Annotated in this window: 56 protein-coding genes, 1 other RNA gene, 1 pseudogene and 3 other annotated features (2 of these 61 only partly in view); of the genes and pseudogenes, 54 read left to right on the forward strand and 4 right to left on the reverse strand. The window is 49.0% G+C overall.

Annotated elements, in window-relative coordinates; translation table 11 throughout:
- The 16 genes from ITJ88_RS03345 to ITJ88_RS03420 form a co-directional block, all read left to right on the forward strand.
- Nucleotides 1–238, forward strand: the 3' portion of a protein-coding gene (locus tag ITJ88_RS03345; protein WP_195864662.1) for a type IV pilus biogenesis protein PilM. It extends 1,499 nt beyond the left edge of the window; only the last 238 of its 1,737 coding nucleotides appear in the window; the start codon falls outside the window, past its left edge; the stop codon is at nt 236–238.
- On the forward strand, nt 235–957 hold the full coding sequence (locus ITJ88_RS03350; protein WP_195864663.1) for a hypothetical protein: 723 nt from the start codon (nt 235–237) through the stop codon (nt 955–957). Before ITJ88_RS03345 ends, ITJ88_RS03350 begins: the two co-directional genes overlap by 4 nt.
- 107 nt (nt 958–1,064) lie before the next feature.
- Nucleotides 1,065–1,640 carry a Maf family protein gene (locus ITJ88_RS03355; protein ID WP_195864664.1) on the forward strand — a complete coding sequence of 192 codons (576 nt, stop codon included), beginning with the start codon at nt 1,065–1,067 and terminating at the stop codon, nt 1,638–1,640.
- Nucleotides 1,641–1,686: 46 nt separating this feature from the next.
- A complete protein-coding gene (gene radC / locus ITJ88_RS03360; RefSeq protein ID WP_050677672.1) occupies nt 1,687–2,319 on the forward strand; it encodes a RadC family protein in 633 nt (210 codons plus the stop codon).
- Between the two features lie 162 nt (nt 2,320–2,481).
- Nucleotides 2,482–3,516: a rod shape-determining protein gene (locus ITJ88_RS03365; protein WP_029342258.1), complete on the forward strand. Its 1,035-nt coding sequence runs from the start codon at nt 2,482–2,484 to the stop codon at nt 3,514–3,516.
- Between the two features lie 14 nt (nt 3,517–3,530).
- A complete protein-coding gene (gene mreC / locus ITJ88_RS03370; RefSeq protein WP_195864665.1) occupies nt 3,531–4,415 on the forward strand; it encodes a rod shape-determining protein MreC in 885 nt (294 codons plus the stop codon).
- A complete protein-coding gene (mreD, locus tag ITJ88_RS03375) occupies nt 4,408–4,911 on the forward strand; it encodes a rod shape-determining protein MreD (protein WP_023468949.1) in 504 nt (167 codons plus the stop codon). The genes mreC and mreD overlap by 8 nt, the downstream gene beginning before the upstream one ends.
- Nucleotides 4,912–4,914: 3 nt before the next feature.
- Entirely contained in the window at nt 4,915–5,589 is a 675-nt protein-coding gene (locus ITJ88_RS03380) for a septum site-determining protein MinC (RefSeq protein ID WP_035406484.1), read from the forward strand.
- A gap of 50 nt (nt 5,590–5,639) precedes the next feature.
- On the forward strand, nt 5,640–6,443 hold the full coding sequence (gene minD / locus ITJ88_RS03385; RefSeq protein ID WP_029342255.1) for a septum site-determining protein MinD: 804 nt from the start codon (nt 5,640–5,642) through the stop codon (nt 6,441–6,443).
- Between the two features lie 63 nt (nt 6,444–6,506).
- Entirely contained in the window at nt 6,507–7,847 is a 1,341-nt protein-coding gene (locus ITJ88_RS03390) for a ribonuclease E/G (protein WP_195864666.1), read from the forward strand.
- Nucleotides 7,848–7,921: 74 nt separating this feature from the next.
- Nucleotides 7,922–7,991 (forward strand) — a sequence feature (ribosomal protein L21 leader region).
- A gap of 15 nt (nt 7,992–8,006) precedes the next feature.
- Entirely contained in the window at nt 8,007–8,315 is a 309-nt protein-coding gene (rplU, locus tag ITJ88_RS03395; RefSeq protein WP_012370978.1) for a 50S ribosomal protein L21, read from the forward strand.
- 3 nt (nt 8,316–8,318) lie between these two features.
- On the forward strand, nt 8,319–8,657 hold the full coding sequence (locus ITJ88_RS03400) for a ribosomal-processing cysteine protease Prp (protein ID WP_023468945.1): 339 nt from the start codon (nt 8,319–8,321) through the stop codon (nt 8,655–8,657).
- A 14-nt stretch (nt 8,658–8,671) separates the two neighbouring features.
- The gene (gene rpmA / locus ITJ88_RS03405; protein ID WP_012370976.1) at nt 8,672–8,950 is read left to right on the forward strand and encodes a 50S ribosomal protein L27; all 279 of its coding nucleotides are present in this window, start codon (nt 8,672–8,674) and stop codon (nt 8,948–8,950) included.
- Between the two features lie 68 nt (nt 8,951–9,018).
- Entirely contained in the window at nt 9,019–9,501 is a 483-nt protein-coding gene (locus ITJ88_RS03410; protein WP_069940869.1) for a Spo0B domain-containing protein, read from the forward strand.
- A gap of 15 nt (nt 9,502–9,516) precedes the next feature.
- Nucleotides 9,517–10,812 carry a GTPase ObgE gene (gene obgE, locus ITJ88_RS03415; protein ID WP_195864667.1) on the forward strand — a complete coding sequence of 432 codons (1,296 nt, stop codon included), beginning with the start codon at nt 9,517–9,519 and terminating at the stop codon, nt 10,810–10,812.
- A 53-nt stretch (nt 10,813–10,865) separates the two neighbouring features.
- Nucleotides 10,866–12,140: a hemolysin family protein gene (locus ITJ88_RS03420; RefSeq protein ID WP_230088514.1), complete on the forward strand. Its 1,275-nt coding sequence runs from the start codon at nt 10,866–10,868 to the stop codon at nt 12,138–12,140.
- Nucleotides 12,141–12,181: 41 nt separating this feature from the next.
- On the opposite strand, the gene ITJ88_RS03425 is transcribed toward ITJ88_RS03420, so the two are convergent.
- Together ITJ88_RS03425 and ITJ88_RS03430 are read right to left on the reverse strand one after the other, a co-directional pair.
- The gene (locus ITJ88_RS03425) at nt 12,182–12,724 is read right to left on the reverse strand and encodes a transcription repressor NadR (protein ID WP_058703836.1); all 543 of its coding nucleotides are present in this window, start codon (nt 12,722–12,724) and stop codon (nt 12,182–12,184) included.
- Between the two features lie 24 nt (nt 12,725–12,748).
- Nucleotides 12,749–13,831, reverse strand: a complete 1,083-nt coding sequence (locus ITJ88_RS03430) for a cysteine desulfurase family protein (protein ID WP_195864669.1) — start codon at nt 13,829–13,831, stop codon at nt 12,749–12,751.
- A 97-nt stretch (nt 13,832–13,928) separates the two neighbouring features.
- Between ITJ88_RS03430 and ITJ88_RS03435 the strand changes: the two genes are divergently transcribed.
- The 19 genes and pseudogenes from ITJ88_RS03435 to ITJ88_RS03530 all read left to right on the forward strand — a co-directional run bounded on the left by ITJ88_RS03435 (nt 13,929) and on the right by ITJ88_RS03530 (nt 36,206).
- Entirely contained in the window at nt 13,929–15,398 is a 1,470-nt protein-coding gene (locus tag ITJ88_RS03435) for an L-aspartate oxidase (RefSeq protein WP_195864670.1), read from the forward strand.
- Nucleotides 15,313–16,164, forward strand: a complete 852-nt coding sequence (gene nadC, locus ITJ88_RS03440; RefSeq protein ID WP_370567754.1) for a carboxylating nicotinate-nucleotide diphosphorylase — start codon at nt 15,313–15,315, stop codon at nt 16,162–16,164. The genes ITJ88_RS03435 and nadC overlap by 86 nt, the downstream gene beginning before the upstream one ends.
- Nucleotides 16,154–17,251, forward strand: a complete 1,098-nt coding sequence (gene nadA, locus ITJ88_RS03445; RefSeq protein WP_195864671.1) for a quinolinate synthase NadA — start codon at nt 16,154–16,156, stop codon at nt 17,249–17,251. Before nadC ends, nadA begins: the two co-directional genes overlap by 11 nt.
- 163 nt (nt 17,252–17,414) lie before the next feature.
- Nucleotides 17,415–18,008 (forward strand): Holliday junction branch migration protein RuvA, encoded by a 594-nt coding sequence (ruvA, locus tag ITJ88_RS03450; RefSeq protein WP_023468936.1) that lies wholly within the window; start codon nt 17,415–17,417, stop codon nt 18,006–18,008.
- A gap of 4 nt (nt 18,009–18,012) precedes the next feature.
- Nucleotides 18,013–19,008, forward strand: coding sequence for a Holliday junction branch migration DNA helicase RuvB (gene ruvB / locus ITJ88_RS03455; RefSeq protein WP_195864672.1), 996 nt, complete (start codon nt 18,013–18,015; stop codon nt 19,006–19,008).
- A 4-nt stretch (nt 19,009–19,012) separates the two neighbouring features.
- Nucleotides 19,013–20,053, forward strand: coding sequence for a tRNA preQ1(34) S-adenosylmethionine ribosyltransferase-isomerase QueA (queA, locus tag ITJ88_RS03460; RefSeq protein WP_023468934.1), 1,041 nt, complete (start codon nt 19,013–19,015; stop codon nt 20,051–20,053).
- The gene (gene tgt, locus ITJ88_RS03465; protein WP_029342245.1) at nt 20,053–21,198 is read left to right on the forward strand and encodes a tRNA guanosine(34) transglycosylase Tgt; all 1,146 of its coding nucleotides are present in this window, start codon (nt 20,053–20,055) and stop codon (nt 21,196–21,198) included. Before queA ends, tgt begins: the two co-directional genes overlap by 1 nt.
- A 71-nt stretch (nt 21,199–21,269) precedes the next feature.
- Complete coding sequence (yajC, locus tag ITJ88_RS03470) at nt 21,270–21,560, forward strand: preprotein translocase subunit YajC (protein ID WP_029342244.1); 291 nt, start codon at nt 21,270–21,272, stop codon at nt 21,558–21,560.
- Between the two features lie 153 nt (nt 21,561–21,713).
- Nucleotides 21,714–23,925 (forward strand): annotated as a pseudogene (gene secD / locus ITJ88_RS16240) (protein translocase subunit SecD).
- Nucleotides 23,926–23,997: 72 nt separating this feature from the next.
- On the forward strand, nt 23,998–26,307 hold the full coding sequence (gene recJ / locus ITJ88_RS03485; RefSeq protein ID WP_195864675.1) for a single-stranded-DNA-specific exonuclease RecJ: 2,310 nt from the start codon (nt 23,998–24,000) through the stop codon (nt 26,305–26,307).
- Nucleotides 26,286–26,804, forward strand: coding sequence for an adenine phosphoribosyltransferase (locus tag ITJ88_RS03490; protein WP_023468928.1), 519 nt, complete (start codon nt 26,286–26,288; stop codon nt 26,802–26,804). Before recJ ends, ITJ88_RS03490 begins: the two co-directional genes overlap by 22 nt.
- Nucleotides 26,805–26,945: 141 nt before the next feature.
- Nucleotides 26,946–29,144, forward strand: coding sequence for a RelA/SpoT family protein (locus tag ITJ88_RS03495; protein WP_195864676.1), 2,199 nt, complete (start codon nt 26,946–26,948; stop codon nt 29,142–29,144).
- 14 nt (nt 29,145–29,158) lie between these two features.
- Nucleotides 29,159–29,608: a D-aminoacyl-tRNA deacylase gene (gene dtd, locus ITJ88_RS03500; protein WP_195864677.1), complete on the forward strand. Its 450-nt coding sequence runs from the start codon at nt 29,159–29,161 to the stop codon at nt 29,606–29,608.
- A 45-nt stretch (nt 29,609–29,653) separates the two neighbouring features.
- Nucleotides 29,654–29,875: a binding site (T-box leader), on the forward strand.
- 42 nt (nt 29,876–29,917) lie between these two features.
- Entirely contained in the window at nt 29,918–31,198 is a 1,281-nt protein-coding gene (gene hisS / locus ITJ88_RS03505; protein WP_064299563.1) for a histidine--tRNA ligase, read from the forward strand.
- Entirely contained in the window at nt 31,195–32,961 is a 1,767-nt protein-coding gene (aspS, locus tag ITJ88_RS03510; RefSeq protein ID WP_195864678.1) for an aspartate--tRNA ligase, read from the forward strand. Before hisS ends, aspS begins: the two co-directional genes overlap by 4 nt.
- 62 nt (nt 32,962–33,023) lie before the next feature.
- Entirely contained in the window at nt 33,024–33,608 is a 585-nt protein-coding gene (locus ITJ88_RS03515; protein ID WP_195864679.1) for a DNA-3-methyladenine glycosylase, read from the forward strand.
- A gap of 290 nt (nt 33,609–33,898) precedes the next feature.
- On the forward strand, nt 33,899–35,083 hold the full coding sequence (locus ITJ88_RS03520; RefSeq protein WP_195864680.1) for a DASH family cryptochrome: 1,185 nt from the start codon (nt 33,899–33,901) through the stop codon (nt 35,081–35,083).
- A 75-nt stretch (nt 35,084–35,158) separates the two neighbouring features.
- Nucleotides 35,159–35,348, forward strand: a non-coding RNA gene (gene ssrS, locus ITJ88_RS03525) — 6S RNA.
- A 93-nt stretch (nt 35,349–35,441) separates the two neighbouring features.
- On the forward strand, nt 35,442–36,206 hold the full coding sequence (locus ITJ88_RS03530) for a tRNA threonylcarbamoyladenosine dehydratase (protein ID WP_023468920.1): 765 nt from the start codon (nt 35,442–35,444) through the stop codon (nt 36,204–36,206).
- Nucleotides 36,207–36,218: 12 nt separating this feature from the next.
- Here the strand turns inward: ITJ88_RS03530 and ITJ88_RS03535 are convergent, their stop codons facing one another.
- On the reverse strand, nt 36,219–37,556 hold the full coding sequence (locus ITJ88_RS03535) for a replication-associated recombination protein A (protein WP_195864681.1): 1,338 nt from the start codon (nt 37,554–37,556) through the stop codon (nt 36,219–36,221).
- 60 nt (nt 37,557–37,616) lie between these two features.
- Between ITJ88_RS03535 and cymR the strand changes: the two genes are divergently transcribed.
- Genes cymR through ITJ88_RS03555 form a run of 4 tightly spaced genes read left to right on the forward strand, consistent with a single transcriptional unit; the run spans nt 37,617 to nt 40,982 of the window.
- Nucleotides 37,617–38,024 (forward strand): cysteine metabolism transcriptional regulator CymR, encoded by a 408-nt coding sequence (gene cymR, locus ITJ88_RS03540; protein ID WP_029342236.1) that lies wholly within the window; start codon nt 37,617–37,619, stop codon nt 38,022–38,024.
- A 13-nt stretch (nt 38,025–38,037) separates the two neighbouring features.
- On the forward strand, nt 38,038–39,165 hold the full coding sequence (locus ITJ88_RS03545) for a cysteine desulfurase family protein (RefSeq protein WP_195864682.1): 1,128 nt from the start codon (nt 38,038–38,040) through the stop codon (nt 39,163–39,165).
- 16 nt (nt 39,166–39,181) lie between these two features.
- Nucleotides 39,182–40,303 carry a tRNA 2-thiouridine(34) synthase MnmA gene (gene mnmA / locus ITJ88_RS03550; RefSeq protein ID WP_064299568.1) on the forward strand — a complete coding sequence of 374 codons (1,122 nt, stop codon included), beginning with the start codon at nt 39,182–39,184 and terminating at the stop codon, nt 40,301–40,303.
- 13 nt (nt 40,304–40,316) lie between these two features.
- On the forward strand, nt 40,317–40,982 hold the full coding sequence (locus ITJ88_RS03555; RefSeq protein ID WP_058703823.1) for a tetratricopeptide repeat protein: 666 nt from the start codon (nt 40,317–40,319) through the stop codon (nt 40,980–40,982).
- Nucleotides 40,983–41,026: 44 nt separating this feature from the next.
- On the opposite strand, the gene ITJ88_RS03560 is transcribed toward ITJ88_RS03555, so the two are convergent.
- Entirely contained in the window at nt 41,027–41,575 is a 549-nt protein-coding gene (locus tag ITJ88_RS03560) for a VOC family protein (RefSeq protein WP_195864683.1), read from the reverse strand.
- 116 nt (nt 41,576–41,691) lie between these two features.
- Here ITJ88_RS03560 and recD2 point away from each other — a divergent pair, with 116 nt between their 5' ends.
- The 15 genes from recD2 to ITJ88_RS03635 all read left to right on the forward strand — a co-directional run.
- The gene (gene recD2, locus ITJ88_RS03565) at nt 41,692–43,917 is read left to right on the forward strand and encodes an SF1B family DNA helicase RecD2 (protein ID WP_023468913.1); all 2,226 of its coding nucleotides are present in this window, start codon (nt 41,692–41,694) and stop codon (nt 43,915–43,917) included.
- A gap of 42 nt (nt 43,918–43,959) precedes the next feature.
- Nucleotides 43,960–44,170: a binding site (T-box leader), on the forward strand.
- A gap of 57 nt (nt 44,171–44,227) precedes the next feature.
- Nucleotides 44,228–46,870 carry an alanine--tRNA ligase gene (gene alaS, locus ITJ88_RS03570; protein WP_064299570.1) on the forward strand — a complete coding sequence of 881 codons (2,643 nt, stop codon included), beginning with the start codon at nt 44,228–44,230 and terminating at the stop codon, nt 46,868–46,870.
- Between the two features lie 34 nt (nt 46,871–46,904).
- Nucleotides 46,905–47,174, forward strand: coding sequence for an IreB family regulatory phosphoprotein (locus tag ITJ88_RS03575; protein ID WP_029342229.1), 270 nt, complete (start codon nt 46,905–46,907; stop codon nt 47,172–47,174).
- Entirely contained in the window at nt 47,171–47,593 is a 423-nt protein-coding gene (ruvX, locus tag ITJ88_RS03580) for a Holliday junction resolvase RuvX (RefSeq protein WP_023468910.1), read from the forward strand. The genes ITJ88_RS03575 and ruvX overlap by 4 nt, the downstream gene beginning before the upstream one ends.
- A gap of 14 nt (nt 47,594–47,607) precedes the next feature.
- Nucleotides 47,608–47,895, forward strand: a complete 288-nt coding sequence (locus ITJ88_RS03585) for a DUF1292 domain-containing protein (RefSeq protein WP_023468909.1) — start codon at nt 47,608–47,610, stop codon at nt 47,893–47,895.
- Nucleotides 47,882–48,175, forward strand: a complete 294-nt coding sequence (locus ITJ88_RS03590) for a DUF1292 domain-containing protein (protein WP_023468908.1) — start codon at nt 47,882–47,884, stop codon at nt 48,173–48,175. The genes ITJ88_RS03585 and ITJ88_RS03590 overlap by 14 nt, the downstream gene beginning before the upstream one ends.
- Before the next feature lie 78 nt (nt 48,176–48,253).
- Nucleotides 48,254–49,402 carry an endolytic transglycosylase MltG gene (mltG, locus tag ITJ88_RS03595; protein WP_195864684.1) on the forward strand — a complete coding sequence of 383 codons (1,149 nt, stop codon included), beginning with the start codon at nt 48,254–48,256 and terminating at the stop codon, nt 49,400–49,402.
- Nucleotides 49,403–49,473: 71 nt separating this feature from the next.
- Nucleotides 49,474–50,112: an O-methyltransferase gene (locus ITJ88_RS03600; protein WP_023468906.1), complete on the forward strand. Its 639-nt coding sequence runs from the start codon at nt 49,474–49,476 to the stop codon at nt 50,110–50,112.
- Between the two features lie 16 nt (nt 50,113–50,128).
- Entirely contained in the window at nt 50,129–50,776 is a 648-nt protein-coding gene (gene udk / locus ITJ88_RS03605; protein WP_023468905.1) for a uridine kinase, read from the forward strand.
- A 56-nt stretch (nt 50,777–50,832) separates the two neighbouring features.
- A complete protein-coding gene (gene greA / locus ITJ88_RS03610) occupies nt 50,833–51,306 on the forward strand; it encodes a transcription elongation factor GreA (RefSeq protein WP_029342224.1) in 474 nt (157 codons plus the stop codon).
- 52 nt (nt 51,307–51,358) lie between these two features.
- Nucleotides 51,359–52,057 (forward strand): 5'-methylthioadenosine/S-adenosylhomocysteine nucleosidase, encoded by a 699-nt coding sequence (mtnN, locus tag ITJ88_RS03615; RefSeq protein WP_023468903.1) that lies wholly within the window; start codon nt 51,359–51,361, stop codon nt 52,055–52,057.
- Between the two features lie 107 nt (nt 52,058–52,164).
- Complete coding sequence (locus tag ITJ88_RS03620; protein ID WP_195864685.1) at nt 52,165–53,109, forward strand: beta-ketoacyl-ACP synthase III; 945 nt, start codon at nt 52,165–52,167, stop codon at nt 53,107–53,109.
- A 1-nt stretch (nt 53,110) separates the two neighbouring features.
- Nucleotides 53,111–54,349, forward strand: coding sequence for a beta-ketoacyl-ACP synthase II (fabF, locus tag ITJ88_RS03625; protein WP_195864686.1), 1,239 nt, complete (start codon nt 53,111–53,113; stop codon nt 54,347–54,349).
- 97 nt (nt 54,350–54,446) lie between these two features.
- A complete protein-coding gene (locus ITJ88_RS03630) occupies nt 54,447–56,003 on the forward strand; it encodes a peptide ABC transporter substrate-binding protein (protein WP_195864687.1) in 1,557 nt (518 codons plus the stop codon).
- A 203-nt stretch (nt 56,004–56,206) separates the two neighbouring features.
- On the forward strand, nt 56,207–57,671 hold the 5' portion of the coding sequence (locus ITJ88_RS03635) for a peptide ABC transporter substrate-binding protein (protein ID WP_195864688.1). The gene runs 179 nt beyond the window's last position; the window shows 1,465 of its 1,644 coding nt (coding positions 1–1,465); it begins with the start codon at nt 56,207–56,209; its stop codon lies beyond the right edge, outside the window.

Raw genomic sequence — 57,671 nt, forward strand, 5'->3', positions numbered from 1 at the left:
ACCGTCTGACGATGCCAAATCAGAAGAACCCCGTTATATCGGACAATTCTCGTTAAACGTCAACCCGACAGAAGTCGTCAAAGGTGAGACGAACGAGGCTGATCCGGAAGTACCAAAAGAAGATCAGCCGTCTGAATCGGAAACGGATGGCTCGACGGAAGCGACTCCTGAGACCGATACGACGGAGACGACTGATCCAAATGTAACGACTGAAATCGAGGAGGTGCCGGACAATTGAAACGTTATAGTAGCTTCATCCTCCTCGGTCTAACGATCTTGATCGTCCTCGGTGCGGTCGGTTACTTCGGTTATACGACCTATACGACGCATCAAACGCTTCAAGAAAAAGAAGCGACGTTGAAGCGAGAACAGATGGTACTCGAGCAAGCGAAAGCGAACGAACAGAAAGTCGACGTCGCTGAATCAAGCTTCTTGCAGCAAAAAGTTCCAGTGACGGCGTCAAACGATGACGTCATCGATGCGATTAATGCGTCGAGTCAGATTGCCGGTGTCAAAGTCCAGTCGATCACGTTTGGTCAGGCGACAGAGACAGCACCGCAGTCACCGGTGACATCAACGCCTGCAGTTGACGGAGCGATGGCGACGGAATCAGATCAGGCTGAACCAACTGCCGCAGCACCGGTCACTGCGAATGCAACACCGCTTCCGGCATCACTAACAGTCGAAGCCCCGTCGTATGTTGAATTAATGGCATTCCTGAAGCAAATCGAACGGACGGATCGGATCACGGTCTTACGCCAAATCCAGTTGTCAGGACCGGAAGAACCGGGTCCAGGCAGTGGAACGGTCTTACTTGAGGATGAGATGCTCTCGTTCACCGTCGAGATCGAATCGTATTATCGTCCGGATTTGACGAAGTTGACGCCGGATAAACAAACACCACTCGAGGAGAAGACACCGAAGTCGGATCCGTTTGTCGATGTGACAGGAAATTAAGATAAAACAAGTGGTTCCTAGACTGTTAGGGACCGCTTGTTTTTTGTTAGACTAAACGATGACTCGAATTATCCGATTCGAAATTAACGGGAAAGAACGTGATACTGATGATAACGCAACCACACTTGATTCTCGCGTCGGCTTCACCGCGCCGGACGGAACTCCTACAACAAATCGGGATTCCTCATGAAGTCGTACCGGCGAACGTCGTCGAAGAAGCGCCGTACCCGATGTCACCGCATGAATACGTTCGTCATCTGTCGCAAAAGAAAGCGCGAGCGATTACAGCAGATGGTGTCATTCTGGCTGCCGATACGGTCGTCGCGATCGATGACATGATTCTTGAGAAGCCGGCGGATATTTCTGAAGCGCGGGCGATGCTCGCTCGTCTGTCAGGACGTGATCATGAAGTCGTGACAGGTGTGACGATTCGCTTTGGGGAGAAGGAAGAGACATTCGACGTGACGACGTACGTCCGTTTTGGTGCATTGCCAGACGAGTGGATGGAAGGCTATATCGCGACGAACGAGCCCTATGATAAAGCGGGTGGCTATGGCATCCAAGCGATGGGTGGTCTGTTCGTCGAGGCGATCGAGGGCGATTACTATAATGTCGTCGGACTGCCGATCCACGAGATCACAAAACGTCTCGCATCCTTTGAAATCAAGCCGATGTTTGCGTAATCCTGAAACAGAGAGGTCGGATGCTGTGATTGAATGGCCGAAGGATATGGTTCAGTTAAAAGGCTTGGCACAAGCGACGACAGTCGAGTTACTGGCATGTCTCGTCCGAAGTGGCACGCGCGACCGGACACCGCTTGAAATCGCGGAAGAATTACTGCACATCTATCCTTCGTTGATCGAACTCGAGGCGGCGGGAGTCGGTGGACTCGAAAAAGCACCTGGGGTCGGGAAGGCGAAGGCACTACAAATCATGGCTGGACTAGAACTCGGTCGGCGTCTCGTCACGGAACCGAAATGGGTGCGGCCGACGATCCGTTCACCGGAAGACGCAGCGGAACTGTTGTTAGAAGAGATGCGTCTCTATCAGCAGGAACACTTCATCTGTCTGTATTTGAATACGAAAAATGAGGTCGTCTCGAAAAAGACGTTATTCATCGGAGGATTGAACACGTCGATCGTCCACCCGCGAGACGTCTTCCGGGAAGCGATTCGCTGCTCGGCTGCGAACTTCATCGCCGTCCACAATCATCCGTCCGGTGACCCGACGCCAAGTCGGGAAGATATCGAGGTATCAGAGCGACTCGTTGAGGCGGGACGACTCATTGGAATCAGTTGTCTTGACCACATCATCATCGGGCATGGACAATTTATTAGTATGAAACAGCGCGGATTTATGTAAGAATAACGTCTGAAGGGAAAGCTTCGATTCTTTCCGTCAGACGTTTTTTTGTGTGTTTTCTAAGGCGAACTGTAAACAAGCTGTAACGTTTTAACGCTTTCCAATGAAGGCTTTTCCGTTATAATTAGTGAAGTGTATTCTCAGAGAGGGGTTTTTTGAATAATGTTTGGATCATTCAGCCGTGAAATCGGCATTGACTTAGGTACGGCTAACACGCTTGTGTATGTAAAGGGGCAAGGAATCGTCGTCCGCGAACCGTCCGTCGTCGCCTTCCGTACGGATACAGGGAAAATTGAAGCTGTCGGTAACGCGGCAAAAAACATGATCGGTCGTACGCCGGGTAACGTGACTGCACGACGCCCGATGAAAGACGGGGTTATCGCGGATTATGAAACAACCGCTACGATGATCAAATATTTCATGGATCAAGCTTCGAAGAAAAAAGGCTTGTTCTCTTCTAAGACGAACGTCATGATCTGTGTACCAAGTGGTATCACATCGGTCGAAAAACGTGCGGTCGAAGATGCAGCGAAACTTGCAGGTGCGCGTGAAGCGTACACGATCGAAGAACCATTCGCAGCAGCAATCGGTGCTGGTCTTCCGGTTTCAGAACCAACAGGCTCGATGGTCGTTGATATTGGTGGTGGTACGACAGAAGTTGCTGTCATCTCACTCGGTGGTATCGTCACGAGCCAATCGATCCGTGTCGGTGGTGATGAGATGGATGAGTCGATCATTCGTTACATCAAATCGAAATACAACTTGATGATCGGGGAGCGGACAGCTGAGACGTTGAAAATGACGATCGGTTACGCTCGCATCGATGAAGAGTCAGAGAACGAAACGATGGAAATCCGTGGACGTGACCTTGTCACAGGTCTTCCGAAACAGATCGAAGTCACAAGTGCGGAAATTTGTGATGCACTCTCGGATACGGTCGAAGCGATTCTTGCAGGTGTCAAACACACGCTTGAGCAGACGCCTCCTGAATTATCAGCAGACGTCATGGACCGCGGAATCGTCTTGACAGGTGGTGGGGCACTCTTGAAGAACCTCGACGCTGTCATCGAAGACGAAACACGTATTTTGACACTCGTTGCAGAAAATGCACTCGATTGTGTCGCAATCGGTACAGGAAAATCACTCGAGATGATGAATGTTCTTCGTTCGAAATCAGGCATCTCGCAAAAAAGATAAGGACGGGATGAGCGATGAAGCGATTTTTAAATAATCGAAAACTGCTCATCACACTCCTTAGTTTTCTCCTTTTGGTGATCTTGATCGGGATTTCGCTACAAGGGCGTAACCAATCCCACTGGTATCAAAGCTTTGTGCGTGATACCGTGGGCGTCGGTCAACGCCTTTTCGCGACACCGATTGGCTGGATTGATGATACGGTCACTTCGATTAAAGAAGTGCGTGACGTGTACAAAGAGAACGAACACTTGAAATCGCGTTTAAGTGACTATGCCGGCAATGCCGTCAAAGTCCGTGATCTTGAACGTGAGAATAAAGAATTGAAAGATATGCTCGACCTGAACGGATCGATTCGCGACTACAAATTGTTACCGGCAGAGATGATCGGTCGGACATCGTCCGAATGGCAACGATTTGTTACGATTAACATCGGCGAACAAAAAGGAGTCAAACCGAACATGGCCGTCGTAACAGCAGATGGACTGATCGGTCGCGTCATCCAGGCGAGTGCTTATACATCCCTCGTGCAGTTGATGTCAGATACAAGTCGGACGAATAACGTCTCGGCAACGGCAGATGACACGAAAGGAAAAGGAGTCTTCGGTACGATCGAAGGCTTTGATGAAGAGACGAAATTACTCAAGTTCACGAAAATTCCGAATGATGCGAAGCTGAAAAAAGGGCAGACCGTCACGACGTCCGGTCTCGGTGGAAAGTATCCGAGCGGAATCGTCATCGGAAAAATCGAGGAAGTGAAAGCCGATCAGTATGGGGCTTCGAAAATCGCATACGTCAAACCGGCAGCAGACTTCGAACAGTTCGGTCATGTCTTCGTGATTGAGCGCGAAGCGAAGGAACCTTTCGCTGAGACCGATAAGGGAGGGGACACTCGTGAATAACGTTAAGTTGTTTTTCGCCGTGTTCCTTCTTTTTATCTTAGAAGGAACGTTGTTCGCAGGACCACTCGGAGACGGTTCACCGTACGTCATCCATGCGACATTGATCGGCTTGATGTTCCTCGGTCGGTACGGGAAACTTGAACAGGCACTCGGGTTCGGACTTGTTTTCGGATTGCTGTATGATTTCGTGTACTCCGATATCATCGGCATTTACTTATTTGCGTTATCCGCCATTCCGCTTTTTAGTAGCTTCGTGCTAAAATATGTAAAGGAGAACGTATTGACGATTCTTGTCACGTTCACGTTCAGTGCCATTTTGTATGAGCTCGATATATATTTCTTCACGGCTTCGGTCGTAGGTGTCGGAGTCTCCTTCCAGGAACTCGCGACACAGATCATTCCAAGGAGTCTGGTTGCGCAGCTGATCGGTATCATCATCCTGTATTATCCGATGACCCGACTCGTGCAGTCGACCCTTGACGAGAAAAGAGGATGAGTCATGATTGAGCGTAAACGTTATGTAACGATGAAAGGTCATCGTGGTGGCCTCGCCGTCTATGTGAATGAAAGGTGCAGTGTGGATGAATTTCTTGACGATTTAGAGTTGACGCTTGCGGACAAATCCGTCGAGAACGGACGCGCCGTACCAATCACCTTCTTCTTCGGTCGACGTTATGTCGATGAAGGGGTGTTGACGGCCGTCGAATCTATCGTCGCGCGACATGATTCCTTCTCTTTCAAAGGCTATGATAGTGAGTGCATCACGAAGGACGAGGCAAAAGCCTTGTACGGAGAGCGAACGTTTCATTACTTCGGTGGAACGGCACGCAGTGGGCACGTATTAGACGTCGAAGGCTCGATCGTCATCATCGGAGATATCAATCCGGGGGCGGTCGTCCATGCGACAGGAAGTATCTATTGTCTCGGTGCTTTACGTGGTACCGTTCATGCAGGTAAAGGTGGCAATACGGAAGCCGTCATCGCTGCGAGTGTATTGCAACCGAAATGGGTCGCAGTCGCTGGCACCGTCCACGAAGAACCGGACGACGCACCGATTCCTGCTCTCGATATGGGTTGTGCATTTTTAGGCGAAGACGGGGTGGAATTCTCCCGCCTTCAAACCGTTCCGCTCGCGCGGATGGATCAGTTTGCGATTGATAGTGAAAGAGGGTGACGGATATGGAACAAGTGAAAGAACAGGTACATATGGAGGCGAAGACGAACATGGGACGCGCCATCGTCGTCACATCCGGTAAAGGTGGCGTCGGAAAGACAACGACGACTGCAAACATCGGAACAGCACTTGCATTGATGGGACATTCCGTTTGCCTCGTTGATACGGATATCGGGTTACGTAATCTGGATATCGTGCTAGGTCTTGATAACCGGAGTATCTATAACATCGTTGACGTCGTGACAGGGCAATGTAAGTTGCACCAAGCGCTCGTCCGCGATAAACGTTTTGAAGAGATGTATCTGTTGCCTGCTGCTCAATCAAAGGATAAGTCCTCCGTCACACCCGAACAGGTGAAGGCAATCATCGATACACTGAAACTCGAATACGACTTCGTCTTGATCGATTGCCCTGCAGGAATCGAACAAGGCTTCATGAATGCGATCGCCGGTGCCGATGAAGCCGTCGTCGTGACGACACCGGAAAAAGCAGCCGTTCAAGATGCGGACCGGATCATCGGGATGCTCGAGCGCTCAGAACGAAACATCGTTCCGAAACTCGTCATCAACCGGGTGCGTTCACACATGATGGCATCTGGCGATATGCTCGACATCGATGAGATCATGCGTATTCTTTCGATCGATCTGCTTGGTCTGATCATCGATGATGAAGAAGTCATCGCCGCTTCCCACCGTGGTGTGCCTGTGACGATGAATCCGGATAACCGGGCTGGACTCGGCTACCGTAACATCGCTCGCCGAATTCTCGGCGAATCTGTACCACTGCTTGATTTAAATGAACAACCGCAAAAAGGGTTCTTCGTCAAATTGAAGAAGATGCTTGGGATGAAATAAGAATGGGAAATTAGACTAGGACGACATCGTCGCGCCTAGTCTAATTTTTTTGGAGGGATCAGTATGCGATGGATTAGTGAACAGACCGCTTCGCTTGAACGATTGGCATTGGTCGAGGGTGGTCGATTAATTGAATATCATGAGCGGATGCGCGACGAGATTCGGGTTGGCACTTTTGTCTATGCCAAGGTCGACCGGTTGCATCCGACGCTCGGAGCAGCCTTTTTGATTGCGACTGACGGCACACCACTTTACTTACCGCTAAATGAGACGGTGGAAGCACTTCGTCGCTATCCGGACGTACCGACGATCGGACAAGCCGTCCAGGTCGGACAGACGTTACTCGTCCAGGTCGTCAAAGAGGGCGTTGCACCGAAACAACACAAAGTGACGCAGAACATCACCTATGGTGGACGTTATCTCGTCTATTTCCCGTACGGCCGACGCATCCGTTTCAGTCGAAAGCTGGATCTCGTCGTCCAGCGTCAACTGGCGGAGCAACTGACGACGACGGACGAAGAGGGGATTCTCTACCGGACGGAGGCAGCAAAAGCATCAATCGACGAATTGAAGCAAGAATTGCAATCATTACGGACACGACATAAAGAACTCATGCAGGCACCGCGTCTTGAACAAGACGAGGCACTGATCGTCCAGGAAGCGAAACGTCTTCCGCACGTCATGGAAGCACTCGTCATGACGCGTCAGGAAAAGGAACGGCTCGAGCTGCTCGGCCTGTCCGTCGAACGGTCGCTACGAAAAGGACGCTTACCTGAGATGGAAGCAATCGATGGCGCCATCGAGAAAGCGATGCAACGGGTCGTCTGGCTTGACGGGGGTGCGTATCTCTTGATTGAAGAGGTTGAGACGATGACTGTCATTGACGTCAACAGTGGGAAGACGATTTCGGTCAAAGAACAAAAGCGGACGTTTGATCAAATCAATGAAGCGGCTGCTGTCGAAGTCATGCGCCAATTACGGTTGCGCAACATCAGTGGCATGATTGCGATCGATTTCCTCCGTGGCTCTAGTAAAGGGCAGACGCGGGTGACGCAACTCCTCAAAGAACGGGCGGCGCTCGAGACGAAACAAATCGAAGTTTATGGGTTTACGAAGATGGGCTTATGCGAACTGACACGCCAACGTCACGGGAAATCGCTACAGGAGCGCTCGCAGGAATCCGGACAGTGGACGCGATTGAGTGTCTATCGCTTGATTGAACCGAAGTTACTTGAGATCGCGACCTATGCGGAAGCGGTCGTGATTCGCGCACCACGGCATCTGTTGCAGGACGAATTCATCTCTCGTCAACCGCTCGAAGTCCATGTGCTCGAAGGCGATCCAGCGGTCCTGTTCACGGGGGCGTCACAGGACTGTCTCGATTTCATCAAGCGATCGGAATAATCCTTCAGAACAGCATTGACAAGGTAGAAGAACGTTTGGTATTCTGAATAACGTTAGTTCGTTTGGAAGCACCCAAATGACTACAACCGCACAGACCGGGTTTTAAAGCATCCGCTGCCCGTGATGGCGAGTCTGAGTTCCTAAGAGGAGGTGCACGTAATGTACGCAATTATCAAAACTGGTGGTAAACAAGTCAAAGTCGAAGCTGGCCAAGAAATCTACGTTGAGAAATTAAACGCAGACGTCGACAGCACAGTTGAATTTGGTGAAGTATTGATCCTTGGTGGTGACGATGTTAAAGTCGGCGCTCCACTCGTAGAAGGTGCGAAGGTCGTAGCAACGGTCATCAAACACGCTCGCGCGAAAAAGATCACTGTCTTCAAAATGAAAGCGAAAAAGAACTACCGTCGTAAGCAAGGTCACCGTCAACCTTACACGAAGGTCCGCATCGAGAAAATCGAAGCGTAAGCCATGATACGTGTCAAGATTCGACGAGATGAAGCGGAACTCGTCCGCTCCATCGAAGTGACAGGACATGCCGAGTTCGCAGAACCAGGTCTCGACCTTGTCTGTGCCGGCGTCTCGTCGGTGATCTTCGGGGCATACAATGCCATAGAAGCATTACTCGGGCAGGTCCTGCTCCTTGAAATGGCAGAACAACAAGAGGGTGGCTACTTTTATGTAGAACCGTACGCTGACTTAGCACCGGATGTCAGTGAGCGCACCCAATTGTTACTGGAAGCGACTTTGGTCCAACTTGGTACCATCGCTGAAAGTTACGGTGAGTTTATCCAACTTGAACAAGTATAGGAGGTGGATTCCACATGTTGAAACTTAATCTTCAGTTCTTCGCATCGAAAAAAGGGGTAGGTTCGACAAAGAACGGTCGTGACTCGCAATCGAAACGCCTTGGGGCGAAACGTGCAGACGGTCAAACTGTTTCTGCTGGTTCAATCCTCTACCGTCAACGCGGTACGAAGATTCACCCAGGTATGAACGTCGGACGTGGTGGCGATGATACACTTTTCGCAACTGCAACTGGTGTCGTTCGTTTCGAACGTCTCGGACGCGACAAGAAACAAGTCAGCGTTTACCCAGCATAAGGATCGACGAAGCAGACTCTAGCCACTTTCGAGGGTTAGGGTCTGTTTTTTTTAGGAGGGAACGACCGATGGAGGAACAGCAGGTACTTGATCTTTTAAAGACTCTTCGTCACGAGTGGTTGAACCGGATACAACTCGTCCGTTCGTATGGCGCGATCGGAGACGAACAAGCAGTCGAGTCGATCTGTTCGGCATACCGGGATCAAGCATCACGGGAAGGGCGTCTAGCGCGAATCGGATTGCCGAAAACTGCACTGGCGTTACTGCAAGCTGAATGGTCAGGCAAAACTGTGACGTATGATGTCATCGGAGCACCCCACATGGAAGATGAGCGGTTGAAGCAACTCGTCGAAGCAGCCATCGCCATGATTGATGTAGGAGTAGGAGAAGTATCCGTGACCTTCCACGAGGGCGTGACCATCGAGATCTATCGGGATCTACTAGATATGTCGCGCCTTGAGGATCTAGTGACGCCGATGGAAATCGAGTCGCAGACGGAAAATGAGTGTGTGATTGAGATTGAAAGTCTTCCGTTTGAGGAAGAGAAGTAAGAGGAGGGATCCGACATGTTTGTCGATCAGGTAAATATTTATGTAAAAGCAGGTGACGGAGGACGTGGGCAAGTAGCGTTCCGTCGTGAGAAATACGTTCCGGACGGCGGTCCTGCCGGCGGTGACGGTGGTCACGGGGCTCACGTCGTCCTAGAAGTCGACGAAGGGCTTCGGACATTGATGGACTTCCGTTACAAACGTCACTTTAAAGCGGTTCAAGGTGAAAACGGTATGTCAAAAGGGATGCACGGTCGTAAAGCCGAGCACCTAATCGTCAAGGTTCCACCGGGCACGGTCGTCTACGATGACGATACGAATGCAGTCATCGCTGACCTCGTCCATCACGGACAACAAGCAATCGTCGCAAAAGGTGGACGTGGCGGACGTGGGAATACACGTTTTGCGACACCAGCCAACCCAGCACCTGAGCACGCGGAAAACGGTGAGCCAGGAGAAGAGAAGTACTTGAAACTTGAGCTGAAGATGCTAGCAGACGTTGGTCTCGTCGGTTTCCCGAGTGTCGGAAAATCAACGATATTATCCGTCGTTTCAGCAGCACGTCCAAAAATCGGTGCGTATCACTTCACGACGATCACACCGAACATCGGTGTCGTCGAAACGGAAGATAGCCGTAGCTTCGTCATGGCTGACTTGCCAGGATTGATCGAAGGTGCAAGTGAAGGTGTCGGACTCGGTCACCAGTTCCTCCGTCACGTCGAGCGGACGAAAGTCATCGTCCACGTCATCGACATGAGCGGGATGGAAGGTCGCGATCCAATCGAAGACTACAACATCATCAATAAAGAACTCGCGGACTATAACCTGCGTTTGACAGAACGTCCGCAAGTCGTCGTCGCGAACAAGATGGACATGCCGGATGCAGCAGAACATCTTGAAGCCTTTAAGGAAGCTTTCCCAGAGCTTGAAGTATTCGAAATTTCAGCAGCAACACGCCAAGGGTTACGTGATCTGTTATTCCGAATCGCTGACCTCGTCGATGCAACACCAGAATTCGGTCTTGAGGAACTCGAAGAGAAAACAGCGACACCACGTGTCGTCTACGGTTATGAAGCACCAGAAGCCGGCTTTACGATCACGAAAGATGAAGACGATTGCTTCGTCATCAAAGGACCACGCATCGAAAAACTCTTCACGATGACAAACTTCATGCGTGAAGAATCGATTAAACGTTTCGCTCGGACACTGCGTCAAATGGGTGTCGACGAAGAGTTACGTCGTCTTGGTGCAATCGACGGCGATGTCGTTCGTATCCGTGATTTCGAGTTCGAATTCGTCGAGTCATCATTCTAAGCGGTTCATTCCATTAGGAAACGGAGTGTGAAAGCATCGTGGACCCATTGCCCATGATTTCAATCGTTTGGTTAATTCCGATTCTCGTCTTATCCGCGTTCTTTTCCTCAGCCGAGACGGCACTCGCGAGTGTCAACCGGTTGCGGTTGTTGCATCAATCGGAAGCAGGGGACGCGCGTGCGTCCCGTGTGTTCCGCTTACTTCAACGTTACGAAGAGACACTGACGTCGATCTTGATTGGGAATACGATCGTCAACGTCGCCTTTATCTTATTTGGTGGCTGGTGGATCATCCAGTTCGTCGAGACGATCGCAACACAAACCGTTGCCTTTCTTGCGCTGTTTTTCCTGTTGCTGTTGTTCGGAGAATTGATACCGAAGTCGTATGCCCGTGAACATACGGAACGTTACGTGTTATTGATCGGACGTCCACTGCGCTTTTTCTTACTGTGCTTTCGACCACTTGTCTTCCTGTTACTCCGCTTACGCCAGTTGGCGCTACGGTTGATTGGAGCGGATCCGAAAGGGCCGCTCGTGACCGAACAGGAACTCAAGGCACTTGTTGATATCAGTCAGGAAGAGGGGATCATGGGGCTTGCAGAGGCGGAACTTGTTCATCAAGCAGTTGATTTTCAACATGCGACGGTCGAGGATGCACTGACGCCTCGCATGGACATTCAAGCGATCGATATTGATGCGCGGCTTGAAGACATCCTTGCAGAGGTCCAGAAGGGTGGCTATTCTCGTCTACCGGTCTATAAGGATTCGATTGATCACGTCATCGGTGTATTATCGGAACGGGACTTTCTGCGTGCATACGTGAAGAACGGCTCCGTTGATATCCGAGAATGGATTCGACCGGTATCGTTCGTCGTACCACAGACACGATTGATGGATTTATTACCGGAACTCAAAGTCAAACAGTCCCACATGGCAGTCGTTCTGGATGAGTTCGGAGGGACGGCAGGTCTGATCACCCTTGAGGATATTTTAGAAGAAATCGTCGGGGAGATTTGGGATGAACACGATGAATCATTGGAATATACGAAACGGATTGGTCCAGAGCAATACGAATGTCTAGCAGAGTATGACATTGAAGACTTCTGTCAGCAATTTCAATTGACGATGCCGGACACGGACGCTCAGTCACTTGGGGGATGGATCATGGAGGAGAGCGGACAATTACCGGACGTCGGAACGGCGATGCGTTATGAACGTGTCACGTTGACCGTCTTGCATATCGAAAACCGACGTGTCCGCAAAGTCTTAGCAACGTTTGATCCGCCATCTACGATGCCGGAGGCACGACTTGAACCGATTGAACGATAAAAAAACCGCTTATTCCTTTGGAATAGGCGGTTTTTGTATGTTCAGACATCGAGCTCTGAAACGAGAATTCCGAGACGATCGAGTTTCGCAATGGCGGCTTCCAGTGCGTCTTCATGATCCGCCTCAAGCGTGTGGATATGGACTCCGTCCGTCAGGCTCGAGAGCGGAGTGGCTTGCGTCTCCTTTAGTTGCTCGATTAATACGCGGACATCCCGACGGCTTTTTAGCATCAACTCTCCAGTGATGAAGCCGTAGACGGGATGTTCAATGATGACATCGCGGACGACGACCCCTTCATCAACGATAGCGTCACACTCATCCTTTAACTGATCGATGCCGTGACGGCAAACGATCTTGCGACGTAATTTTGAACCGTCGACTTCCGGATCATTGATCAAATAGCCACGAGCTGTCGCGATGACAGGATATCCTTTTGCCTTTAACAATGATAAATCCTGCACGATCACTTGGCGACTGACACCTGCTTGTTTCGCCAGTGCCGTTCCTGTGACAGGTTGCTCACTTTCCTCAATCATACGAAGTAATGATTTCCGGCGTTCTTCTCCGGAGATGCGTTTCCCCATCATGTCTCCTACCTTTCTCCAGTGTCATGAAATTGTGTTCAACACATCGATGCACTGTTCGATTTCTTCGTTCGTCGTGTGTCTTCCGAAACTGAGTCGAATCAACCCATGAGCCGCTGATTCGTCAAAGCCGATGGCACGTAATGTCGCATTCGGACCATTTTCTCCAGCCCGGCAGGCACTACCAGCGGAAACCGCGATTCCAGCACGATTCAAGGCGAGCAACGCGTATTGACCGTCCCGTTGCTTCGTATGGATGGCGCAGATGGAAGCGAGTTGCGTTGGCGACTCAATCATCGTGTAACGAGACGAAGACAATGTTTTTTTTAGCATACCACGAAATCGACGGCTTGAAGCTTGGATTCCTGGATTTTCTAATCGCGACGCCTCACAGGCAGCGATGAACGCGGCAATTCCTGGAACGTCGACTGTGCCTGGGCGGATTCCGAATTCGTGATGACCTTCGTAGTAGGGACTAAAGAGCGGTCGTCGCAAATACAGGGCACCTAATCCTTTTGGTCCATACACTTTATGACTACTCATCGTGTAGGCATCAAAAGCGTCGATGTTGATTGCATCTTTTAAAAATCCTTGGACCCCGTCGCAATGAAACAGAATCCCGCGCGATTGACAGTATGCTGCGATACGTTCGATCGGAAAACGAAAACCCGTATCCGAATTGACATGTTGAATCGAGACAACACCGATTTCATCCGTACAAGCTGCGACGAATTGTTCCCAATCGAACGTTCCGTCCGGTAATAAAGAAAGGTGCCGTGTTTCTTGTGCCCAGCGCGCAAGTGGAAGCAAGACCGAGTCGTGTTCACATCGAAGTGTCAAGACAACTGATTTGTTACTCTGTCGCATCAGATGAGTCAAAGCGATATAGTTTGCTTCTGATCCGCTCCCTGTAAAGATGACAGTTCCTTCTTGTTGAGCCAATTGTTGCATCAGATATTGACGGGCTCGTTCGAGTAAACCTTCAGCGTTGCCACCGATGTCATGAAGAGAAGAACTGTTGCCGTAGAACGACTGAGCGGCTTGTTGATAATGATCGAGTGCTTGTGGATGCAGCGGAGTCGTCGCTGCGTAATCGAGATAGATCATGAAAAATCCTGTCCTTTCGTCTTGTCACTCAGCTAAAAGTATGCCAAACTTATTGTCAAGTCAATAGTAAACATTTAGATATAGAGGTGTAAAACATATGTCTTTACATAAAAGACTTGAGACGGATGTATTGATCATCGGAACAGGACTTGCTGCAATTTCGGTTGCCCTGCATCTTCCGACAGGGATGGACGCATTACTCGTCTCGAAAGGTTCTCGGTTTGAGACGAATTCCGTCCGAGCGCAAGGTGGGATTGCTTCCGCTTATGCAGAAGTCAATCATCGTGGTCATTTTGAAGATACGTGCCAAGCAGCAAAAGGGCGTATCAATCCGTCCGTCGTCGATTACGTCACCCGATCGGGAACGGAGGCGATGGAATTCTTGTTACGACAAGGCGTTCCATTCGATCAATCCGAGGGAGAGTTTTTGCTCGGTCGTGAAGGAGCACATCGTTTGCCGCGGATTTATCACTCTGGCGGGGACGAGACTGGTAAACGGATCATGGAGACGTTGATGCCGCGAGTACCATTTCCGATTCTTGAGCAGACGCGTATCACAGAGTTGATTCAAGTCAACGGGCAAGTAGTAGGTGCAGTTGGATATAGCCATGGGGAGCCGATCGAGATTGTGGCGCGCGCGACGATTCTTGCGACCGGTGGAGTGGGTGGATTATTCGCGGCGTCGACGAATGACCCTTTGATTCAAGGAGACGGGATTGCACTCGCCTTTGAAGCGGGGGCGACGATTCGTGATCTCGGTTATATCCAGCATCATCCGACGGTACTCGTTCATGCAGGTCGTTCGGAAGGTTTGATCACGGAAGCATTACGTGGTGCGGGAGCAACGCTTGTAACGAAAAATGGCGACCGCATCATGGCGGATCATCCGATGCAAGATTTAGCAGCGCGAGATGAAGTCGCAAAACGAATCCACGAGGTGCGAAAGCGTGAACCGGTCTATCTCGATACGTCAAACGTCGTCGACCGGACAAAGCGGTTTCCAACGTTTGTCGAAAAATGTGAAAAACTGAACATAAATCCGGATCTTGTTGAAATTGCACCAGGCATCCATTTCTTAATGGGCGGGATCGAAACGGATCTAACGGGGCAGACGCATGTCGAAGGACTATACGCGGTCGGCGAGACAGCATCGATTGGACTACACGGTCGAAATCGTCTGGCGTCGAACTCGCTCCTTGAATGTGTCGTCATGGGGAAAGCAGTAGCAGAACAGCTCAAGTTGTTACCGGAACTTTCAGTAAAACAAGTGAAACGACGTCCGGGAACACTTCGTTCCGTAACAGACCGTCTATCGCAGGTCATTGGTGTCGAAATGGATGTGAAGCAAATAGAAGATAGTTTAGAAAAGTTAAAACGCTGGACATTAGACGAATCCGGACAGGAAGCAGAAGAAAATCGATTACGGTATGTGACGGCATGTCTGTTGCTTGAAGGGGCGCGAAGTCGGTTGACAGGAGAGGATGAGAACGTTGAACAAGTGGCAGTTACGGCAACAACTGGAGGCCTTTTTAATCGAGGACATCGGACAGTGGGATATCACGAGTGAAGGATGTCTGACGGGACAAGAACGCGGGACTGGTCGTTTTCTAGCTAAGGAAGACGGTGTTTTTTGTGGAGTCGACATCATTCGGGAGATGGCGCATTTGTTACAAGTCGACGTGACAATTCATGTGGCGGAAGGAACGGTCGTCACGCGAGGCACACTCCTTGCCGAGTGGTCTGGTTCGTTACAGGACATCTTAAGTGGTGAACGGGTCGCCTTGAATCTGGTGCAACGCTTATCCGGGATTGCGACGAAGACACGTCAAGCGGTCGAGGTAGCAGCAGGACGAATCCGAATCACGGATACACGAAAGACAACCCCAGGGTTACGAATGCTCGAAAAACACGCCGTGCGCGTCGGCGGTGGCTATAGTCATCGCGGACGACTCGATGACGCCGTCATGATCAAGGACAACCACATCACAGTCGCGGGATCGATTACAGAAGCGGTGACGCGAGCAAAACGTGTCGCGGGTCATACGACACCAATTGAAGTCGAAGTCGAGACGGAAGCGGAAGTGCTCGAGGCAGTGGCTGCCAAAGTCGATATCATCATGCTCGATAACCGGACACCAGCAGAAATCAAGCAGCTTCGGCAATTGATTCCACCGCATATCACGGTCGAGTTATCCGGCGGGATCACGATAGACACGTTATCAGACTTCGCGGAGAGCGGAGCAGATGTCATCTCACTCGGGGCACTCACCCATTCAGCTACAGCGCTTGATATCAGCATGAAAATCGAAGGAGGAAAAAAAGATGTCATTTGATCTATTACGTCACGAAGGGATTCCAGCGTCGTACTTACAGAAATCAGAAGCAGACTTGATCGCGATCATCGAAGGGGTCAAAGAACGGATGGGCAGTCGTTTGTTCTTACCTGCCCACCACTATCAAAAAGACGAAGTCGTCCAGTTCGCGGATGCGACGGGAGATTCGCTCCAGCTCGCGCAAGTCGCGAAGCAGATGACAGAAGCGGAATATACAGTCTTTTGCGGTGTCCACTTCATGGCAGAGACGGCAGACATGTTGACCGATGCGTCACATACGGTCGTTTTGCCTGACATGCGTGCTGGTTGTTCGATGGCGGATATGGCGAACGATACGCAAACTGAGCGTGCTTTTACGATCTTAACGGAACGATTTGGGGAGTCGATCTTACCGTTGACGTATGTCAATTCGACGGCAGCGATCAAAGCGTTCGTTGGTCGTCATGGTGGGGCGACGGTGACGTCATCAAACGCTGTCCAGATGGTCGAGTGGGCGCTGGCTGAACGCGACATCTTATTCTTCCTGCCGGATCAACACCTCGGTCGCAATACGGCGCACGCACTCGGAATTCCGTTAGAACAGATGGCGATTTGGGATCCGATCAAGGACGAACTCGTTTTTAACGGGGAGGACCAGGACGTCCGCGTCATCTTGTGGAAAGGACACTGCTCGGTCCATGAGAAATTCACGGTCGGTCAGATTGATCAGTTCCGCAAGACGGATCCGGAGCGAAAGATTCTCGTCCACCCGGAATGTTCGCATGAAGTCGTGACAGCGTCAGATCTCAACGGATCAACGGCGTACATCATTCAACAAATCGAACAGGCTGCTCCCGGAACGAAGTGGGCGATCGGAACAGAGATGAATCTCGTCAATCGACTTGCGACGACGCATCCAGAACTCGATATCGTGTCGCTCAATCCGTTCATGTGTCCGTGTCTGACGATGAACCGGATCGACTTACCGCACTTGGCGTGGGCGCTCGAACAAGTCGAAGCCGGTGAGCCGGTCAACATCATTAAAGTCGACGAAGAGACGACGCAGCATGCCGTGTTGGCGCTCGAACGGATGCTTGAGCGTTCGTAAAATAGAGGATGGGAGCGTGGTCGTGCGAACGATCACGCTTTTTTGTCTTCTGATTGAGAGAGCGAACGTATGTATTGATTTTTGCTGAAGAACGCTTTGAAGCCAAACGAAGATGTATGCTACAATAACACGAGAGTTTGTTTAAGGATGGGAGCGTTCCACATTGATAGAATTCGTACGCGGCGAAGTCGCTTATGTCTGTGCGGAATTCGTGACGGTAGAAGTTGGCGGGATTGGCTACAAGATCGTAGCACCGAACCCGTTTTTTTATCGGACCGGAGACGAACAGATCATCGTATATACGTATCATTATGTCCGTGAGGACCAAGAAGTCTTATTTGGATTCCGTTCCCGTCGTGAGCGTGCCTTGTTCACGAAGTTGCTCGGTGTCACAGGAATCGGACCGAAAGGAGCGCTTGCAATCGTCGCATCAGGGAATGTCGATGCGCTCGTTGAAGCGATTGAACAAGAGAAAGAAAGTTATCTCGTCAAGTTCCCGGGGGTCGGCAAGAAAACAGCAAAACAAATGACACTGGACCTAAAAGGAAAGTTAGCCGAGCTCGCACCAGATTACGTACCGAGCGAAGGCTTGTTCGCGCAAGGCAATGCTGAACTGAATGAAGCTTGTGAAGCCTTGACGGCGCTTGGTTATAGTGACCGAGAAGTCGAGAAAGTCAAAAAAGCGTTGCAGGCAGAAGTCCTGTCGACGGATCAATATGTCAAACGGGCACTCCAGTTGTTATTGAATGTGAGGTGAGGACATGGAAGAGCGCATTTTGTCAGAATCCGCCCATGCGGAAGATCAAGAAGAGTGGAGTCTGCGTCCTCAGACGCTCGAGCAATACATCGGACAGGAGAAAGCAAAAGGAAACTTAAGTGTCTTCATCAAGGCGGCGAAAATTCGTCAGGAAACACTCGATCACGTGCTTCTCTATGGTCCTCCGGGTCTCGGGAAGACGACGCTTGCGACAATCATCGCGAACGAGATGGGGGTTGGTATCAAGACGACAGCCGGTCCTGCAATCGAACGACCGGGTGATCTGGCGGCAATCCTTTCATCACTGGAACCGGGTGATGTCCTATTCATCGACGAGATTCATCGATTAAGTCGATCAATCGAAGAGATTCTGTATCCGGCGATGGAGGATTATTGTCTCGATATCGTCATCGGTCAAGGGGAACTCGCCCGCAGCGTCCGAATTGATTTACCACCGTTTACGCTCGTTGGTGCAACGACGCGTGCCGGGATGTTATCGGCACCGCTCCGTGATCGTTTTGGCGTGACGCTGAAGCTTGAATATTATACGATGTCAGAGTTGTCTGCCATCGTGACCCGGACGTCGCGATTGTTCGGATTCGAAGCGGATCGTCTCGCTGCAGAAGCGATCGCGCTTCGTTCACGCGGAACACCACGTGTCGCGAATCGGTTGTTACGGCGTGTCCGCGATTTCGCTCAAGTCGCCCATCAAACCGAGATCGATGCTGTGCTCGCGACAAGTGCGCTTGATCGCTTGCATGTCGATGCGCTTGGGCTCGACGATGTCGACCATCGTTTACTACGATCGCTTGCTGAACGATTTGCCGGTGGTCCGGTCGGTCTCGAGACGATCGCTGCAACGATTGGAGAAGATGCGCAGACGATCGAGGATGTGTATGAACCATATCTACTGCAACAAGGATTTTTACAACGTACCCCGCGCGGACGTGTCTTAACACCGTTCGCTCGCCAACATTTAGGACTGAAAGAAGGAAATTGAACCAATGGATGTAAACTTATTTGATTTTCATTTACCAGAAGAACAAATTGCTCAAGTGCCATTGCTCGACCGGACGAGTTCGAAATTGATGGTTCTCGATCGGGAGACAGGTGCGATTCAGCATCAGCACTTCCATGATATCGTCGACCACTTCCGCGAAGGCGATACACTCGTCATCAATGATACGAAAGTCTTACCAGCACGTCTCTTTGGTGTGAAGGAAGAGACGGGTGGGAAAATCGAATTGTTACTCTTGAAGCAGACGAGTGACGATGTCTGGGAAACACTGGCGAAACCGGCAAAACGCGTTAAACCAGGAACGATTTTGTCGTTTGGTGACGGGTTACTCCGTGCTGAGTGCGTCGAAGCACTTGAAGACGGGGGACGAATCCTGAAGTTTTTCTATGACGGCATTTTCTATGAAGTGCTCGACCAACTCGGAACGATGCCACTGCCACCGTATATTCATGAACAACTCGAGGATCAAGATCGTTATCAGACGGTCTACGCTCGAGAACGCGGGAGTGCGGCAGCACCGACGGCTGGTCTTCACTTCACACCGGAATTGCTCGAGGCGCTCAAAGCGAAAGGCGTTCGGATCGCACCGTTGACGCTACACGTAGGACTTGGTACATTCCGTCCTGTCTCGGTCGACGACGTCGATAGTCACAAGATGCACAGTGAGTACTACGAACTGCCGGAAAGTTCAGCTGCTTTGCTACGCGAAACACGGAAACAAGGCGGACGGATCATCGCGGTCGGGACGACATCAACACGGACGCTTGAAACGGTCATCCGTGACCACGGCGACTTCGTCGAAGCAACGGGCTGGACGGACATCTTCATCTTCCCGGGTCAGGAAGTCAAAGGGATTGATGGTCTGATCACGAACTTCCACTTACCGAAATCAACATTGATCATGCTCGTGTCCGCATTATCGACACGGGAACACATTCTGCATGCCTACGAAGAAGCAGTCGCGAACGGCTATCGTTTCTTTAGCTTCGGTGATGCGATGTTCTTAACGAGAGAGGAACGAAACTAATGACAAAACACGCGGTAACATACGAACATATCAAGACATGTAAACAATCCGGAGCGCGGTTGGGAATCGTCCACACGCCGCACGGCAGTTTCGAGACACCGGTCTTCATGCCGGTCGGAACGCAAGCGACGGTCAAGACGATGGCACCGGAACAAATCAAGGACATGAACGCGAACATCATCCTCGCGAACACGTACCACCTCTGGGTGCGTCCAGGACATGATGTCATCAAGGAAGCGGGCGGTCTGCATAAATTCATGAACTGGGATGGCGCGATTCTGACGGACTCAGGTGGTTTCCAAGTCTTCTCACTTGCTGATCTTCGGAACATTTCTGAGGAGGGTGTTCATTTCCGTAACCACTTGAACGGGGACAAATTGTTCTTGTCACCGGAAAAAGCGATGGAAATTCAAAATGCACTCGGTTCAGATATCATGATGGCGTTTGATGAGTGCCCACCGTACCCAGCTTCTCACGAGTACATGAAAGCATCCGTCGAACGGACAAGCCGCTGGGCGGAACGTTGTCTTGCTGCGCATGAACGTCCACACGATCAAGCGCTGTTCGGTATCATCCAAGGTGGAGAATACGAAGACTTACGTCGTCAAAGTGCAAAAGACCTCGTTGCCCTTGATTTCCCGGGTTATGCGGTCGGTGGTCTATCAGTCGGAGAGCCAAAAGACGTCATGTACCGTGCGCTTGAATTCACGACACCACTCATGCCGGAAGACAAACCACGTTATTTGATGGGCGTCGGTTCACCGGACGCATTGATTGAAGGTGCGATCCGCGGAATCGATATGTTCGACTGTGTCTTGCCGACACGGATCGCACGAAACGGCACATTGATGACATCACAAGGACGTCTCGTCGTCCGGAACGCGAAATATGCACGTGATTTCCGTCCGCTCGATGAGAAATGTGATTGCTACGCATGCAAGAACTACTCGCGTTCGTACATCCATCACTTGATCCGTGCGCAAGAAACGTTCGGTCTGCATCTGTGTTCGACACACAATCTTCACTTCCTCGTCAAGTTGATGGAAGGCGTTCGCCAAGCGATTCGTGAGGATCGTCTGCTCGATTTCAAGGAAGAATTTTTCGAAGAATACGGTTACAATTTACCGAACGCAAAGAATTTCTAACAAATCGTCTGACAAATCAATTCTTTCACGGTATAATGAACGTGATTTGAATGATAAAGGAGCTGAATCAGATGGAAGGCTTAATCACATTCCTCCCGATGATCTTGATCTTCGTGGTGTTCTATTTCTTGTTGATCCGTCCACAGAACAAACGCCAGAAGCAAGTGCGTCAGATGCAAAATGAACTCTCACGCGGCGACTCGATCGTTACGATCGGTGGTCTTCACGGGGTTGTCCAAAAAGTTGACGACATGACGGTGACATTGAAGTCAGGTAATGCACAATTGACATTCAACCGAAGTGCTGTCGCAGAAGTGACGAAAAAATCAACGACTGTCATGGACGACGAAACTGTCGAATAAGGCATTGAAAAGGCGCTTTCCGGATTCCGGAGCGTCTTTTCTGTTTATATATGAGAAAAACGTTTGCTAAGATTACCATTTCTTTTGTAAGCTAGGATAGGAGAACAAAGTTGTCTGAAAATATACTGGGAACTAGAGAAAGGACAATGTAGCATGATCAAGAAAGGGAAACTTGCCACATTCTTCATCGTCGTCATCGCGTTGCTCGTACTGATCGGTACGACATCGTCATGGTTGTTGAAGGATACGAAGCTCGGCCTTGACCTTAAGGGTGGCTTCGAAGTCTTGTATGAAGTACAACCGCTGAAAGAAGGAGACGTCATCGATCAAAATGCGATGAGTGCGACGCTGACGGCAATCGAGAACCGTGTCAACGTCCTCGGTGTCTCTGAACCAGACATCCGGATCGAAGGCGATAACCGGATTCGCGTTCAGCTTGCTGGCGTCAAGGATCAGACGGAAGCGCGTCAAATCCTCTCTTCGACAGCACAATTGTCATTCCGTGACATCAACGATAAGTTGTTGCTTGACGGATCAGACTTAAAAGCCAAAGGGGCAAAAGTCGGATATGATCCAAACACGAATGAACCACTCGTCGAGTTGACGATGAAATCAAAAGAGAAATTCTATGAAGTGACACAAAAAGTCTCACAAATGCAACCACCTGCGAATCGTCTCGTCATCTGGCTCGATTACGAGAAAGGTGATTCGTATGAAAAAGAAATTCAAAAAGCAAACTCGAAGATCGTCTCGGATGCATCGGTCACACAACCGATCAATTCGGATAAAGCGATCATTTCTGGTGGCGATATCGATGCCGAGTACGGGAAACAATTATCGTCGATTCTAAACGCCGGCGCACTACCGGTCAAACTCGAGGAAATCTACTCGACGTCGGTCTCTGCTGCTTTTGGACAGGACGCACTTGATCAGACGCTCTTCGCCTCAGCAATCGGTGTAGCTGCGGTCTTCTTGTTCATGCTACTGTTCTACCGGGTCTCTGGATTCGTTTCGATTATTACGTTGCTGTTCTACATCTATCTCGTCATGATCTTCTTTAACGGGATCAATGCTGTCCTCACATTACCGGGGATTGCGGCACTCGTTCTTGGAGTCGGGATGGCGGTCGATGCAAACATCATCACTGCTGAGCGGATCAAGGATGAATTACGAAGTGGTAAATCTGTCTTGTCCGCGTTCAAAGCCGGTAACCGTCGTTCGTTCGGTACGATTCTTGATGCCAACTTGACGACGTTAATCTCTGCTGGCGTGTTGTACTACTTTGGTACAAGTACGGTCAAAGGATTCGCCATCATGTTGATGGTTTCGATCGCCGTCACGTTCGTCACGAACGTCTTTGTCTCACGTTACCTGATGCAACTCCTTGTCAGTAGCCGATGGTTCGATAAGAAGAAATCATGGTTCGGTGTAAAGGAGAGTGAAATCCGTGAGCTTTAATCCTACGAAATTCGATTACGTCAAACATCGTAAAATCTATTTCGCAATCACGATTGCGCTTGTCATCGTGTCGGTCCTTTTGTTGTCGTTCCGTGGTCTGAACCTCGGGATCGACTTCACGCAAGGAACGCGTGTCGAGATTTCTTCTGAGAATCAAATCAAGGAAGCGGACGTCCGCTCTGTCATTGAAGATGCCGGGATTAATGCGGAAGAAATCGATGGTATTCAATTCGCTCAAGGCGGAAAGTTAGCAAACGTCACGTTCGTTGGTGAATTCAGCCAAGAACAAATTTCTGAAATCAAACAATCGGTTGAAGCGGAATACAAGAAAGAACCGAGTATCTCGACAGTTTCGGCACAAGTCGGTCGGGAAATCGCGCGTAACGCGATTTATGCCGTCTTACTTGCGTCACTTGGAATCGTCATCTATGTCTCATTCCGATTCCAACCGCTCTACGGGATTGCGACAGTCCTCGCATTGTTACATGATGCGTTGATGATCATTGCTTTCTTCTCGCTGTTCCAGATCGAAGTCAACCTGTACTTCATCGCAGCCGTCTTGACGATCATTGGGTATTCCGTCAACGATACAATCGTTACCTTCGACAGGGTACGAGAAAATCTCGGACTTGCTGAAAAGGGCGGACGGAAAGTCTCATTCGATGAGTTGAAGCATATCGTCAATGAATCGATCCAACAGACGATCATCCGCTCGATCAATACGGTCGTCACGGTCATCATGACAGCAGCAGCGCTCTACATCTTCGGTAGCGAAGCGATCCGCGGATTCAGTCTTGCCTTGCTCGTCGGGTTGATCATGGGGATGTATTCTTCGATCTTCATCGCCGCGCAACTCTGGCTCGTCATGAAAGGTCGGACACTTGGTCGGACAAAACGCGCTTCTTAAAAGAGTATCCGCATCAGCTATCGCTGGTGCGGATTTTCTATTATAATGGGGAAGTTGATTGGAGGGTTTGAGATGTACCATGCTAAAAAAACATGGCTTGATAAAGTCATCGATTCAGAACAGATCGAACAATTGACGGCGGATGGCACGATCTCACCGCACGTCGCACAACTACTTGTCCAACGGGGATTCACGACACGTGAAGCTGCCCGTGATTTTTTAGAGACCGATCAAATGGCATTTCATGATCCATTTGCTTTTAAAGACATGCCAAAAGTCGTCGAACGGATTCAACGTGCCGTCGACGAGGGCGAGATGATTTTGATTTACGGTGATTATGACGTCGACGGCGTGAGTTCCGCTGCGATTCTCTGGCACGCCTTGATTGAAATCGGGGGGATGGCAGAGTGCTACATCCCGAACCGTTTCACGGAAGGCTATGGACCAAACGAAGCCGCGTTTCGCTGGGCTGCAGAAGAGGGCTTTAGTCTCGTCATCACCGTCGACTGTGGGATTTCCGGCATCCACGAAGCAGATGTCCTGAAGGAACTCGGGGTCGATTTAATCATTACCGATCACCACGAAGCCAAAGAAACGTTACCTGATGCCTTTGCCTTGATTCATCCAGGTGTCGACTCAGATTATCCGTTCTCGAAGCTTGCTGGGGCAGGTGTCGCCTTTAAAGTCGCGCATGCACTGCTTGACCGGGAACCGGTCGAGTTACTCGATCTTGCCGTGCTCGGAACGATCGCCGATCTCGTGCCGCTCGTCGGCGAGAACAGGTTGCTTGCGATTCGCGGCATCGAGGCGCTGAACGCAAGTGAACGTCCAGGTATCCTTGCGTTACGTGACGTTTGTAGTTTGACGGAAGACGAACTGACGGAAGAATCAGTCGGATTTGCATTCGGTCCGCGGATCAATGCGGCAGGTCGTCTTGATTCAGCGATGCCAGCGCTTGAGATGTTACTAGCGGAAAGCAAGGATGAGGCACTTCATCTCGCGAAACAACTCGACCAACAAAATAAACAACGTCAAGATATCGTCAAGCAGATTGCAGAGGAAGCAACGGCGCTTGTCGAAGAACGGTTTAAAGAGGACCGTGTGCTTGTCGTCGATGCGACAGACTGGAATCCAGGTGTCGTTGGGATCGTCGCCTCGCGACTCGTTGAAAAATATCATCGTCCCGTCATCATGCTGTGTCACGATGCTGAAAAAGGAACAGCGAAGGGTTCTGGACGTTCAATCCCAGCCTTTGACTTATTCGCTGAACTGACGAAATGTGAAGATATCTTACCGCATTTCGGAGGACATCCCGCTGCTGCTGGTATGACGCTCTCTTCCGATGACGTCGAGGTGTTACGTCAACGTTTGAATGAACAAGCCAGTACGTTGCCAGACGATGCCTTCATCGCGACAATCGATGTCGATCTACGTCTACAGGTCAGTGATGTCTCGATCCAGTTGATTGAGGATATTCAGCGACTCGCGCCGTTCGGGATGGGAAATCCCGCGCCACGAATCGTCATCGAGCAAGCGAAGATTCGTGACATGAAACGGATCGGTCGTGATTTGACGCATGTCAAAGCACTACTATCAGGCGACGGGAAGGAACTCGATGCAATCGGCTTCGGCTTCGGCGACCTTGTCGATGAAGTCTCGACCTTATCCGAGATTCACTTGATGGGCAGTCTGAACATCAATGAATGGAATGGGTTCCGTAAACCACAATTGATGATTCAAGACGTCGCTGTCGAAGATGTTCAAGTATTCGATTACCGCGGGGGTAAGCGCCCGCTGAGCGAACTATTCGCCTTACCGCATGAGACGACGACATTCGTTGCCTTTACTGATGAGGTGAAGGAGAAGTACGCGGAACGTCCGTTGAACGGACCGATTCGCCAAAACATCGTCTTCCTCGATCTACCGGAAGAAGAAGTTGCGTTTCATCCATACGTCCAACAGGCAGAGCGGATTTATTGTGCCTTTAAGGACGAGGGCTATTATTTTGAGACGATTCCATCGCGCGAGGACTTCAAGCATTACTTCCAGTATTTCGCGAAATGTCCACGTGACGAGCTCCGGATTGGTCTCGTACGTTTGTCGAAATCGCGAAAATGGACGAAACGATCGATTAACTTTATGCATTCGGTATTCTCGGAACTTGATTTTCTTGTTACAATGGAGGACGGGCTGCCGGGTGTGAACCCAAATGCTACAAAACGAGATCTGACGGAAGCTCCGACGTACCAGCGTCATGAAGCGCGTCAAGAGCTCGAGCAACAATACATTTATTCGTCACTCGCTCAGTTGAAAGAGCGTTTTGATACTTTGGTAGAAGCGGCGAAGCAGGAGGAAAAGACATGGAGTTCAAACAGCATATAAAAGAGGTCGAAAACTGGCCGAAAGAAGGAATCAGTTTCAAAGACATCACATCACTCATGCAGAACGGACCAGTGTACAAACAATCGGTTGATGCACTCGTCGAATATGCACGCAGTAAAGGTGCTGATGTCATCGCGGGTCCGGAAGCACGTGGATTCGTCGTTGGTTGCCCAGCCGCTTACGCGATGGAGATCGGATTCGTACCTGTCCGTAAAGAAGGAAAATTACCACGTGAGACAGTCCGTGTCGAGTATGGTCTTGAGTACGGAAAAGACGTCTTGACGATGCATGAAGATGCGATTCAACCAGGACAACGCGTCGTCATCCTTGACGACTTGCTTGCAACAGGTGGTACGATCGAAGCGACGATCCAAATGATTGAAAAATTAGGCGGAACGGTTGCCGGAATCGGATTCTTGATTGAACTCGATGGTCTTGGTGGACGTGAGAAACTCGAAGGATACGACGTTCTCTCATTGATTCGTTACGAAGACTAAAGCATATATACTCTCTTGGTACATGGTGACCAAGGGGGTATTTCTTTTTATTTTGACATCTTCTCAAGATTTCACGATAATAAGAACTATATATTAGGGATTCCGTTGCAGACGATCCCGGGGACTGGGTGAGGAAAAGGGATGACAAACAAACAAATCGTAAATGTAGAAGACCTTCTCGCTCGATGTGCGGAATACATGACGCAAGCTGAAGTCAAAGACATCGAACGGGCTTACCAATTCGCGAAAGACGAACATGATGGGCAATTCCGCCGTTCTGGGGAACCTTACATCATTCATCCGGTACAAGTTGCCGGTATCTTAGTCGATATTGGTTTGGATGCAACGACGATTGTCGCTGCGCTTCTTCATGATGTCGTCGAAGATACGGACATTACTCTCGAAGAATTAACGGACCGATTCGGACCCGACGTCGCGATGCTCGTTGACGGCGTCACGAAACTCGGGAAAATCAAATATAAATCGAAACGCGAAGAATTGGCTGAGAATCATCGGAAGATGTTCATTGCGATGGCAGAAGACATTCGCGTCATCTTGATCAAACTGGCTGACCGTTTGCATAACATGCGAACGTTGCAACATATGGTCAAGGAAAAGCAGGTGCAAAAGGCAGAAGAGACGCTCGAAATCTTTGCACCGCTTGCGCATCGTCTCGGGATCTCGACGATCAAGTGGGAACTCGAAGACATCAGTTTGCGTTATATCAATCCACAACAGTACTACCGGATTGTCTCAATGATGAAACAAAAACGGACGGAACGCGAAGCGCTCGTCAGTTCGGTCATTGAAGAGGTCAACGAAGTACTCGATGATGTACAAATTGCAGCGGAAGTCGATGGACGTCCGAAGCATATCTATTCCATTTATAACAAGATGCAAAACTCGAAAAAAGAGTTCAGCGAAATTTATGACTTGATGGCTGTGCGCATCATCGTCGATTCAATCAAGGACTGTTATGCCGTTCTCGGAATCATTCATACGCAATATAAACCCATGCCGGGACGTTTCAAGGATTATATCGCGATGCCGAAGCCGAACATGTATCAATCGCTGCATACGACGGTCATCGGACCGAAAGGCGAGCCGCTCGAGGTCCAAATTCGGACACGGGACATGCACTTTATTGCCGAGTACGGGATTGCCGCTCACTGGGCGTATAAAGAAGGCAAGGAACAGGAAGCGAAATCAGGCTTTGAGGATAAGATTGCCCATTTCCGGGAAATCCTTGAGTTGCAGAAGGATACGGCAGATGCTGAAGAATTCATGGAATCGGTCAAAGTCGACTTCTTTAGTGACATGTTGTACGTCTTTACACCAAAAGGCGACGTCATCGAATTGCCGAAAGGCTCTGTTCCGATTGATTATGCCTACCGGATTCATACCGAGATCGGTCACCGGACGATCGGAGCGAAAGTCAACGGACGGATGGTACCGATTGATTATAAGCTGAAGACAGGTGACATCATTGAAATCGTCACATCAAAACACAGCTATGGTCCAAGTAAGGACTGGCTCAAGATTTGTGTGTCGAGTCAGGCGAAGAATAAGATCCGTCAATGGTTCAAACGTCAGCAACGGGAAGAGAACGTCTCAAAAGGACGGGAACTGATCGAAGCGGAAGTGAAGAAGCTTGGTTTTGAGCCGAAGGAAGTCATCAATGAGAAGACGCTCGAAGACGTGACGCGGAAGTTCAACTTCGCGCAAGAAGAAGACATGTATGCTGCCGTTGGCTATCATGGTCTGACAGCTGCCCAAGTCGCTCATAAATTGACGGAAAAGTTACGCAAAGACAAAGAATCTAAAAATCTTGAACTGAACGAAGCGATCAGTGAGATGAAGACGTTTGATCGTCCGAAGAAGGAAAATCCAGAAGGCGTTCGTGTCAAAGGAATCGATAACATGCTCGTTCGCATGAGTCGTTGTTGTAATCCAGTACCAGGGGACGATATCGTCGGGTACATCACACGTGGACGCGGTGTCTCGATTCACCGGACGGATTGTTTGAACGTCATTCATGAACAAAATCCAGAACGCTTGCTCGAAGTCGAGTGGGAACACGAAGGCAAAGCCGTTAAGAGTTATAACGTCGAAATCGAAATTTCCGGATTCGACCGGGCAGGATTATTGAACGATGTCCTGCAGTCGGTATCTGCGACGAATACGAACATCGTCGCCGTCAGCGGGAAAGGCGACGACAGTAAACAAGCCAAAATCACGATGACGATCGCGATCAACAACGTCAACCATCTACAGAAAGTCGTCGATCGGATCAAACAAATCTCTGACGTGTATGCTGTACATCGCGTCATGATGACGTAAGGAGCGGATGAGTCATGCGAGTCGTATTACAACGAGTCAAAGAAGCAAGTGTCACAGTCGATGAGGAGGTCATCGGTCAAATCAAGCAAGGTTTTCTCTTGCTTGTCGGTGTCACGCACGAAGACACGATCGATCAGGTGAACTGGTTAGCTGATAAAATCGCAGGACTCCGCGTGTTTGAAGATGAAGAGGAACGGATGAACCGCTCGTTGCAAGATGTCGACGGTCAGATTCTATCCGTCTCGCAGTTCACGTTGTATGGGGATGTCAAAAAAGGACGTCGCCCAGCGTTCACGGAAGCAGCGAAACCGGATCTTGCCAACGAATTGTATGAAGCGTTCAATGAACGTCTTCGTGCGCAAGGACTGACGGTCGAGACAGGTCAGTTCGGTGCGATGATGGATATCGCGCTCGTCAATGATGGACCGGTGACATTGATTCTTGAAAAAGAAGCAAACGCTTGACAGGAACCGAGAGACGAGGCAATATTAGACGTAACCAAATGATTCATACGACCGAAGACGAAGAGGAGTAATCAAGACCTTGTCTGCTTAGAGAGTCGCCCCTTGGCTGGAAGGGCGAACAGACGAACTCGATGAAAGACCCTTCCGAGGTATCTTCCTGAACTGATAGTAGGGAAGGTCGTACGCAGGCGTTAACTGCACCGAGTGGTCAAATGTGATTTGACAACCAGGGTGGTACCACGGGATCTTCAAGTTCTCGTCCCTTTGCGGACGAGGACTTTTTTGTATTCAAAAAAGGAGGAATTTGAGATGAAATTACCACGCGGTACGTTTGATGTCCTTCCAGGAACAGTCGAACGCTGGCAGTACATCGAGCAACAATTACGTGATATTAGTAAGCGTTACAACTATAAGGAAATCCGGACACCGATTTTTGAGGAGACAGAACTCTTCAAACGTGGCGTCGGTGAGACGACGGATATCGTTCAAAAAGAAATGTTCATGCTTGAGAAACGCGGAAAAGACCAGTTGACGTTACGTCCAGAAGGAACGGCTGCTGTCGTTCGTTCATTCGTGACGAACAAGCTGTTCGGTTCACCGAACCAACCGACGAAATTGTTCTACATTGGACCGATGTTCCGTTATGAACGTCCACAAGCAGGTCGTTTTCGTCAGCTCCACCAATATGGAGTCGAAGCACTCGGTAGTGAACAACCAGCGATTGATGCGGAAGTCATCAGTCTCGCGATGAGCATCTACCGTTCATTCGGATTGAAGCACCTCAAGCTCGTCATCAATACACTCGGGGATAACGAAAGTCGTGCGGCACACCGGGCAGCACTCGTCGATCACTTCAAACCGGTCGTTCACGAGTTGTGTCAGGACTGTCAGAATCGTCTCGAAACGAATCCACTTCGGGTCCTCGACTGTAAGGTCGACCGCGATCACCCGAGCATGGCAACAGCACCATCGATTCTCGATTACTTAAACCCGGCATCAAAAGCTTACTTCGACGAAGTATTGCTTCACTTAGATGCACTCGGCATCGAGTATGTCGTTGATCCAACGCTCGTCCGCGGAATCGATTATTACAATCACACGGCGTTCGAGATCATGTCAGAAGCAGAAGGCTTCGGAGCAATCACGACATTATGTGGTGGTGGACGATATAACGGTCTCGTCGAACAGATCGGTGGACCGGCAACACCGGGAATCGGCTTCGGAATCGGCATCGAGCGGTTATTGATGGCGCTTGAGAATGAGAACGTCTTACCGCCGGTCGATGATCAAATCGATGTCTTCATCGTCGCGCAAGGCAGTGACGAAGTCGAAAAGACAGCAACACGTCTCTTGCAATTGATGCGTCTCGAAGGACTTGTCGCGGATCGGGATTATCTCGGTCGGAAGTTCAAAGGACAATTCAAAGCAGCCGATCGCTTGAAAGCACGCTATACGGTCATCCTCGGGGATGAAGAAGTTGAGCGTGGTGCAGCGGCGCTGAAGAACATGGCTACAGGGGAACAGACGGACGTTCCGTTATCAGCAGTCGCTGATACGATCGTCGCGAAATTAAAGGAGGAAGCACAATGATCGGACGCACGCATATGAACGGTCAGGTGACGGAAGAAGTCATCGGACAACACGTTCAACTTAAAGGATGGGTTCAAAAACGACGTGACTTAGGAGGATTGATCTTCCTTGATCTCCGCGACCGGAGTGGCATCGTCCAAATCGTCTTCCAACCGGAAAACGAGCAGGCACACCGCCTTGCGGAATCGATTCGTTCAGAGTATGTCCTCGACATCAAAGGACACGTCATCGCCCGTGAGAATCCGAACCCGAACATCCCGACTGGGCAAGTCGAGGTCGTCGCGGATGAAGTCGTCATCTTGAACGCAGCGAAGATGACACCATTCCCGATCAGTGAAGAAGCAGAACAGACGTCAGAAGATTTACGTCTTAAATATCGTTACCTTGACTTGCGTCGTCCGTCGCTTCAAGAGACATTCCGTCTCCGTTCGAAAGCATCGAACATCATGCGGAACTTCCTCGATGAGCAAGACTTCCTGGAAGTCGAGACACCAATCTTAACGAAATCAACACCAGAAGGCGCACGTGACTATCTCGTTCCGAGTCGTGTTCACCCAGGTGAGTTCTATGCCTTGCCACAATCACCGCAATTGTTCAAACAATTGCTGATGGTGTCTGGTTTTGAGCGGTACTTCCAAATTGCACGTTGTTTCCGTGACGAAGACTTACGGGCAGACCGTCAACCTGAATTCACACAAGTCGACATCGAGACGAGCTTCATGGACATCGAAGACTTATATGCGATGATGGAGTCGATGATGACGCGTGTCATGAAAGAAACACTTGGCAAAGACATCGTGACACCATTCCCACGGATGCCGTACGCAGAAGCGATGAGCCGGTATGGTTCTGATAAACCGGATACACGCTTCGGTCTCGAATTGATTGATGTCGCGGAAGCTGTCAAAGGGGCAGGATTCAAAGTATTCGATATGGCACTAGAAGCAGGTGGCGAAGTCAAATCCTTGAACGTCAAAGGTGCAGCTGAGCGCTTCTCGCGTAAAGACATCGATAAGTTACAAGAATTCACGGCGATCTACGGTGCAAAAGGTCTCGCGTGGGTCAAAGTGACAGCAGACGGACTGAACGGTCCAATCGCGAAGTTCTTCGACGAAGAAGCAGCTGCTCGCCTGACAGCGGCGACAGATGCGGAAGCAGGAGACTTATTGTTGTTCGTCGCAGCAAAAGCATCGATCGTAGCAGACAGCTTAGGTGCGCTCCGTCAGAAGTTAGCGAAGGAACTCGACTTGATCGATGAGTCGGTCTTCAACTTCCTTTGGGTGACGGACTTCCCACTCGTCACGTACGAAGAAGAAGAAGGTCGTTTCTACGCGAACCACCACCCATTCACGATGCCACGTCGTGAAGATCTCGAATTGCTCGAGACGGATCCTGGGAAAGTCCTCGCCGTTGCGTATGACCTCGTCTTGAACGGATACGAGCTCGGCGGTGGATCACAACGGATCTACGAACGGGATATCCAAGAGCGGATGTTCAAATTGCTTGGCTTCACAGAAGAAGAAGCAAACGAGCAGTTCGGCTTCTTGATGGAAGCATTCGAATACGGAACACCACCACATGCGGGTATCGCACTTGGTCTAGACCGTCTTGTCATGTTACTCGCAGGACGTTCAAACTTGCGTGATACGATCGCCTTCCCGAAAACAGCATCAGCAAGTGATCTGTTGACGGCAGCACCAAGCCCAGTCTCGGATGCACAATTAAACGATCTCTCGATTCGAACAGCAGTCAAACAATCGTAAGACACGACAAGCGAATCTTCCGGTAGGGGAGATTCGCTTGTTTCATGAAGGAGGATGAACGGATGGAACGACACTTTTTTGAACGGTCTCCGGTTGAAGTCGGTCCGGACTTCTTAGGAACACAGATCACAGTCGATGAGGTGACGATGCGGATCGTCGAGGTCGAAGCATATCTCGGTCCTCACGATCAAGCAGCGCATTCGTTTTCCGGAAAACCCACGAAACGGACGGCACCGATGTTCGGTCCACCGGGGCATCTCTATGTGTATTTCACATATGGAATGCATCACTGCATGAATATCGTTTGTGGACATGAAGGGGAAGGATACGGACTGTTGCTACGAGGTGCGGAAATCATCAGTGGGCACGACCTCGTCGCGGGACGTCGTTTTGGTTGTTCCTACGCAGAGTTGACAGCGGTGCAACGGCGTAATCTCGTCAATGGACCAGCGAAACTGTGCCAAGGATTTGGTCTCACGACAGCGGATTCAGGTCAGGATCTTTATCAAACCCGTTTCCGACTTGTTGCTGACCCGGTCGATGCGATCGTCCAGACGACACGGATCGGTATTCCGAACGCAGGAGAAGCGACAGCCTATCCATGGCGGTTTTATGTAGAGGCGAGTGAAGGGGTCAGTAAACGTTAAAAAATGGACGCTCCGATAAGGAGACGTCCATTTTTTATTTAGGATTGTTGATTGATTTTTTCGACTGCTGTTTTTTATAGAATTTATAGACGATTGGACCAACCGTCGTTACGAGCGTCATTAATGTTCTGAGTTTACCGCGTTTTGCTGCCATTGATTCATTCACTCCTCTGATTTGTTGTACTATTCATATTCCACGAAAACAACGTCTTAAAACCTCATCGGCACATCGAGTGGTTTTCCAAATACTATAGTCGGGTCATAGTATAAGAAGAAAGGAGTCGATCAATATGGGAGCAGTCGTTTGGTATCGTCATGATTTACGTGTCGATGATCATGAGGCACTTCGGAGTGCGTGCGAAGAACAGGACGTCATTCGTGCCGTATACGTCAAAGACCAAAGGAAACGCGATTTTAAAAGAGGTACACAACAAGCACGATTCGAACAAGAGACATTAGAGAACCTAGCAGATCATCTGTCTCAAATCGGGATTGCGTTAGATATAGTAGAAGGGGAGATAAATGAGACACTCGATTCTTATCTCCAAGCGGATGATACCATCTATTTCCATAAGATGACCGGAACTGAAGAAGCGGCAAGCGAACAGTATATCGAAGACAGATATGCCGTCCGTTCTTTTGAGACACAGACATTACATCGTCGCGAAGATATCGGAAGTGATGAATTAAAACGCGTCTTTACGGCATTTCGAAAACGTGTCGAGGCGAAAGGGACCTTCTACGATCCACTCGATCCACCAACCGGTATTCAGTTAGTAAAAGAAGAATCGGTCGAAGCGAATCACGAAATCGCGTTCCCGTTCCGTGGTGGAGAGTCAGCAGGGAGAGCGCGTCTTCAGGAATACCTTGACGAGCCTGTATTCACCTATAAAGAAACACGCAATGGGTTCTTACGTAATGATTCCTCGAAGCTGTCTGCCTGGCTAGCGAACGGGTCACTCTCACCGCGTCGTGTCATGGCTGAATTGCAGGAAGCCGAGCGGAAACAGGGAGCGAATGAATCGACGTATTGGTTGTATTTCGAACTGTTGTGGCGTGACTTCTTCCATTTAACGATGCGTGAGACAGGAAGCCGTCTGTTCCGGTCGAGTGGATTAAAAGAAGGACAACGCACGTGGAAGACGGACCAGCTAGCTGTCGAACGTTGGATAGAAGGAAAGACCGGTGTTCCGTTCGTCGATGCCTTCATGAACGAGATTCGCGAGACGGGATGGATGTCGAATCGCGGCAGGCAGATCGTTGCCAGTTATCTGATTCATGAATTAAAGCAGGACTGGCGCATCGGAGCGCGATATTTCGAACAGCAGTTGATCGACTATGATGTCGCTTCGAACTATGGCAACTGGGCGTTCATCGCGGGTGTCGGAAATGCAACACGCACACCACGATTCGATCCCGCATTCCAACAACAACGATATGATCCGAATCAACAGTTCACGAAACGTTGGACCTGAAAAAAAGCATCTTTTTCTGGAGTGGGAAGTAGTTGCATTTCAGAGGGGAGGATGCTATATTAAATGCATCAGATGGGGTTCCTGAATTGTACGAGAGCCGCCTTTTATCTTTGAGCCACTCTTTTTTGATAGGGAGTTTGACGTTCCAACTAGTAGTACATGCCTCGTAACACAGCAGGAGGACGTACGAATAGGAATCGGATAAGACACCCACCTGCACAGCAGGTTCAAAAATAAGGTATCGACACGGCACTTCGGGTCCCATCGTCTTATTATTTTGTTGTTTGACACGTCGCATGACGTTTTTTTTTATGATATAATTCCGAGTAAAACAGTATGAGTATTGTGAGGTTATGAGATGTTACATCAATTTTCGCGTAATGAACTAGCAATCGGTAAAACTGGACTTGACGCATTGGCATCCAAGTCTGTCGCTATTCTGGGAATCGGTGGTGTTGGATCGTTCTCAGCAGAAGCGCTTGCCCGTAGTGGTGTAGGTCGTTTGATTCTCGTTGATAAGGATGATATTGACATCACGAACGTTAACCGACAAATTCATGCCTTGCTTCCGACAGTTGGTCAACCGAAGGTCGATGCGATGGCAGAACGTCTTGCGTTAATTAATCCTGATCTTGAAATCGTTCGTTTGAAGATGTTCTACAATGAAGAAACATTCGAGTCGTTCTTCGAACAGCAACCGGATTATGTCATCGATGCATCGGACACGGTCTCGTTCAAGATTCACTTGATTCAGGAATGTAAGAAACGTAACATCCCAATCATCTCGAGCATGGGGATGGCGAACAAGATGGATCCGACACGCATCAAGATCGTTGACATCAAAGATACAAGTTATGATCCATTAGCGAAGGTCATTCGGACGAAACTCCGGAAAGCCGGCATCCATAAAGGTGTTCCTGTCGTCTTCTCTGATGAACCGCCCGTTAAGATCATCGAAGAAGTCCGTCAAGTCGTCGGAAACGATGCGGCTGCAATTCGTAAGGCAAAGATGCCGCCAAGTTCGAATGCGTTCGTTCCATCAGTTGGTGGATTGATCGCAGCGAGCTACGTCATCAATGAGATCGTCCGTGAAGCCGGCGTGACGATCGAACGCGTTCGTTAAAAAAAAGCGACCTTATGGTCGCTTTTTCTGATGTGTGGCTGTTTGTTTGTTCCAAAAATCAAGTCGAGCTTGGAGTTGTTTCTCAAAACCGCGTGGGCTAGGACGATAAAAGACCGGTTTTGTCCGGGCAAGGTTCTCGGGCCAGTAATTTTGTGGCACATAGGCATGTTCGAAATCGTGCGGATATTGATAGGTGACGCCATTCCCAAGTGCCGCTGCCCCCGGATGATGAGCATCGCGCAAATGCGGCGGTACCGGACCGCCGTCCGAACGACGAACGAGTGTCAATGCTTGATCAATTGCTGAGATGACAGCATTCGATTTCGGTGCCGTCGCGAGATATAAGACGGTTTCAGCAAGCGGGATCCGTGCTTCCGGGAAACCGACGTACTCGCACGCGCGTGCGCAGGCATCGACCATTAATAACGCTTGCGGATCAGACAGACCGATGTCTTCTGCCGCATGGACATAGAGACGCCGTACGATGAAGCGCGGACTTTCGCCCGCTTCAATCATGACGGCGAGCCAGTAGAGCGCAGCGTCGGGATCGGAACCCCGAATTGATTTGATGAAGGCGGAGATGACATCATAATGCCGATCGCCGTCCTTATCGTACTTCAATGCTTTTTGCTGAATCGACTCCTCGGCGACAGCGAGGTCAATCGTGATCTGACCATCGATTTCCGGTGTCGTCAAGACGGCGAGTTCAAGCGCATTCAATAATGCCCGGTAATCACCATCTGACAACTTAACGTAATGATCGATCGCGTCATCCGTGATCGTGATCGGATATTTGCCAAGACCACGCTCTTCGTCCTTTAAGGTCCGATCGAGGACGATTCGTAAATCGTCTGCCGTCGGGGGCTCGAAACGAAAGACCGTTGCCCGCGACAGGAGAGCGGCATTGACCTCAAAACTCGGATTTTCAGTCGTCGCTCCGATCAACGTGATCGTACCTGCTTCAAGCGCCGGCAGTAAGGCGTCTTGTTGCATCTTATTGAATCGATGGATCTCATCGAGAAAGAGAATCGTTTTTTGATCCTCGAACTGAAGACGGGCTTCGGCTGCTTTTAGAATTTCCCGTAATTGTTCCAGTTTCGCCGTGACCGCGTTCAATTGCTCGAACGCTGATTTTGTATAACTGGAGATGACACGCGCGAGCGTCGTCTTACCGGTTCCGGGTGGACCGTAAAAAATGACGGTTCCGAGACGATCGGCTAAGATGGCACGCCGCAGGAGCGTCGTCTCTCCGATCAGATGGCGTTGTCCGACGATTTCATCCAGATTCTGCGGACGCATTCGATTCGCGAGCGGTCCGACAGGTGACTGGGATTCAAATAAATGTGCCATACACATACGCTCCTTCCACTTTTAGCTACTACTATACTAGAAAGGATGATCCTTCGCATGATGAAAATCTCGACGAAAGGGCGATATGGTCTGACGATCATGATCGCACTCGCGAAAGAAGCTGAATCTAAACCATTATCCCTAAAAAAAATCGCGCAGATGTATGACCTATCTGAGCATTATCTTGAACAGTTGATTGCACCGCTTCGTAATGGAGGTCTTGTTAAAAGTGTCCGTGGTGCTTACGGCGGGTATAAGCTCGGTCGTGAAGCGCAAAACATCACAGCGGGTGAAATCATCCGCCTGCTTGAAGGACCACTCGTCGTCGTCGAAGGCGATGCGTGTGACGAGGTCACGAAACGCAAACTGTGGGATAAAATCCAGCAAGCAGTCGATCAAGTACTCGATTCAACGACGCTACAAGACTTAGCGGAAGAAGAAGATACAGGATACATGTTCTATATTTGAGAGGTGAAAACGAATGAATTACTTTGACCACTCGGCGACGACGCCGATGCGTCCGGAAGTCCTTGAGGCGATGACGCCTTATTTGCTCGAACAGTATGGCAACCCATCGAGTGTCCACGCGGCTGGTCGGTCTGCTCGGGCAGCAATTGACAAAGCACGCCGGCAGATCGCACAAGAATTGAACGCGAAACCAACCGAACTGATTTTCACGAGCGGTGGAACGGAATCGGATAATTATGCAATCTTCGGTGCGGCTGAGGCGGCGCGTGAAAAGGGGCGTCATCTCATTACGACACGGTTTGAGCACCATGCTGTATTGCATGCGTTCGAAGAGCTCGAAAAACAATGCTATGACGTCACGTATCTCGATGTTCCATCTACAGGCGTCGTCTCAATGGCTGCCTTGCAAGAAGCGGTCCGGGAAGATACGACACTCGTCTCGATCATGTTCGGCAACAATGAAGTCGGAACGATTCAGCCGATTGCGGCATTCGGTCAATTTTTACGAGAACGCGGTATTTTGTTCCATACGGACGCGGTGCAAGTGTTCGGAAAACAAGCAATCGATGTCGAAGCGTTACAGGTCGATCTTTTATCCGCATCTGGTCATAAAATCAATGGGCCAAAAGGAATCGGATTGTTGTATGTGCGGACTGGTGTGAAGTTAGCTCCTCAAACATTCGGAGGAGAACAGGAACGCAAGCGTCGCGCTGGTACAGAGAACGTACCGGGAATCGTCGGTTTAGCGAAAGCGCTCGAACTGATGATCGCAGAGCGTGAACAACAACAGGACCACATCAAACAACTGCGCAGCGTTTTGCTAACACGCTTGGATGAAAGTGGCGTCACTTACGAAGTCAATGGTGTTGAAGGATTGCCGAATGTCCTCAATCTTTACTTCCCGCAAATTGAGATCGAACCGTTCTTGATCATGCTTGATATGCGCCAGATGGCCGTATCGAGCGGGAGTGCATGTACGGCAGGATCCGTCGAACCTTCGCATGTCTTATCGGCGATGTATGGCGAAAATGAACGGACACGAGCATCGGTCCGGATCAGTTTTGGTCACGGAAATGAGCTCGCGCAAGTCGAACTACTCGCACAAGCCTTGCAAGATGTCGTAAAATCGTTTCAGAATTAACTAAGAGGTGAAATAAATGAATACACGAGCGAAAGCCCCGAGTGAAACGACAGTCGTCGTTGGAATGTCGGGCGGTGTCGATTCTTCTGTGACGGCTCATTTATTAAAAGAGCAAGGGTATAACGTCATCGGAATCTTCATGAAAAACTGGGATGACACGGATGAAAACGGCTTTTGTACGGCGACGGAAGATTATGAAGACGTCATCGCGGTAGCCAATCAAATCGGCATTCCGTACTATGCGGTCAATTTCGAGAAAGAGTACTGGGATAAAGTCTTCACGTACTTCCTCGATGAATATAAACTCGGTCGGACACCGAATCCGGACGTCATGTGTAACAAGGAAATCAAGTTCAAAGCCTTCCTCGATCACGCGATGCGTCTTGGTGCCGATTTCGTCGCGACAGGGCACTATGCACGTGCCGTCTATGAGGACGGAGAACATAAATTGCTTCGAGGCGTTGATGCAAACAAGGATCAAACATATTTCTTGAATCAATTGTCGCAAGAGCAAATCGCGAAGGCGATGTTCCCAATCGGTCATATGGAAAAATCAGAAGTGCGCCGGATCGCAGAAGAAGCGAACCTCGCAACGGCGAAGAAAAAAGACTCGACAGGCATTTGCTTCATCGGCGAGCGGAACTTCAAACAGTTCCTCGGTCAATATCTACCGGCGCAACCCGGTGAGATGCGGACGCTTGACGGCAACGTCATGGGACGTCACGATGGATTGATGTACTATACGATGGGGCAACGTCATGGACTCGGCATCGGTGGCGACGGAGAGCCTTGGTTCGTCGTCGGGAAAAACTTAGAGGAAAACATTCTCTATGTCGATCAAGGATTCCACAACGAATTGTTGTATTCGGAAGGATTACTTGCTTCAGATGTCAGCTGGACATCTGAACGTCCGGTCGGTGAGACATTCCGTTGTACGGCGAAATTCCGTTACCGTCAACAAGATACAGCCGTCACGGTTCGTGTCCTCGAAGATGGACTCGATGTCTCGTTTGACGAGCGTCAACGGGCAATCACACCTGGACAAGCGGTCGTGTTCTATGATGGAGATATCTGCCTCGGTGGTGCGACGATCGATGCAGCCTATAAAGCAGGCGAACGCCTCGCTTATCTAGCGTAAGGAGCAAAAGAAGATGAACTATAATGAAGTAGGATTCCGGCATCTAGAAGCTGGAAATTATGAATTAGCAGCACAAGCGTTTAACGACGCGATCGAACAAAACCCAAAAGATCCGACGGCGTACGTCAATCTTGGAACATTACTCCAATCGATGAACGACGCTGATCGTGCCCTTCGTTTTTATGACCGGGCACTGATGATCGATAATACGTTCGCGAGTGCTTATTATGCGAAAGGTGCTCTGTTCTTTGCTGCCGATCAACTCGTCGAAGCAGAGGAATCATTGCGCGCAGCCTTATTATATGGACTTGATGACGCAGATCTCCATTTCATGCTGGGGATGACGTATCAAAAACTTGGTGATCCAGTACGCGGGTTGCCCCGTTTACAGCGCGCGTCAGAATTAAACGGTGTCGATATCGAGATCGCATTCCAATACGGACTTGCCTTAGCGCAAAACGAGAAGTTGGAAGAAGCGGTCGAGATGTTCGAGCACGTCTTGATGCTTGACGAAACGCATACGGATGCACGATACAATTATGCGATTGCCCTTGCTTTCCTCGGTCAACAGGAAGCGTGTTATGCAGAACTCGAAGCGGTTCTTGCCTACCAGCCGGAACACGCTCTTGCGCGGGACGCGAAAGCGAAGATGGATGCGTTATTAAAACAAGCAGACTAATTCAAAAAAGACGATTCCAAATGGAGTCGTCTTTTTTACGCTATTTAATTCCCGACTTCGCGAATGACGCGAAGCGGAGGTCCGGAAAAGTCTTCATAGGCTTCATCCATGTTTTTCGTATACAGTTCGATGACGTTATTTTCCGTGTCCTTGAAATAAGCAGAATGCTCTTTTTGATTCGATGTCTCCTGTTCGTCCCATTCTCTGAGCTTCACGGTAATCGATGCTTCCCGCAATTGATTCAAGGCTTGCTGGAACTCGTTCTTTTCAACGTAGAAAGCACAGTGGACATGGACACCACCTTCATCGTACAACGTGTCCCATTCGGACACTGGTAAGTGTTTGACGGTCCGTTCTTCCATCGTGAAGTCCCGTTTCAGCCACAGCCCGAGTCGAGTGTTACCGCCGATGTAAAGCCACGTTGCCCAAACCCCGTCTTGTTTAGATTGTTCTTTACTTGGTTCCGCATCCTCAGGAGCCCATTGCTCGACGACCGGAATACCTAGTGTTCCATTCCAAAAGCCGACCGCACGGTCCATATCCTCGACTTCCAGTACTAATTCACACAATCCTGCAATCGGTAAACGTGCCATCCTTAAACTCCTCCTCTTAACGAAATGTTTCACGTTATCTTTCCCTGATTTAAAATCCGGTAAACGAATGCTATGATGAAAGCAGCGAATGAAAAAGAGAGAAAGAAGGTGGAGTGATGGAGCACCCCCATCAAGTCGTCGGGCGCGTCAAACGTGTGCTCTTTTCTTCTGAAGAAGAAGCACACTCCATTGTATTGGTCGCCGTCAAAGAAAAGAACTTTGAACTGAAAGAAACTGAGCTCGTCATCACGGGTACAGGGGTTGGAATCGAACTCGGAGGAACGTATCAAGCATTCGGTCGTCTCGTTGATCATCCTCGCTTCGGAAAACAACTGAAGGCGGAGCTGATTCGTCGATCGGTTCCGATGACAAAACATGCGACGATCCGCTTCTTGACGAATGGTTCGTTCACCGGCATCGGTCCGAAGACAGCGAAAAATATCGTCGATGCTCTCGGAGAAGAGGCAGTGGATCTTATTTTGAAGGATGAACGGGTACTGAATCAGGTGCCTGGGTTAAAACAAAAACAAGCTGACATCATCTTGAGTCGACTCGCTACGTTATACGGTGTCGATCAGTTGATGCTGTTTCTAGCGCCGTTTGATGTTACACCGAAGCTAGCGGCAAAGATTTATGCTGCTTACGAAGGGGACGCCATGGCGCGAATACGAGAGAATCCATATTCCTTGATGTATGAAGTGAATGGGATTGGTTTTAAGACAGCCGATCATATCGCATCACATCTTGGACTCGTCGGATTACACCCGGAGCGCGTCGCTGCTTCGATCATGCACATATTAGAACAAGAAGCAGGAGAGGGACATGCCTTTGCGACAGTCGACTCGCTATTGCAACGGGCGCCCCGGTTGCTTGGTGAAGACCCAGGGGAGCGGCTGGAACAAGCGATTGAACTGTTACTCGCTGAAGATAAAGTTAAGCTCGAAGAAGGCTGTTTGTATTTACCGACGATCTTTTATGCGGAAGTCCGAGCTGCAAAGGAACTGGCACGGGTCATGGCGAACGGTGCCGAACAGGAAGTCGATGTTGCGACGATCCTTGAAGCGATCGGTCATCTCGAAGAACAGTTCGGCATGGAATATGCGGCACAACAGCGGGAAGCGATCGAGTTAGCGGTCAAAGCGCCGCTGATGGTTCTGACCGGTGGACCAGGTACCGGTAAGACGACCGTCATCAAGGGGATTTTGCATGCCTTGCAAGAAATTCATGACTGGCCGCTTGAGAAAAGTCGCGTCAAGACGGGCGATGTTTATCCGTATGTCCTTGTCGCACCGACCGGACGCGCCGCTAAACGTCTATCGGAAGCGACGGACGTGCCGGCGATGACGATTCACCGCTTGTTAAAGTATGACGGAACGAATTTCCAATTAAATGAAGATCAGCCGATCACGGGAAAAGTACTGATCATCGATGAGTCGTCGATGATTGATATCTACTTGTTATCAAGTCTGCTCCGTGCTGTGCCGAACGGCATGAAAATCTTGTTCGTCGGTGACCGCGATCAATTGCCATCCGTCGGTCCGGGACAAGTCCTCGCTGACTTGATGGATACAGAAGGGATTCCCGTCGTTCGTTTGAACGTCGTCCATCGTCAAGCGGAAGATTCTTCGATTTTACGGCTCGCGCACGATTTGAAGAACCGGACGACGTCTGCTGATTTATTATCACCACTGGCGGATCGCCGCTTTTACACCGCGTCTCCGCAAGAGACGTTACGCGGCATCTCGGCTTTCGCGGAAAAGGCACTTGCAAAAGGGTATTCGAAATTCGATGTTCAGGTTCTTGCACCGACTTACCGTGGTCAGGTTGGAATCGACGAACTGAATGTCGCCTTGCAACGCGTCTACAATCCGGAGGAACCAAAGAAACGCGAAGTCAAACAAGGGACGCGGATTTACCGGACCGGGGACAAGATTCTCCAGCTCGTCAACAATGCGGAAGAGAACGTCTATAACGGAGATATCGGCGAAATCGTCAATATTTTCTTCGCCAAAGAAAACGTCGACAAGGTCGATAAGATCATCGCCCGCTTCGACCAGACGGAAGTCGAGTACAATCGAAGTGACTGGGATCAATTCACGCATGCCTACGCGATTACGATTCACAAGGCGCAAGGGTCCGAGTTTCCGATCGTCTTGATGCCGGTCTATTTCACGGGGGCATTCAAGCATTCCCGAAACTTGATTTATACGGCGGTCACCCGGGCGAAGTCGAGTTTATTATTGTTCGGCGACCCACGAGCGTTTCATAAAGCGTCGCAAGAAGAGGAACCACGGCGCCGAACACGATTGATTGAACGACTCGGTGGGGTGACAAAGACTTGACGGATGCTGTGTGATAGGTAATAATCACGATAGATGAATGGACGTAACACGTTGATGGAAGATAAGTAAAAGGAAAACTCGAGTCCAGAGAGAAGTGAGTCTGCTGCAATCACTTTCTCGAGTTCCTTTGAAGCTCCTTCCGGAGTCGGGTGTAAACACCTGCGGGTCATCCCCGTTATCAGATGTTCGAGGTAAGCAATGGATTGCTTACGAACGAGGGTGGTACCACGGAAGCGATGCTTTCGTCCCTTTTCAGGGATGAAGGCATCGCTTTTTTGCGTCCAAATAAAACCAATGGGGGTAACTGTTCATGAAAGCTCTAAAACCATTAACGGGTGCACAAATCCGTCAGATGTATCTTGATTTCTTCCAAAGCAAAGGGCATGCAATCGAACCGAGTGCTTCACTCGTACCGGTCGAGGATCCATCGCTCTTGTGGATCAACTCAGGGGTTGCGACACTCAAGAAGTATTTCGATGGTCGTGTCATTCCTGATAATCCACGTATCGTCAACGCACAAAAATCAATCCGGACGAACGATATCGAAAACGTCGGGAAAACAGCACGTCACCATACGTTCTTCGAGATGCTCGGAAACTTCTCTGTCGGTGATTACTTCCGTGAAGATGCGATCAAATGGGGCTGGGAACTCTTAACGAGTGATGACTGGTACGGTCTTGACCCGGAACGTCTCTCGGTCACGATTCATCCGGAAGATGACGCAGCGCGTCAAATCTGGCTTGAACTCGGCGTACCGGCTGAGCGGATCATTCCACTTGAAGATAACTTCTGGGAAATCGGTGAAGGTCCATCTGGTCCGAACACGGAAATCTTCTTCGACCGTGGACCTGCTTTTGGAGACGATCCGAACGATTCAGAACTTTACCCAGGTGGCGAAAACGAACGCTATCTCGAGATCTGGAATATCGTTTTCAGTCAGTATAACCACGATGGACACGGCAACTACACGGAACTTCCGCGTAAAAACATCGATACAGGAATGGGACTCGAACGGATGGCATGTGTCATGCAGGACGTGCCGACGAACTTCGATACGGATCTGTTCATGCCGATCATTCACAAAACAGAAGAAATCAGCGGTAAAATCTACCGTGATGATTCGAAACTCGATGTAGCATTCAAGGTTATCGCAGACCACATCCGTACCGTATCATTCGCAATCGGTGATGGTGCGCTTCCTTCGAATGAAGGTCGTGGATATGTCCTTCGTCGTTTACTACGCCGTGCGGTTCGTTATGCGAAGATGCTTGGAATCGAGCGTCCGTTCATGTATGAACTCGTCGATACGGTCGGGAACGTCATGGTCGACTTCTACCCGCAAGTGCCAGAAAAAGCGGACTTTATCAAACGTGTCATCAAAAACGAAGAAGAACGTTTCCATGAGACACTTCATGACGGTCTTGCAATCTTGAACACGGTCGCTCAGACGTCTAAGGCAAACGGTGAGCATGTCATCAGTGGTGAAGATGCGTTCCGTCTATATGACACATATGGTTTCCCGCTCGAATTGACAGTCGAGTATGCGGAAGATCATCAGATGTCTGTTGATGAAGAAGGCTTCAAACTAGCGATGGATGCACAACGTCAACGGGCACGTGCAGCGCGTGAAGAGAGTGGTTCGATGCAACAGCAATCGGAAGTCCTCTCGACGCTTAAAGATAAGAGTACGTTCGTCGGCTATACCGACCTTAAGGCGGATGCGAAAATCATCGCATTGTTGCATGATGGAGAACGAGTCACAGAAGTCGCTGCTGGTGAAGAAGCACAAGTCATTCTCGACATCACACCGTTCTACGCTGAAAGTGGTGGTGAAGTCGCGGATACAGGAACAATCGAAGGTAAAGACTTCGTTCTTGATGTCAAAGATGTTCAAAAAGCACCAAACGGTCAAAACTTGCATACGGTCATCGTTCGTACAGGGATCGCAACGGAAGCTGCAGACGTCGTTGCAACGGTCGAAGCAGCAGAGCGTAAAGCCGTCACGAAAAACCATACGGCAACTCATTTGCTTCACAAAGCATTGAAAGATACGCTCGGAACACACGTCAACCAAGCGGGATCACTCGTTTCTCCAGACCGTCTTCGCTTCGACTTCTCACACTTCGGTGCAGTGACACAAGAAGAGTTGACGAAGATTGAACAAGACGTCAACCAAGCAATCTGGGCATCACTACCGGTTGATATCGAAGAGATGAACATCGCTGATGCAAAAGCAAAAGGCGCAATGGCATTGTTTGGTGAGAAGTACGGTGAAACGGTCCGTGTCGTCTCAGCAGGCACATACTCGATCGAATTGTGTGGCGGTATCCACGTCGGGAACACAGCAGAAATCGGCTTGTTCAAGATCGTTTCAGAGTCCGGGATCGGTGCAGGTACACGCCGAATCGAAGCGGTAACGGGGGCAGGCGCATATCGTGTCATGAATCAACACTTGGAAACACTCGAACAAGCAGCAGCTGTCTTGAAGACGAAGACGACAGAAGTTCCTGTTCGCATTGAAGCACTGCAACAACAGCTCCGTGAGACGGAACGGGCAAACGAATCGTTGCAAGCAAAACTCGCGAACATCGAAGCAGCTTCACTTAAAGACGATGTTGAAGAAATCAACGGTGTGCGTGTGCTTGCGAAACGTGTCGACGTCTCAGATATGGACGCCCTTCGCGGCATGATGGACGAGTTGAAGAGCTCACTCGGATCAGCAATCATCGTACTCGGTAGTGCGCAAGGTGAGAAAGTCAATCTTGTTGCAAGCGTCTCAAAAGATTTAATCGACCAAGGCTATCATGCCGGTAAATTGATCAAGGAAGTCGCAACACGCTGCGGTGGTGGCGGTGGCGGTCGCCCTGACATGGCTCAAGCTGGTGGAAAAGATGCGTCGAAATTAGAAGAAGCACTCGCGTACGCTTCACAATACGTGCAATCACTGGCATAATAGAAACGTAGTGTATATGAAAGAGGTGATGAACGTGAGTCAGATGGATCAAACGATGAAATTCAACTTTCCGGAAGACGATAACAAAGCAGCGACACGTGATGTGTTGTTGACGGTCTATCATGCTTTAGAAGAAAAAGGATATCATCCGATCAACCAAATCGTCGGCTATCTCCTTTCAGGAGATCCTGCTTACATTCCTCGTCATAATGACGCACGTAACTTAATTCGTAAGATTGAACGCGACGAATTGCTCGAAGAACTCGTGAAATCTTATTTGGCGGAGAGTGGAAATTCAAAATGAAACGTGCAATGGGACTAGATGTCGGTTCGAAGACGATCGGGGTAGCGGTCAGTGACTTGATGGGCTGGACGGCGCAAGGCGTCGAGACGGTCAAGTGGACGGAACCGGATTATCCAGAAGCCTTCAAACGGCTCGATGTCATCATGAAGACATACAATGTCGAAATCCTAGTCATTGGTCTTCCGAAAAACATGAACGGTTCCATCGGTCCCCGCGCAGAAGCAAGTGAAGCTTTTGCGAAGGAAATCGAACAGCATACCGGGCTTGAAGTCGTCTTCATGGATGAACGGTTGACGACGATGCAAGCAGAACGGATGCTGATCGATGCCGATGTCAGTCGTAAAAAGCGTAAACAAGTCATCGATAAGATGGCTGCCGTCATGATCCTGCAATCGTACTTGGATCGGACGAACCGATGAAGGGGGAGAAACCGATGGCTGAAGAAAAACGTCAGTATCTCTTTCCAGATGAAGAGGGCGGCGAACATCTTTTCGAAGAATGGTACCGTTACTCGAGTGAACGTACAGGAAAAACCTATCTGTTTCTTGAAATGATCGGTAACCCTGACGAAGGAGCAGATGATCTGATCATCTGTGAGATCGATGAATATGGAGAAGGCGAAGATGATTTCGAATTGAGCCTGATCGATGAAAATGATGAGCAAACTTGGGATGAACTCGAGCTTGCGTTAAAGGAGCGGATCACTGATGCAACAGAATGAACCAACACGTTACGTAATTCCGGACGGCGAAGGAAATGATTTCGAATTCGTAGAACGTCTGCGTTATGAAAGCCCACGTTCGAGCAAGACATACATCTTCCTCGAGCCAATCGGAGCAGACTATGACGAAGCAGAAGAAGTCGACATCTTCGTTTACGAACTCGACGAATACGGTGATGGAGACAACGACTTCAATCTCGTACCAATCGATGAAGACGATACAGCGACTTGGGATGAAATCGAAGAAGTCTTTAACACGCTCGAAGACCAGTTAGACTAACCCGACTCATGACAGGTGACGTCGTAAGAGACTTTCTCTTACGATGTCACCTTGTTTTAAGAGAAGAAGGAGGAACCGATGGAGAACGAATGGAAGCAAAATGCTGAAATCGAAAAAAGGCGACGCCGGACATCACGCCGGATTACGCTAATCATCCTTTCTGTATTGTTGACGATTTTTCTAGTTACCAGTGCGGTCGTCTATGTCTTTTTGAAAAATGCGCTTGAACCAGTCGATGAAACAGCGACGAAATCCGTCAAAGTCGAAATTCCTTTAGGAGCAGGGACGAGTTCGATTGCTTCTTTACTAAAGGAAAAAGACTTAATCGCAAACGAGACGATTTTCCGTTACTACGTCCGTTACAAGAATGAATCGTCATTCCAGGCGGGTACGTATACACTGTCACAAGCCATGTCCCCGGATGAAATCATCAATGAATTAAAGACGGGAACGGTCATGAAGGCAGCGGATGTGAAGATCACGTTACCTGAAGGCATCACGATGGATCGTCAAATCGCTTTGATCGCGAAAGCAACGAACTTCAAGGAAGAGACGATCCGTAAAGAATTGACGGATGCGACATTCATTGACAGTATGATTGAAAAATATCCGATGTTGACGGATGAAGTGAAGAAGAATGGTGTCCTGTATGCACTTGAAGGTTACCTCTTCCCAGCAACATATGAGTTTGATAAAGGAAAAAGCATTGATCAAATCGTCGAGACGATGCTCGATGAAACAGAAAAAGTCTACGATGAGAATGCGGATGCCATTCAAAAATCAGGCATGACCTTCCATGAAGTACTCAGTCTCGGTTCCATGGTCGAGCGTGAAGCGGCAACACCAGATGATCGTCGTGAAATCGCGGGTGTCTTTAAAAATCGATTGGATGACGGCATGAAGTTACAGTCGGATCCAACGGTTTGGTATGGCACAGGTGAAAATACGGCTTTAACGACGCTGAAGGATCTCGAGAACAATTCGAAGTACAACACGTACAAGTACGAGGGGATTCCGATTGGTCCGATTTCAACGGTCAGCAAAGATTCGGTACTTGCCGTATTAAATCCGAATAAAACGAAATATGTCTATTTCTTCGCCCGTCCACCAAGTGATAAACATCCACGAGGACAGATTCTATACGAAGAGACATATGAAGAACATCAACGAAACGTCGTGAAGTATAAGCCGGAATGGGTGGAATACGAAGCGAGTAAAGAGCAATGAGCAACGGGTTGGGTTGAAGCGGGAAGTTCGCTTCAAGTCAACCTGTTTATGCGGAAGAGGGAGTGAATGGCGTGAATGATTTCACGACCTATGTCGAATCAATGATTCATCCTCGAGATGCTCTGTTAGAAGAAATGGAGCGTTATGCGGAAGAACATCATATACCAATCATCGAACTGACAGGTTCCGAAGTCTTGTTATCGCTCCTGCGATTACAACAACCGAAGCGTATTCTAGAAGTCGGAACCGCAATCGGATATAGTGCGATTCGGATGGCCCGAGCGCTACCGGATGCGCGCATTACGACGATTGAACGAAATGCAAAGCGGTATGAAGAAGCAAAAACCTTCATCGCCCGGTCAGATGTGGCGGACCGGATTGACATCATTTTTGGTGATGCAGTAGAATTAGCCGAAACGCTTGAAGACCAGTTCGATGCGGTCTTCATTGATGCAGCTAAAGGACAGTATAAAAAATTCTTTGCAGGATATGGGCGACTCATTCCTGAGGGCGGCGTGCTCTATACGGATAATCTCTTCTTACACGGAGATGTCCTCGAGTCTGATCCGAAAACATTCGATCGAAGAAGACGTCGACTCGTTCGTCTCGTCAAGGAATTCACGGTCTGGATGATGGAACAAGAACAATACGATACGACGATTTTTCCGCTCGGTGACGGTGTATCCGTCAGTCGGAAAAAGTCGAAATGATGGAGGAACGAATGACATGCAAAAACCGGTAGTAATTGGTGTAGCGGGCGGAACGGGTTCAGGGAAGACGACGGTGGCACGTTCACTCGTCGATGCGTTCCCAAGTGAATCAATCGTCATGATTGAGCAGGACGCGTATTATAAAGATCAAAGCGATTTATCAATGGAGGAGCGGTATCAGACAAACTATGATCACCCGTTCGCTTTTGATAATGGTCTGTTGATTGAGCACATTCAGTCGCTCCGTGAAAACATTGCCGTTGAAAAACCGGTATATGACTATGTCGCCCACACGCGGGCACAAGAAACGATTCGTCTCGAACCACGCGATGTCATCATCGTAGAAGGAATTTTAGCGCTTGAAGACGAACGGTTACGGGAACTAATGGATATCAAGGTGTTCGTCGATACGGATGCGGACGTTCGCATTCTGCGTCGGATGCAACGCGATATCAACGAACGTGGACGTTCAATCGACTCAGTCGTTGAACAGTACACGAATGTCGTTCGTCCGATGCATCTGCAGTTCTGTGAACCAACAAAACGGTATGCGGACATCATCGTACCGGAAGGCGGCGAGAATCATGTCGCGATCGATTTACTCGTGACGAAGATTCGAGCGATTCTTGATTATCGTTCAGCACTCGATCAAAGAGGATATTGATTCCAAAAAAGATGTGAATATACTATACTAGTGGAATAAAAAGGAGCGTGACAAAAATGGCAGAAAAGCAATACTACATGACGCTTGAAGGTAAAGCGAACATTGAAAATGAATTGAATGAATTGAAGTCAGTCCGCCGGAAAGAAGTCGTCGAGAACATCAAGATCGCCCGTTCGTTCGGTGACCTTTCAGAGAACGCTGAGTACGATTCAGCAAAAGAAGAGCAAGCGATGGTCGAAGGCCGAATCGCTCAACTTGAAGAGATGCTTCGTAATGTTGCTATCATCTCAGAAGAAGAGAAGGATATCTCGGTCGTCGGTATCGGAACGACAGTCACTTTCTTGAGTGTCGAAGATAACGAAGAAGATACGTACACGATCGTCGGTAGTGCCGAAGCAGATCCGTTCACAGGTAAAATCTCGAACGAATCACCAATCGCGAAAAGTTTAATGGGGCACCAAGTCGGAGATCAAGTCTCTGTACCAGCACCAGGCGGCGAATACGCAGTAAAAATTACATCGATCAAATAAAGAACACAGGAGCCGGAGCAATCCGGCTTTCTGTTTGATGGAGGAATGGACCATGCCAATCGCAATCATCGGCGCAATGGAAGAGGAAGTCAACTTATTGCGTAATGAGTTATCAGAACGTAAAGATACAGTCATCGCAAACTATCATTTTTATGAAGGGCTTTTAAATAGCGTTCCTGTCGTCATCTTGAAGTCAGGAATCGGGAAAGTGAACGCTGCGATCGGGACGACATTATTGCTAGACCACTATAAACCAAGTGCTGTCATCAATACGGGTTCAGCAGGTGGATTCAAGGAAGGCTTAACGGTCGGGGATGTCGTCGTCTCAACAGAAGTACGTCATCACGACGTCGACGTGACGGCATTTGGATACGAATATGGACAGGTACCTGGAATGCCAGCTGCCTATCAAGCAGATCCGAAGCTTGTTGCGACGGCAGAAGCCGTCATCGAGCGGATGGATGCGATTCGCGTCGTTCATGGATTGATTGCGACAGGCGATTCATTCATCCACGATTCAGAGCGCTCTGCTCAAATCAAGGCGCACTTCCCAGAAGTCGCAGCCGTCGAGATGGAAGCAGCACCAATCGCCCAGGTCTGTCATCAGTTTGGTGTTCCGTTCGTCGTAACGCGGTCGATTTCAGATAGCGCCAATGAAGAAGCGTCACTCTCGTTTGATGAATTCCTCGAGATTGCGTCAATCAATTCCGCTAAAATGGTCATGGAAGTCGTACGGACGTTAGCAGAATGAGGTATGGGGGAAGGGCACGGGAGACCATGCTCTTCCTTTTTTCTTTGACAAAAACATATTAACGCTTTATATTAGTACCAGATACTAATAACAAAAGGGGATGCCTTATGAAGATCGGGATTGTAGGATTAGGAACGTCTTTGCCGTCACGCCGCGTGACGAACGATGAATTAGCAACGACGCTCGATACGAGCGATGAATGGATTCGGACACGGACAGGAATCGGGGCACGACGGATTGCAGCCGATGATGTGGATGTCACTGACTTAGCGACAGAAGCTGCTCAGAAAGCGCTTGATGATGCTGGATTGACAGTAGAGGACATCGGGTTGATCGTCGTCGGAACGGCAACAGGACGAGCATTTCCGTCTACTGCCTGTATCGTTCAAGAGCGTCTTGGAGCACGCGGAGCGACTGCATTCGATATTAGTGCGGCATGTAGTGGTTTCATCTTTGCATTACAAACAGCTGCTAGCATGTTAGCAACAGTCGAAGGAAAACATGCGCTCGTCATCGGCGCTGAAAAAATGTCGAGCATCGTCGACTGGTCAGACCGGTCAACAGCGATTTTATTCGGGGACGGTGCAGGAGCGGTCGTCATCGGACAAACTGAGCAAGAGGGGCTAAATGCTTTTGAACTCGGGACAGACGGACGTGGCGCTCATCTGTTGTTTAAGGACATCGATGGACCAATCGAGATGAATGGTCGTGAAGTCTTTAAGTTCGCCGTTCGTAAACTACCGGAAATCGTTGAAAAAGTCATTCAAAAAGCGGATAGTACGCTCGAAAACATCGATATCTTGATTCCGCATCAGGCAAACCTGCGAATTATCGATGCAGCGTGCGAACGACTGCATATACCACAAGAGAAAGTCATCGTCACTATCGATGAGCATGCGAATACATCGGCTGCTTCGATCCCACTTGCACTCGAAGAAGCACGTCAACAAGGACGCCTGACACCAGGTACGAAACTTGTACTTGCTGGATTCGGTGCCGGATTGACTTGGGGAGCAGCATACATTACTTGGACTAAAGGAGAGAACACATAAGATGATGAGAAAACGCGTTGTAGTCACAGGAATCGGAGCACTGACACCAATCGGGAACGATGCCGATACATTCTGGAAAGCATTAAAAGAAGGAACGAACGGGATTCGTCCGATGGAACGTCTCGATATCGATGAGTATCCGACGAAGGTCACTGGCGAATTGCAGAACTTCGACGTGACAGAATTCATCGAGGCGAAAGAAGCACGCAAGATGGACCGCTTCGTTCATTACTCACTTGTCGCAAGCATGGAAGCTGTAAAAGATGCTGAAATTGATATCAAGTCGATTGCTGAACGTGCAGGTGTCTGGATTGGATCAGGAATCGGTGGCGTGGAGACAATCGAGAAACAAGCGAAGATTTATTTCGAGCGTGGACACCGTCGTGTCAGCCCGTTCTTCATTCCGATGATGATTCCGAACATGGCAAGCGGTCAGGTATCGATCTATACCGGAGCCAAGGGGCCGAATAACTGTTCTGTCACAGCATGTGCTTCAGGAACGAATGCCATCGGGGAAGCACTTCGTGTCATCGAACGGGGCGATGCAGATGTCATGATCGCTGGTGGAGCGGAAGCGCCAATCACGAACTTAGCGTTTGCCGGTTTTTGTTCCAACAAAGCGATGTCAACGAATCATGATCCTGAGACAGCAAGCCGTCCGTTTGACGAAGGGCGTGATGGATTCGTCATGGGAGAAGGAGCAGGCATCTTGATTCTTGAAGAGTACGAGCATGCGGTAGCACGTGGCGCAAAAATCTATGCCGAAGTCAGTGGGTATGGATTAACAGCTGACGCTTACCATATTACGGCTCCAGATCCAGATGGAGACGGTGGAGCGCGTGCGATGGCAATGGCAATTCAAGATGCAGGTATCGCACCAGAAGCAGTCGGATACATCAATGCACACGGAACGAGCACACCGATGAACGACATTCTTGAAACCAAAGCAATCCACAGTGTTTTCGGTGAACAGGCAAAACAACTCGTCGTCAACTCGACGAAATCGATGATTGGTCACTTACTTGGTGGCGCTGGTGGCGTCGAGGCGATTGCGACGATCAAATCGTTACAAGAACAAACCGTTCACCCGACGATTCATCTCAAACAGCCGAGTGAAGGCTGTGATCTTGATTACGTGACGGAAGGTGCACGGAGCGTCGAATTGAATTACGCCCTGAGCAACTCGCTTGGGTTCGGTGGACACAACGCATCACTCGTCTTCAAACGTTACGAAGCTTAAGCGTAAGCGATTCCCTTGGAAAAACGAGGGGGTCGCTTTTTTGCTGATTTTCTGATTCAATAGAGAAATGCGTGTTTGACGCAGAAAGGAGTCGTTTATGACTAACATCACAAGAAAAACATCAATCCTGATACTGATCCTATTTTTATTGATTGGTCTCAGTGGTACGCTTATATATCGTCTATCATCATCTCAAAAGACGAAAACAGATCAGGAAACCCAAGCAGTGAAGGTTGAATTAATTGAATCAGCACTCCCGAAGACATCCGATATTGCGTTAGCGACGGATAGCCGTTCTCAGACACTGTTAGCACAACTGTATGAAGGATTATATGTTTTTACTTCTGGAACATCCGTCCGTAGAGGATTGGCACAGGATATGTCAGTCTCAAAGGATCGTCTGACGTATACGATTCAACTCAAACAAACGAAAAATGCGCAGGGGCAGCCGATCACGGCACAAGACTTTGTCGATAGTTTCCGACGTGTCGCAGCTAATAAAACAAATTCTCCTTATGGTTTTTTATTTGAAGTGTTTGAAAATGGACGTGCCGTCAATGACGGAAAGATGAAGCCAGAGCGTTTAGGTGTAAAGGCGAAAGGACGCGATCAACTTGTCATCACGCTGAATCAGCCGGTTTCAAATCTAAAAGAATTACTCGCGATGTCCGTCTTTTATCCCCAACCGGAGTCCAAGAAGTGGCAAGACCTTACGGGTAATGGTGCGTTTACACTAGAACAGATGTCTAAAAACGGATACACGCTTAAGAAAAACAACCAGTATCATCAACAAAATGTTGTCACAGTCGAAGAAGTGAAAAGCCGCATCATCTCTGATCATCAGACGCAATGGAGTACGTATGAGAACAGTAAAGCAGCGATTCTGCCGTTACAAGAGAGTGTTGAGACACAAGAAGATCAAGTCTCTCGCCCAACCTATCAAAAAAAGCGGAGTGGTGTCTTTTATATTGCATTTAATCAAAAAAATGAAGCCTTCCGTGAAAAGACACTCCGAAAACGGATTGCTCACGCTTTGATGGAAAAAGAGTCCGTTCGACTTCCTTTAGGATATGCAGGCATTCCGACGAATCGATTCGTCGTCACCGATACGAACGTATTAATGTCAGAACCGGTACAAGTAAAAAAAGAAAATGGTAAACAACAGAAGAAACAACGAATCGAGATGCTGAACTTCGAGGACCCACAGGCGAAGCGGATTGGTCAACAACTTGAGACGTATCTTGAGAGACAGTTGCCTGATATTGATATCGTTCTTAAACCCGTTGCGATTGAAGAGAAGATCGATAAAGAACAGTCGGCTCAGTACGCGATGACGTTAACGGGATGGATGCCGGATTATCCAGGTCCACTTGCATATTTGAACCAGTTCGTCTCAGATAATCCGTTAAATTCCGTAAACTATCAATCCGACACGTACGATCAAATAATTGAAAAAGCACGGCAGGTACGAGAGATGAAGAAAAAACAGGCGTTATATCATCAAGCTGAAAGGCAGTTAATCCATCAAGATGCCGTCATCGTTCCTTTGTATCAGACGACAGAGAAATTATATGTTTCTGATACGATTCAAGGAATCGAAGTACCGATTTATGGACCGGAATACCTACTTCGTGCAATGAAAATTCTAAAATAATCACTGAGCTGGGACCATTTTTTCGTAAGGTCCCAGTCTTTTTTGAAAAAATATTTAGAAAAATCGGATAAAAGGTTTGCAAAATTATCAGAACATTGTAAACTATTTGTAACGAAGGGTTTGATTCGAATATAGTAATTCTTTTTTTTTCGGTCAAAAACCTGACAGTATCATTTTTAGAAACCTAGGGGGGTCATCGTAACATGAAGAAGAAAAGTTTTGCTTTAGCTACATCGGTAGCTCTCGTATCAAGTGCGTTCCTCGCAGCTTGTTCGACAACGGATTCAGGCGACAAATCGGGCGACACAGGTTCAGACAAAAAATCTAGTGATCAAACGCTTAACTTGATCGAAGGTTCGGATATCCCGACACTTAACCCGACGACTTCAACAGATGCAGTTTCATTCAACGTGTTGAACAACACGATGGAAGGTCTTTACCGTCTTGATGACAAACAGCAACCAACACCAGGTATCGCTGAAAGTCATACAGTCTCAGACGACAAATTAACATACACGTTCAAATTACGTGATGCGAAATGGTCTGACGGTACTCCAATCACAGCTAAAGACTTCGAATATGCATGGAAAGAAGTTCTTAATCCAGAGAACGCTTCACAGTATGCATATGTCTTCTACAACATCGAAGGTGCAGAAGAATACAACACGAAAAAAGGCGAGCGTGATGCTGTTGGTGTCAAAGCAATCGACGACAAAACGTTCGAAGTTAAGTTAAAAGCACCTGCAGATTACTTCCTCGGACTCACTGGATTCGGACCATTCATGCCGAAATCAGAAGAACTCTCGAAGAAAATCGGAAAAGACTTCGGTTCGACTGCAGACAAATCGCTCTATAACGGACCATTCAAATTAACAGAGTGGACACGTGAGCAAGGCTGGAAAATGGTCAAAAACGATAACTACTGGGATAAAGATGCCGTTAAACTTAAAACGATTAACGTTAAGGTCGTTAAAGAAGTTGCAACTGGTGTTAACCTTTACGAAAAAGGTGACATCGATCGCACAGGTTTAACATCTGAGTTCGTTGCCCAGTTCAAAGATAATAAAGAATTCAAAACAAAAGGTGAATCAACAATCTTCTACCTCTACCTCAACACGAAGGTAAAAGCGCTTGATAACGAAAAAATCCGTCGCGCAATCGACATGGGTTACGATAAAAAAGGGATCACGGATGTTATCCTCGCAAACGGATCACTTCCAGCGAACTATCTCGTACCAAAAGATTTCGCGAAAGATGCTGACGGGAAAGATTTCCGCGACAAGTATCCTGGATTCAACGAATACAATGCAGACGAAGCGAAAAAACTCTGGGAAGAGGGCTTAAAGGAAATCGGTCAAAAATCGGTTGATCTTGAACTCTTGAACTACGATAGCGATGATTCGAAAAAAATCGGTGAGTTCTTGAAAGGTGAACTTGAGAAAAACCTTCCAGGTATGAAGGTCACAATCAAACAACAACCATTCAAAAACAAACTTGATCTTGAAAATAAAGGGGACTTCCAATTCTCGCTCGCGGGCTGGGGACCTGACTACCAAGATCCGATGACGTTCCTCGATCTCTTCTTGACAGACGGACCATACAACCGTGGTAAGTGGTCAAATGAAGAGTATGATAAACTCATCAAAGATGCTCAAACACAAACAGATG

Source organism: Exiguobacterium abrahamii, assembly GCF_015645365.1.
GTDB lineage: Bacteria > Bacillota > Bacilli > Exiguobacteriales > Exiguobacteriaceae > Exiguobacterium_A > Exiguobacterium_A abrahamii.

What these genes read in the sequence shown, in the direction of transcription:
- ITJ88_RS03355 (WP_195864664.1), top strand. Translation starts at nt 1,065, where the DNA reads ATGATAACGCAACCACACTTGATTCTCGCGTCGGCTTCACCGCGCCGG.
- radC (WP_050677672.1), top strand. Translation starts at nt 1,687, where the DNA reads ATGGTTCAGTTAAAAGGCTTGGCACAAGCGACGACAGTCGAGTTACTG.
- ITJ88_RS03365 (WP_029342258.1), top strand. Translation starts at nt 2,482, where the DNA reads ATGTTTGGATCATTCAGCCGTGAAATCGGCATTGACTTAGGTACGGCT.
- mreC (WP_195864665.1), top strand. Translation starts at nt 3,531, where the DNA reads ATGAAGCGATTTTTAAATAATCGAAAACTGCTCATCACACTCCTTAGT.
- ITJ88_RS03380 (WP_035406484.1), top strand. Translation starts at nt 4,915, where the DNA reads ATGATTGAGCGTAAACGTTATGTAACGATGAAAGGTCATCGTGGTGGC.
- minD (WP_029342255.1), top strand. Translation starts at nt 5,640, where the DNA reads ATGGGACGCGCCATCGTCGTCACATCCGGTAAAGGTGGCGTCGGAAAG.
- ITJ88_RS03390 (WP_195864666.1), top strand. Translation starts at nt 6,507, where the DNA reads ATGCGATGGATTAGTGAACAGACCGCTTCGCTTGAACGATTGGCATTG.
- rplU (WP_012370978.1), top strand. Translation starts at nt 8,007, where the DNA reads ATGTACGCAATTATCAAAACTGGTGGTAAACAAGTCAAAGTCGAAGCT.
- ITJ88_RS03400 (WP_023468945.1), top strand. Translation starts at nt 8,319, where the DNA reads ATGATACGTGTCAAGATTCGACGAGATGAAGCGGAACTCGTCCGCTCC.
- rpmA (WP_012370976.1), top strand. Translation starts at nt 8,672, where the DNA reads ATGTTGAAACTTAATCTTCAGTTCTTCGCATCGAAAAAAGGGGTAGGT.
- ITJ88_RS03410 (WP_069940869.1), top strand. Translation starts at nt 9,019, where the DNA reads ATGGAGGAACAGCAGGTACTTGATCTTTTAAAGACTCTTCGTCACGAG.
- obgE (WP_195864667.1), top strand. Translation starts at nt 9,517, where the DNA reads ATGTTTGTCGATCAGGTAAATATTTATGTAAAAGCAGGTGACGGAGGA.
- ITJ88_RS03420 (WP_230088514.1), top strand. Translation starts at nt 10,866, where the DNA reads ATGATTTCAATCGTTTGGTTAATTCCGATTCTCGTCTTATCCGCGTTC.
- ITJ88_RS03425 (WP_058703836.1), bottom strand. Translation starts at nt 12,724, where the DNA reads ATGGGGAAACGCATCTCCGGAGAAGAACGCCGGAAATCATTACTTCGT.
- ITJ88_RS03430 (WP_195864669.1), bottom strand. Translation starts at nt 13,831, where the DNA reads ATGATCTATCTCGATTACGCAGCGACGACTCCGCTGCATCCACAAGCA.
- ITJ88_RS03435 (WP_195864670.1), top strand. Translation starts at nt 13,929, where the DNA reads ATGTCTTTACATAAAAGACTTGAGACGGATGTATTGATCATCGGAACA.
- nadC (WP_370567754.1), top strand. Translation starts at nt 15,313, where the DNA reads ATGAGAACGTTGAACAAGTGGCAGTTACGGCAACAACTGGAGGCCTTT.
- nadA (WP_195864671.1), top strand. Translation starts at nt 16,154, where the DNA reads ATGTCATTTGATCTATTACGTCACGAAGGGATTCCAGCGTCGTACTTA.
- ruvB (WP_195864672.1), top strand. Translation starts at nt 18,013, where the DNA reads ATGGAAGAGCGCATTTTGTCAGAATCCGCCCATGCGGAAGATCAAGAA.
- queA (WP_023468934.1), top strand. Translation starts at nt 19,013, where the DNA reads ATGGATGTAAACTTATTTGATTTTCATTTACCAGAAGAACAAATTGCT.
- tgt (WP_029342245.1), top strand. Translation starts at nt 20,053, where the DNA reads ATGACAAAACACGCGGTAACATACGAACATATCAAGACATGTAAACAA.
- yajC (WP_029342244.1), top strand. Translation starts at nt 21,270, where the DNA reads ATGGAAGGCTTAATCACATTCCTCCCGATGATCTTGATCTTCGTGGTG.
- recJ (WP_195864675.1), top strand. Translation starts at nt 23,998, where the DNA reads ATGTACCATGCTAAAAAAACATGGCTTGATAAAGTCATCGATTCAGAA.
- ITJ88_RS03490 (WP_023468928.1), top strand. Translation starts at nt 26,286, where the DNA reads ATGGAGTTCAAACAGCATATAAAAGAGGTCGAAAACTGGCCGAAAGAA.
- ITJ88_RS03495 (WP_195864676.1), top strand. Translation starts at nt 26,946, where the DNA reads ATGACAAACAAACAAATCGTAAATGTAGAAGACCTTCTCGCTCGATGT.
- dtd (WP_195864677.1), top strand. Translation starts at nt 29,159, where the DNA reads ATGCGAGTCGTATTACAACGAGTCAAAGAAGCAAGTGTCACAGTCGAT.
- hisS (WP_064299563.1), top strand. Translation starts at nt 29,918, where the DNA reads ATGAAATTACCACGCGGTACGTTTGATGTCCTTCCAGGAACAGTCGAA.
- aspS (WP_195864678.1), top strand. Translation starts at nt 31,195, where the DNA reads ATGATCGGACGCACGCATATGAACGGTCAGGTGACGGAAGAAGTCATC.
- ITJ88_RS03515 (WP_195864679.1), top strand. Translation starts at nt 33,024, where the DNA reads ATGGAACGACACTTTTTTGAACGGTCTCCGGTTGAAGTCGGTCCGGAC.
- ITJ88_RS03520 (WP_195864680.1), top strand. Translation starts at nt 33,899, where the DNA reads ATGGGAGCAGTCGTTTGGTATCGTCATGATTTACGTGTCGATGATCAT.
- ITJ88_RS03530 (WP_023468920.1), top strand. Translation starts at nt 35,442, where the DNA reads ATGTTACATCAATTTTCGCGTAATGAACTAGCAATCGGTAAAACTGGA.
- ITJ88_RS03535 (WP_195864681.1), bottom strand. Translation starts at nt 37,556, where the DNA reads ATGGCACATTTATTTGAATCCCAGTCACCTGTCGGACCGCTCGCGAAT.
- cymR (WP_029342236.1), top strand. Translation starts at nt 37,617, where the DNA reads ATGAAAATCTCGACGAAAGGGCGATATGGTCTGACGATCATGATCGCA.
- ITJ88_RS03545 (WP_195864682.1), top strand. Translation starts at nt 38,038, where the DNA reads ATGAATTACTTTGACCACTCGGCGACGACGCCGATGCGTCCGGAAGTC.
- mnmA (WP_064299568.1), top strand. Translation starts at nt 39,182, where the DNA reads ATGAATACACGAGCGAAAGCCCCGAGTGAAACGACAGTCGTCGTTGGA.
- ITJ88_RS03555 (WP_058703823.1), top strand. Translation starts at nt 40,317, where the DNA reads ATGAACTATAATGAAGTAGGATTCCGGCATCTAGAAGCTGGAAATTAT.
- ITJ88_RS03560 (WP_195864683.1), bottom strand. Translation starts at nt 41,575, where the DNA reads ATGGCACGTTTACCGATTGCAGGATTGTGTGAATTAGTACTGGAAGTC.
- recD2 (WP_023468913.1), top strand. Translation starts at nt 41,692, where the DNA reads ATGGAGCACCCCCATCAAGTCGTCGGGCGCGTCAAACGTGTGCTCTTT.
- alaS (WP_064299570.1), top strand. Translation starts at nt 44,228, where the DNA reads ATGAAAGCTCTAAAACCATTAACGGGTGCACAAATCCGTCAGATGTAT.
- ruvX (WP_023468910.1), top strand. Translation starts at nt 47,171, where the DNA reads ATGAAACGTGCAATGGGACTAGATGTCGGTTCGAAGACGATCGGGGTA.
- ITJ88_RS03585 (WP_023468909.1), top strand. Translation starts at nt 47,608, where the DNA reads ATGGCTGAAGAAAAACGTCAGTATCTCTTTCCAGATGAAGAGGGCGGC.
- ITJ88_RS03590 (WP_023468908.1), top strand. Translation starts at nt 47,882, where the DNA reads ATGCAACAGAATGAACCAACACGTTACGTAATTCCGGACGGCGAAGGA.
- mltG (WP_195864684.1), top strand. Translation starts at nt 48,254, where the DNA reads ATGGAGAACGAATGGAAGCAAAATGCTGAAATCGAAAAAAGGCGACGC.
- udk (WP_023468905.1), top strand. Translation starts at nt 50,129, where the DNA reads ATGCAAAAACCGGTAGTAATTGGTGTAGCGGGCGGAACGGGTTCAGGG.
- greA (WP_029342224.1), top strand. Translation starts at nt 50,833, where the DNA reads ATGGCAGAAAAGCAATACTACATGACGCTTGAAGGTAAAGCGAACATT.
- mtnN (WP_023468903.1), top strand. Translation starts at nt 51,359, where the DNA reads ATGCCAATCGCAATCATCGGCGCAATGGAAGAGGAAGTCAACTTATTG.
- ITJ88_RS03620 (WP_195864685.1), top strand. Translation starts at nt 52,165, where the DNA reads ATGAAGATCGGGATTGTAGGATTAGGAACGTCTTTGCCGTCACGCCGC.
- fabF (WP_195864686.1), top strand. Translation starts at nt 53,111, where the DNA reads ATGATGAGAAAACGCGTTGTAGTCACAGGAATCGGAGCACTGACACCA.
- ITJ88_RS03630 (WP_195864687.1), top strand. Translation starts at nt 54,447, where the DNA reads ATGACTAACATCACAAGAAAAACATCAATCCTGATACTGATCCTATTT.